Annotated in this window: 49 protein-coding genes and 3 pseudogenes (1 of these 52 only partly in view); 17 read left to right on the top strand and 35 right to left on the bottom strand. The window is 71.7% G+C overall.

What is annotated here, in order from left to right:
• Positions 1–296, top strand: partial view of a hypothetical protein gene (locus OF819_RS23175; protein ID WP_267245539.1) — the 3' portion only. 202 nt of this gene lie to the left of the window's left edge; only the last 296 of its 498 coding nucleotides appear in the window; its start codon lies beyond the left edge, outside the window; the stop codon is at positions 294–296.
• A gap of 116 nt (positions 297–412) precedes the next feature.
• On the opposite strand, the gene OF819_RS23170 is transcribed toward OF819_RS23175, so the two are convergent.
• From OF819_RS23170 to OF819_RS23150, 5 genes are all read right to left on the bottom strand, one after another.
• The gene (locus OF819_RS23170; RefSeq protein WP_267245538.1) at positions 413–1,915 is read right to left on the bottom strand and encodes a DUF1996 domain-containing protein; all 1,503 of its coding nucleotides are present in this window, start codon (positions 1,913–1,915) and stop codon (positions 413–415) included.
• A gap of 318 nt (positions 1,916–2,233) precedes the next feature.
• Positions 2,234–2,881, bottom strand: a complete 648-nt coding sequence (locus OF819_RS23165) for a LuxR C-terminal-related transcriptional regulator (protein ID WP_267245537.1) — start codon at positions 2,879–2,881, stop codon at positions 2,234–2,236.
• Entirely contained in the window at positions 2,866–4,194 is a 1,329-nt protein-coding gene (locus OF819_RS23160) for a sensor histidine kinase (protein WP_267245536.1), read from the bottom strand. Before OF819_RS23160 ends, OF819_RS23165 begins: the two co-directional genes overlap by 16 nt.
• Positions 4,195–4,329: 135 nt before the next feature.
• A complete protein-coding gene (locus OF819_RS23155; protein ID WP_267245535.1) occupies positions 4,330–5,025 on the bottom strand; it encodes a maltokinase N-terminal cap-like domain-containing protein in 696 nt (231 codons plus the stop codon).
• Between the two features lie 52 nt (positions 5,026–5,077).
• Positions 5,078–6,073 carry an NAD-dependent epimerase/dehydratase family protein gene (locus OF819_RS23150; protein WP_267245534.1) on the bottom strand — a complete coding sequence of 332 codons (996 nt, stop codon included), beginning with the start codon at positions 6,071–6,073 and terminating at the stop codon, positions 5,078–5,080.
• A 182-nt stretch (positions 6,074–6,255) separates the two neighbouring features.
• Here OF819_RS23150 and OF819_RS23145 point away from each other — a divergent pair, with 182 nt between their 5' ends.
• Together OF819_RS23145 and OF819_RS23140 are read left to right on the top strand one after the other, a co-directional pair.
• A complete protein-coding gene (locus tag OF819_RS23145; protein WP_267245533.1) occupies positions 6,256–6,834 on the top strand; it encodes a hypothetical protein in 579 nt (192 codons plus the stop codon).
• A 65-nt stretch (positions 6,835–6,899) separates the two neighbouring features.
• Positions 6,900–8,411 carry a PepSY-associated TM helix domain-containing protein gene (locus tag OF819_RS23140; protein WP_267245532.1) on the top strand — a complete coding sequence of 504 codons (1,512 nt, stop codon included), beginning with the start codon at positions 6,900–6,902 and terminating at the stop codon, positions 8,409–8,411.
• Between the two features lie 16 nt (positions 8,412–8,427).
• Here OF819_RS23140 and OF819_RS23135 read toward each other — a convergent pair whose 3' ends face one another.
• The 5 genes from OF819_RS23135 to OF819_RS23115 form a co-directional block, all read right to left on the bottom strand.
• Positions 8,428–8,997 (bottom strand): winged helix-turn-helix domain-containing protein, encoded by a 570-nt coding sequence (locus OF819_RS23135; RefSeq protein WP_267245531.1) that lies wholly within the window; start codon positions 8,995–8,997, stop codon positions 8,428–8,430.
• A gap of 110 nt (positions 8,998–9,107) precedes the next feature.
• Positions 9,108–9,239: a hypothetical protein gene (locus OF819_RS23130; RefSeq protein WP_267245553.1), complete on the bottom strand. Its 132-nt coding sequence runs from the start codon at positions 9,237–9,239 to the stop codon at positions 9,108–9,110.
• A gap of 82 nt (positions 9,240–9,321) precedes the next feature.
• On the bottom strand, positions 9,322–10,353 hold the full coding sequence (gene glnII / locus OF819_RS23125; RefSeq protein WP_267245530.1) for a glutamine synthetase: 1,032 nt from the start codon (positions 10,351–10,353) through the stop codon (positions 9,322–9,324).
• 238 nt (positions 10,354–10,591) lie between these two features.
• Positions 10,592–11,062: a hypothetical protein gene (locus tag OF819_RS23120; protein WP_267245529.1), complete on the bottom strand. Its 471-nt coding sequence runs from the start codon at positions 11,060–11,062 to the stop codon at positions 10,592–10,594.
• A 142-nt stretch (positions 11,063–11,204) separates the two neighbouring features.
• Positions 11,205–11,894: a hypothetical protein gene (locus tag OF819_RS23115; protein WP_267245528.1), complete on the bottom strand. Its 690-nt coding sequence runs from the start codon at positions 11,892–11,894 to the stop codon at positions 11,205–11,207.
• A gap of 258 nt (positions 11,895–12,152) precedes the next feature.
• On the opposite strand from OF819_RS23115, the gene OF819_RS23110 reads away from it, so the two are divergent.
• Entirely contained in the window at positions 12,153–12,515 is a 363-nt protein-coding gene (locus tag OF819_RS23110) for a hypothetical protein (protein WP_416370603.1), read from the top strand.
• A gap of 61 nt (positions 12,516–12,576) precedes the next feature.
• On the opposite strand, the gene OF819_RS23105 is transcribed toward OF819_RS23110, so the two are convergent.
• The 3 genes from OF819_RS23105 to OF819_RS23095 form a co-directional block, all read right to left on the bottom strand.
• Entirely contained in the window at positions 12,577–13,431 is an 855-nt protein-coding gene (locus OF819_RS23105; RefSeq protein ID WP_267245527.1) for an MOSC domain-containing protein, read from the bottom strand.
• Positions 13,337–14,053: a sigma-70 family RNA polymerase sigma factor gene (locus tag OF819_RS23100; protein WP_267245550.1), complete on the bottom strand. Its 717-nt coding sequence runs from the start codon at positions 14,051–14,053 to the stop codon at positions 13,337–13,339. Before OF819_RS23100 ends, OF819_RS23105 begins: the two co-directional genes overlap by 95 nt.
• A 311-nt stretch (positions 14,054–14,364) precedes the next feature.
• Positions 14,365–15,072, bottom strand: coding sequence for a hypothetical protein (locus tag OF819_RS23095; protein ID WP_267245526.1), 708 nt, complete (start codon positions 15,070–15,072; stop codon positions 14,365–14,367).
• Between the two features lie 209 nt (positions 15,073–15,281).
• On the opposite strand from OF819_RS23095, the gene OF819_RS23090 reads away from it, so the two are divergent.
• Both OF819_RS23090 and OF819_RS23085 read left to right on the top strand, forming a co-directional pair.
• Positions 15,282–16,523, top strand: coding sequence for an MFS transporter (locus OF819_RS23090; RefSeq protein WP_323748957.1), 1,242 nt, complete (start codon positions 15,282–15,284; stop codon positions 16,521–16,523).
• 128 nt (positions 16,524–16,651) lie between these two features.
• The gene (locus OF819_RS23085; protein WP_267245525.1) at positions 16,652–17,785 is read left to right on the top strand and encodes a sugar ABC transporter permease; all 1,134 of its coding nucleotides are present in this window, start codon (positions 16,652–16,654) and stop codon (positions 17,783–17,785) included.
• A 105-nt stretch (positions 17,786–17,890) separates the two neighbouring features.
• Here OF819_RS23085 and OF819_RS23080 read toward each other — a convergent pair whose 3' ends face one another.
• Positions 17,891–19,105 carry an acyl-CoA dehydrogenase family protein gene (locus tag OF819_RS23080; RefSeq protein ID WP_267245524.1) on the bottom strand — a complete coding sequence of 405 codons (1,215 nt, stop codon included), beginning with the start codon at positions 19,103–19,105 and terminating at the stop codon, positions 17,891–17,893.
• 121 nt (positions 19,106–19,226) lie between these two features.
• On the opposite strand from OF819_RS23080, the pseudogene OF819_RS23075 reads away from it, so the two are divergent.
• Positions 19,227–20,927: pseudogene (locus OF819_RS23075) on the top strand (CoA transferase); the annotation flags it as partial.
• Positions 20,928–21,766: 839 nt separating this feature from the next.
• Entirely contained in the window at positions 21,767–23,488 is a 1,722-nt protein-coding gene (locus tag OF819_RS23070) for a class I adenylate-forming enzyme family protein (RefSeq protein WP_267245523.1), read from the top strand.
• Between the two features lie 112 nt (positions 23,489–23,600).
• On the opposite strand, the gene OF819_RS23065 is transcribed toward OF819_RS23070, so the two are convergent.
• The 4 genes from OF819_RS23065 to OF819_RS23050 form a co-directional block, all read right to left on the bottom strand.
• A complete protein-coding gene (locus OF819_RS23065) occupies positions 23,601–24,431 on the bottom strand; it encodes a metal ABC transporter solute-binding protein, Zn/Mn family (RefSeq protein ID WP_267245522.1) in 831 nt (276 codons plus the stop codon).
• Positions 24,359–25,252, bottom strand: a complete 894-nt coding sequence (locus OF819_RS23060; RefSeq protein WP_416370602.1) for a metal ABC transporter permease — start codon at positions 25,250–25,252, stop codon at positions 24,359–24,361. Before OF819_RS23060 ends, OF819_RS23065 begins: the two co-directional genes overlap by 73 nt.
• An 88-nt stretch (positions 25,253–25,340) precedes the next feature.
• Positions 25,341–25,976: an ATP-binding cassette domain-containing protein gene (locus OF819_RS23055; protein WP_267245521.1), complete on the bottom strand. Its 636-nt coding sequence runs from the start codon at positions 25,974–25,976 to the stop codon at positions 25,341–25,343.
• A 230-nt stretch (positions 25,977–26,206) separates the two neighbouring features.
• The gene (locus OF819_RS23050) at positions 26,207–26,617 is read right to left on the bottom strand and encodes a Fur family transcriptional regulator (RefSeq protein WP_267245520.1); all 411 of its coding nucleotides are present in this window, start codon (positions 26,615–26,617) and stop codon (positions 26,207–26,209) included.
• Positions 26,618–26,941: 324 nt separating this feature from the next.
• On the opposite strand from OF819_RS23050, the gene katG reads away from it, so the two are divergent.
• Together katG and OF819_RS29280 are read left to right on the top strand one after the other, a co-directional pair.
• Positions 26,942–29,182, top strand: coding sequence for a catalase/peroxidase HPI (katG, locus tag OF819_RS23045; RefSeq protein WP_267245519.1), 2,241 nt, complete (start codon positions 26,942–26,944; stop codon positions 29,180–29,182).
• A gap of 288 nt (positions 29,183–29,470) precedes the next feature.
• Entirely contained in the window at positions 29,471–29,767 is a 297-nt protein-coding gene (locus tag OF819_RS29280) for a transposase (protein WP_416370601.1), read from the top strand.
• Between the two features lie 119 nt (positions 29,768–29,886).
• Here OF819_RS29280 and OF819_RS23040 read toward each other — a convergent pair whose 3' ends face one another.
• Both OF819_RS23040 and OF819_RS23035 read right to left on the bottom strand, forming a co-directional pair.
• On the bottom strand, positions 29,887–30,348 hold the full coding sequence (locus tag OF819_RS23040; protein WP_267245518.1) for a hypothetical protein: 462 nt from the start codon (positions 30,346–30,348) through the stop codon (positions 29,887–29,889).
• A gap of 262 nt (positions 30,349–30,610) precedes the next feature.
• On the bottom strand, positions 30,611–30,895 hold the full coding sequence (locus OF819_RS23035; protein ID WP_267245517.1) for a hypothetical protein: 285 nt from the start codon (positions 30,893–30,895) through the stop codon (positions 30,611–30,613).
• A 208-nt stretch (positions 30,896–31,103) separates the two neighbouring features.
• On the opposite strand from OF819_RS23035, the pseudogene OF819_RS23030 reads away from it, so the two are divergent.
• A pseudogene (locus OF819_RS23030) lies at positions 31,104–31,584 on the top strand (transposase family protein); the annotation flags it as partial.
• 435 nt (positions 31,585–32,019) lie between these two features.
• Here OF819_RS23030 and glnA read toward each other — a convergent pair.
• Entirely contained in the window at positions 32,020–33,429 is a 1,410-nt protein-coding gene (gene glnA / locus OF819_RS23025) for a type I glutamate--ammonia ligase (protein WP_267245516.1), read from the bottom strand.
• A gap of 232 nt (positions 33,430–33,661) precedes the next feature.
• Here glnA and OF819_RS23020 point away from each other — a divergent pair, with 232 nt between their 5' ends.
• Entirely contained in the window at positions 33,662–34,129 is a 468-nt protein-coding gene (locus tag OF819_RS23020) for an RDD family protein (RefSeq protein WP_267245515.1), read from the top strand.
• A gap of 230 nt (positions 34,130–34,359) precedes the next feature.
• Here the strand turns inward: OF819_RS23020 and OF819_RS23015 are convergent, their stop codons facing one another.
• The 4 genes from OF819_RS23015 to lipB all read right to left on the bottom strand — a co-directional run bounded on the left by OF819_RS23015 (position 34,360) and on the right by lipB (position 37,419).
• Positions 34,360–35,070, bottom strand: coding sequence for a DUF4191 domain-containing protein (locus tag OF819_RS23015; protein ID WP_267245514.1), 711 nt, complete (start codon positions 35,068–35,070; stop codon positions 34,360–34,362).
• Between the two features lie 19 nt (positions 35,071–35,089).
• Positions 35,090–35,299: a hypothetical protein gene (locus tag OF819_RS23010; protein ID WP_267245513.1), complete on the bottom strand. Its 210-nt coding sequence runs from the start codon at positions 35,297–35,299 to the stop codon at positions 35,090–35,092.
• A 229-nt stretch (positions 35,300–35,528) separates the two neighbouring features.
• Positions 35,529–36,488 (bottom strand): lipoyl synthase, encoded by a 960-nt coding sequence (gene lipA, locus OF819_RS23005; protein WP_267245512.1) that lies wholly within the window; start codon positions 36,486–36,488, stop codon positions 35,529–35,531.
• Between the two features lie 100 nt (positions 36,489–36,588).
• A complete protein-coding gene (lipB, locus tag OF819_RS23000) occupies positions 36,589–37,419 on the bottom strand; it encodes a lipoyl(octanoyl) transferase LipB (protein ID WP_416370605.1) in 831 nt (276 codons plus the stop codon).
• Positions 37,420–37,675: 256 nt separating this feature from the next.
• Here lipB and OF819_RS22995 point away from each other — a divergent pair, with 256 nt between their 5' ends.
• Complete coding sequence (locus OF819_RS22995) at positions 37,676–39,310, top strand: regulator (protein WP_267245511.1); 1,635 nt, start codon at positions 37,676–37,678, stop codon at positions 39,308–39,310.
• A gap of 230 nt (positions 39,311–39,540) precedes the next feature.
• On the opposite strand, the gene OF819_RS22990 is transcribed toward OF819_RS22995, so the two are convergent.
• Both OF819_RS22990 and OF819_RS22985 read right to left on the bottom strand, forming a co-directional pair.
• On the bottom strand, positions 39,541–40,917 hold the full coding sequence (locus tag OF819_RS22990; RefSeq protein ID WP_323748956.1) for an NAD(P)/FAD-dependent oxidoreductase: 1,377 nt from the start codon (positions 40,915–40,917) through the stop codon (positions 39,541–39,543).
• A 383-nt stretch (positions 40,918–41,300) separates the two neighbouring features.
• Complete coding sequence (locus OF819_RS22985) at positions 41,301–42,209, bottom strand: TIGR01777 family oxidoreductase (protein ID WP_267245510.1); 909 nt, start codon at positions 42,207–42,209, stop codon at positions 41,301–41,303.
• A 44-nt stretch (positions 42,210–42,253) separates the two neighbouring features.
• Here OF819_RS22985 and OF819_RS22980 point away from each other — a divergent pair, with 44 nt between their 5' ends.
• On the top strand, positions 42,254–42,754 hold the full coding sequence (locus tag OF819_RS22980) for a GNAT family N-acetyltransferase (protein ID WP_267245509.1): 501 nt from the start codon (positions 42,254–42,256) through the stop codon (positions 42,752–42,754).
• 30 nt (positions 42,755–42,784) lie between these two features.
• On the opposite strand, the gene OF819_RS22975 is transcribed toward OF819_RS22980, so the two are convergent.
• Positions 42,785–43,306, bottom strand: a complete 522-nt coding sequence (locus OF819_RS22975; protein WP_267245545.1) for a DUF4240 domain-containing protein — start codon at positions 43,304–43,306, stop codon at positions 42,785–42,787.
• Between the two features lie 146 nt (positions 43,307–43,452).
• On the opposite strand from OF819_RS22975, the gene OF819_RS22970 reads away from it, so the two are divergent.
• The gene (locus OF819_RS22970) at positions 43,453–44,376 is read left to right on the top strand and encodes an SDR family oxidoreductase (protein WP_267245508.1); all 924 of its coding nucleotides are present in this window, start codon (positions 43,453–43,455) and stop codon (positions 44,374–44,376) included.
• A 65-nt stretch (positions 44,377–44,441) separates the two neighbouring features.
• Here the strand turns inward: OF819_RS22970 and OF819_RS22965 are convergent, their stop codons facing one another.
• Positions 44,442–45,437, bottom strand: coding sequence for a helix-turn-helix transcriptional regulator (locus tag OF819_RS22965; RefSeq protein WP_267245507.1), 996 nt, complete (start codon positions 45,435–45,437; stop codon positions 44,442–44,444).
• Positions 45,438–45,505: 68 nt separating this feature from the next.
• A pseudogene (locus OF819_RS22960) lies at positions 45,506–46,056 on the bottom strand (MerR family transcriptional regulator).
• 166 nt (positions 46,057–46,222) lie between these two features.
• Here OF819_RS22960 and OF819_RS22955 point away from each other — a divergent pair.
• Complete coding sequence (locus tag OF819_RS22955) at positions 46,223–47,755, top strand: sodium-dependent transporter (RefSeq protein WP_267245506.1); 1,533 nt, start codon at positions 46,223–46,225, stop codon at positions 47,753–47,755.
• On the top strand, positions 47,755–47,892 hold the full coding sequence (locus tag OF819_RS22950) for a methionine/alanine import family NSS transporter small subunit (protein WP_267245505.1): 138 nt from the start codon (positions 47,755–47,757) through the stop codon (positions 47,890–47,892). Before OF819_RS22955 ends, OF819_RS22950 begins: the two co-directional genes overlap by 1 nt.
• 107 nt (positions 47,893–47,999) lie before the next feature.
• Here OF819_RS22950 and aceE read toward each other — a convergent pair whose 3' ends face one another.
• The 5 genes from aceE to OF819_RS22925 form a co-directional block, all read right to left on the bottom strand.
• The gene (aceE, locus tag OF819_RS22945; RefSeq protein ID WP_267245504.1) at positions 48,000–50,693 is read right to left on the bottom strand and encodes a pyruvate dehydrogenase (acetyl-transferring), homodimeric type; all 2,694 of its coding nucleotides are present in this window, start codon (positions 50,691–50,693) and stop codon (positions 48,000–48,002) included.
• Positions 50,694–51,195: 502 nt separating this feature from the next.
• A complete protein-coding gene (locus tag OF819_RS22940) occupies positions 51,196–51,822 on the bottom strand; it encodes a GntR family transcriptional regulator (RefSeq protein ID WP_267245503.1) in 627 nt (208 codons plus the stop codon).
• Positions 51,823–51,957: 135 nt separating this feature from the next.
• Entirely contained in the window at positions 51,958–53,739 is a 1,782-nt protein-coding gene (sucB, locus tag OF819_RS22935; RefSeq protein WP_267245502.1) for a 2-oxoglutarate dehydrogenase, E2 component, dihydrolipoamide succinyltransferase, read from the bottom strand.
• 56 nt (positions 53,740–53,795) lie between these two features.
• Positions 53,796–55,184, bottom strand: coding sequence for a dihydrolipoyl dehydrogenase (lpdA, locus tag OF819_RS22930; RefSeq protein WP_267245501.1), 1,389 nt, complete (start codon positions 55,182–55,184; stop codon positions 53,796–53,798).
• A 223-nt stretch (positions 55,185–55,407) separates the two neighbouring features.
• Entirely contained in the window at positions 55,408–56,949 is a 1,542-nt protein-coding gene (locus tag OF819_RS22925; protein ID WP_267245500.1) for a leucyl aminopeptidase, read from the bottom strand.
• Positions 56,950–57,399 lie beyond the last annotated feature (450 nt).

The following is a 57,399-nucleotide window of genomic DNA, read 5'->3' as shown; positions in this document are numbered from 1 at the left end:
CCGACATACAGACGGATGCGGAGGAGCTGCGGCAGGCGAACTGCACCACCGCGGATGGCCGGTATGTCCTGGCCACTTTCGCCACCGACCGTGGCCACCGCGAGTGGATCAACGAGGCGAAGAACTACGGCGGCTCGTATCTCGTGGGCCGCAAATGGGTCGCTGTCGGCGACGCCGAGGTGCTGGCAGCGCTGCGCGGCCGGCTCGGTGGAACGGTGGAGACCGCCTCGCCGCACCACCAGGGGAGTAGTGGTGACGATGGGGGGAGCGAGGGGGACCACTCGGCGGACCACTGAGCCGGCCGCGCGGGTGTGGGGGGATTGTGGGGGGCTTGGGGGACGTGGGGGGATCCGGAGCGCCGGGCGGGAAGCGGGAGCTTCCCGCCCGGGGCCACGGGGTCGGGGTCAGGGGGTCACTGGCAGCGGCGGCCGGAGTTGATGCAGAAGACCACCTGGTTCATCAGCCGCTCGTCGAAGACATTGATGAAGTCGCCGTGGTCGGTGATCGCCTTGTGCAGTTGCTCGGGGAAGGAGTCGACCGCGTAGACGACGCCGTTGTCGCCGAAGGACGGCCGCGGCACGTCGTACACGATCCGCTGCACCAGCTGCGGGATGGCCCGGAAGCCGTTGGGGCACCTGCCGTTCTCGTCCGCGAACGCCACATGGTCGCGGTGGTTGGCGCTGTCGGCGTTCCGGCCGTCCCAGCAGCTCTGGAACTTGAAGGTGCGTACGACCTGGCTGCCCTCGGGGCAGATCGGGTACTTGTCCTTCAGCTGACGGTCCTCGAAGCCGGTGCAGGACCAGGAGGCGTTGGCATTGGCGTCGCCGTTGGTGAACGCCTTGGCGTCGCCGGTGATGATCCGCAGGAAGCGGGGCATCGCGGTGACCTTGCCGACCGGGCTGCCGACGAAGTCGAGCGTCACCTCGGCAGGCGTCTGGATCTCTCCGACGTTCTGGTCGTTGCCGCCGCCGTCCTCGTTGGCGTCCTGTTCGTCCTGTCCGTTCTGCAGCCGCAGAACCGGCCAGTAGTACGTCGACTTGTCGCCCTGGTTGCGGCAGGTCGTCTCGCCGCGCGCCAGATCGTCGTCGCTGGAGAACGCGTCGGTCTCCTGGTTGCCGACGTAGTCGTGCATATGGTGGGCGCCGTTGGCCACGCCGGGCGCGACGATGACGTTGTCCGGGTTGAACTTGCCGTTCTCGTTTACGCCGCACTGGGTGGTGAAGACACCGCGGGATGCGTTGCGGCGCTGGCGCGGCTCCCGGACGTTCGGCCGGACATCCTGGATGTCGACGAAGTCATCGGCTTCAGGCCCGTTTCCGGCCTGCCCCCCGTTGTCGTTGTTGCCTCCGTTATCGCCGTCGTTGTTGTCATTGCCGTTGTCCTTGCCGTTGCCGTTGTTCTGGTTTCCGCCGCCGAAGGTGTTGTTGTCGTCGGCCTGAAGCGTGCAGGTCGCCAGGCGGTCAAGCCCCTGCGGGCGCTGGGTGAACCGGCTGATCACGATCGAGATCCGGTCGATGCTCGCCACCCGCTTGCTCTTCAGGGGGTTGAGGATGGCGTTCTGCGCATACCGCGGATCGCGTTCGATCTGCCATTTCTCCTCGGCGAACCGCTGGTACGCCTCGGTGATCTGGGTGTCCATCCGCGCAAGCTCCCGGGCGACCTCACGCTTGACCTGCCGCGGGACCTCACGGAGGTCGTTTCCGACCTCGGGGCAGTCGATGGTGGCCATCGACTGCCAGGAATTCTGCCGTTGTTGTTGCTGTTGCTGCTCGCTTCGCTGGCCGCCGGATCGGCCTTCGCCCGCGTTCGCGTACACATTGACAGCGACCAGCCCACCCCCGCCCATAATCAAGGCGGCCGTGGCGGCGATCGCCCGGTTCGCCAGCGTGGAGCGTTTTCTTGTCTTGCGTCCCATGGAACTCCTCTGCTTCGTTGCCGGGGTGTGTGGGGTGATGGGATTCGGGGGGTCCCGACAGAGGGAGAAGCGCGCCGTTCCATACGGCTGTGAGGAGTGGGGTGTTCAAGGCGTCGACGAGTTCGTAGAAATCTCCACCGTCAAATCGGGCCAACACGCAAGGAAGCCGGAGTGTTCGACCGTCCACCGAGACGCGGGGGACTTAAGCCCCTGCCCCCCTTCCGGAGGGTAGGCACGCCGACACCCCGCCTCCCCGCCATGGCGTCTTCGCGCCACCCCAGGACGCCGACCGCGAGGTCTCAGAGGGCCCTGGCAGGGCTATCCGCGGTCCAGATACGCCAGCACCGCGAGCACCCTGCGGTTGTCGTCGTCCGACACCGGCAGCCCCAGCTTGGCGAAGATGTTCGACGTGTGCTTCGCCACGGCCCGCTCCGTGACCGTCAGCTGCCCGGCGATCGCCGTGTTCGAACGGCCCTGCGCCATCAGTTCCATGACCTCCCGCTCGCGCGGGGTCAGCCCGTCCATGGGCCGGTCCTGTGCGCGCCGGCTGAGGAGTTGGGAGATCACCTGGGGATCCATCGCGGTGCCGCCCGCCGCCACCCGCCGCACCGCGTCGATGAACTGGTCGGCGTCAAAGACGCGGTCCTTGAGCAGATAGCCGACCCCGCCGTCGCCGTCGGCCAGCAGCTCGCGGGCGTAGAGCTGCTCCACATGCTGGGACAGCACCAGCACCGGCAGCCCCGGCCGCCGGCGGCGGGCGGCCAGCGCGCACTGGAGGCCCTCGTCCGTGTGGGACGGCGGAAGCCGGACGTCGACCACGGCGACGTCCGGCTCCAGTTCGTCGAGCGCCCGGGCGAGTTCGGGCCCGCTCTCGACCGCGGCCAGGATCTCAAAGCCGTACGCCTCCAGCATCCGGACCAGCCCGTCGCGGAGCAGAAAGAGATCTTCGGCTAGGACAACGCGCAAGGAATCTCCATGGTCACCATGGTGGGACCGCCCGCGGGACTGCTGACGGCCAGGACGCCGTCGAATGTACCCAGCCGGCGCTCCACCCCGCTCAGCCCCGACCCCGCGCCGATCACCGCACCGCCCTTGCCGTTGTCCGTGACGGCGATCCGCAGCGCGCCGTCCGCGTACGACAGATCGACCCAGACGCGGTCCGCGTCCGCGTGCTTGACCGCGTTGGCCAGCGACTCGCTGACGGCGAAGTACGCCGCCGACTCGACCGGTGCGTCCATCCGCCCCGGCAGCTCCGCCTCCACCTCGGTCCGCACCGGCAGCCGCAGCGCCAGCGCCTTGACGGCGTCGCCGAGGCCGCGCTCAGCGAGCACCGGCGGATGGATGCCGCGCACCAGGTCGCGCAGCTCGCTCAGCGCCTCGGCAGAGGACTGCCGGGCCTTGGCGAGAAGGTCCCTGGCCCGTGCGGGGTCCTTTTCGAGCAGCGCCTCGACAGTCCCGAGGTCCATGCCCATGGCCACCAGCCGGGCCTGCGCGCCGTCGTGCAGATCCCGTTCGATACGGCGCAGTTCGGCGGCGGAGCTGTCCACGGCGTCGTGGCGGGTCGCGGTGAGGCGGTCGATGCGCTGCTCCAGTTCGGCCTCGCGGCCGGGGGCGAGCAGGGCAGAGGAGAGCCGGAAGTGGGCGCGTACCAGCGGATGGCCGCCCTTGTAGGCGACGCCGAGCCAGCCGAGGCCGAGGAGCGCGGCGAGCGCGGCCGTGGCGGAGCTGTCGACCGGGACGAAGGCGTACCAGTAGGGGCCGCCGGCCTCGACGATCGGCTGCCACACCCCGGCGAACAGCACCAGACCGAAGACGCCTTCAGCGATCAGCGCGGGAGGCAGCACGGCAAGCACCGCCCCGGCCGTCATATCGGTCAGCAGCCACTGCAGGTCCCGCCAGGTCGCCGGGTCCTTCAGCAGCAGCGTGCAGCGCTCTGCCTGTCCGGTGACGCCGCCCCGCAGATCCGGGGGGAGGGGCCGGTACCGGGCGGGGATGCGCAGCTGCGTCCACCGGGCCGCCAGCAGCCGGCGCCGACCCGCGTGGGCGCGCACCAGCCGCAGCAGGGGCGGTGTGGTGAACACCCCCACCCCGATCACGATCAGACAGATCGACACGACCGTCAGGACGAACAGCGTGACCGACCCGATGAGCGCCAGCAGGGTCAGCGCCAGCCCCCGGGCGGGGGCGAGCAGCGCCTCCCGTACGCCCCGTGCACCCCGTACGCCCCGTGCGTCCGGTGCATCCGGTCGTACGGCGGCGCCGGACTTCGTCGCGGTCATGACGGTCCCTTCTGGTGTGCGATGTGCCGGACACCAGTGTCCGTGCGGCGGCCGGGGAGGTCACTGGGCTTTCCCTCCGCGCGGGGGTGTAGCTGGCACCACCACCGTGCCGAACCCGCCCCGCTCCGCCGCCCGTCAGCTCGCCGTGCTTCCCGCGTCCTTCAGGAGCGCGAACCGGCCGCGGTGTTCCGCGCCGTCCGGTGTGCGCCAGCCGGCCGTGATGTGGCCGTGGGCCGTGTCGCCGCCCGGAGTATGCCCGTCCGCTTCAAGGACGCGGACGACGGCGAGCGTCAGGGGCCCCGCCGGCGGCCCTCCGTCCGCCGCGGTCTCCACGGCGACGTCGGTGCCGTGCGGACCGTTGCGGACGTCTGACTTCCGCGCAGGGGAGGGCAGGACGTCCCCGGACAGATGACGGGTGACGGACCGGTCGGGGGTGTCGGTCAGGCTCTGCGCCTGGGGCTCGGCGCGGCCCTGGAGGAGTGCCAGCAACTGGGCGACCAGGACCGGGTCGTGGGTCCCGTCGTACACCCATCGCCGCCCCAGCACGCCGTGTTCCGCAGTGCCGATGAGCGCCGCGTCGTCGACGCCGTCGAGCGGCGCGCCCCGGTAGCTGAGCGGGATGTGGTACGTCACGGGCCGGTCGCCGGAGGTGTCCGTGACCACCATGAACTCGATGCCCACCACGCCGTCCGGGTCGTCGAGCCGGAAGCCTCCGGCCTTGCTCAGCTCGGGCGTACGCGCCGTGCCCGCGTACCAGGGCTGCGTGGGCAGCCAGGGTGCGAGAAGCTCCAGCTTGCCGGGGGTCAGGGTGGTGTTGTGGATGACAGCCATGTCCGGTCAACTTCCCCCGTCTGCGCGCTGTTCCCGGCCGGGGCCGCCGCTGTCACCGGCCCAGCAGCCGGGCCTCCTTCTCCTCCGGGAGGCCGACCGGCGGACGGTCGGGGCGGTGCGGCGCCGTGCCGCCCAGCGACTGCAGCCAGGCCCAGGTGTCATGTACCGTCTCCGCGAGCGGACGGATGCCGAGGCCCGCCGCCCGCGCCCGTGAGGCGTCCGCGCCGTGCATCATGGCGTGTTCGTCGGGCCTTTCGGCGCGGGGAATCCAGACCGGCAGCTCGGTCCACGGCTCGACGCCCGCGTCCAGGAGCGTCGCGGCGGGCGTCCACCGCAGATCGGCCTCCGCGCCCGTGGCCCGTACGCACTCCTCAAGCAGCTCCGCGATGGTCGCCCTGTCCTGGCGGACCACGTTGTACGGACCGCTCAGCCCCCGCTCCGCCGCGTCCAGGGCCCACTCCGCCAGATCGCGGGCGTCGACATAGGTGATCGGGGTGGACCGCGGGCCCGGCGCGAGCACGGGGCCGCCGCGGGCGATGCGGCTGAGCCACCAGGGCAGACGGCCGACGTTCTCCCCAGGGCCGATGATCAGCCCGGCCCGCAGCAGCAGGGCGCGGTCCTCGCCGAACGCGTCGAGCGCGGCCAGCTCTCCGCCCCGCTTGGCCTCCGCGTACGGGACGTCCCCGGCGTCGGCGGAGCCCTCCACCACGGGGGCGCTCTCGTCGTACCCGTCCTCCACGGGCCAGGCGTACACCGAGCAGCTCGACACATAGACATGACGGCCCGCCCGGCCCGCCAGCAGCCGCGCCGCGTCCCGCACCGCAGACGGGGCCGCCGACCAGGTGTCCAGGACCGCGTCCCAGGGGCCGCCGCCCGCGAGCGCGGCCAGCCCGCCCGGCTCCGTGCGGTCGCCGAGCAGCTCATGGGCTCCCGCCGGGGCGGGGTGCCGGCCCCGGTGGAAGACGGTCACATCCCAGCCGCGGTCCAGCGCCGCCCGCGCCGCCGCGCGTCCGACGAATTCCGTGCCTCCCAGAATCAGCAGTCTCATGGAGTCGACTCTGCCCTGGCGGGGCGCGCAGCGGAACGAATGGAAGACCCTCTTCCGGTTGTTTCGCCCAGGGGTGACACCATGTGCGGGCCATGACGGATGCCCGGTCGCCTCTGCGCGCCTTCCGAGCCGCACTTTTCGCGGCGGTGTGTACCGCATTGGCCGCTGTGGGGCATTCGTCCATGTCTGCCCATGGCATTCCCGTCGCCGCCCTGCTGATCGCCTTCGCTGTGACGGCGGCCCTCGCCTGGCTCGCGGGCGGCAGACGCCGCGGCGTCCCCGCGATCGGCGCCGGTCTGCTGGCCGTCCAGGGCGCACTGCATCTGATCTTCTCGGGCGGACAGCCGGCCGCGCACCATATGCCCGCCCGCGGCGCTCACCGGACACCTCACACCCACGGCAACCACGGGCAGCACGCCCCCCACCACGAGATGACCGGCATCGGGCTGGACGCCGACACCGGAATGCTCGCCGCGCATCTCCTCGCCGCCCTGATCTGCGCCGTCTGGCTGGCCCGCGGCGAAGCCGCCTTCTTCCGGCTCGCACGCACCGTGGGCGCCCTCGCCTTCACCCCGCTGCGGCTGCTCCTCGCCGCCGTACGGCTGTGCCTGCCCGAGCCGCCGCGCCCCGCCGCGGGCTGTCTGCACCGTCTGCGCGCCGACCGCGGACACGGTGTGCTCCTCGCCCACACCCTCGTACGCCGCGGCCCGCCGCCGCGCCCCGCCCATCACGTCACGGTCCCCGGAGCGGCAGTCGTCTGACCTGGGGGCCGCTTCCCCATGTCAACCGATGCCAGCGCATCACCGAACACTGCCTGAGGACACCCATGTCCATCGAAACCCCCGCCAAGGGGACCCCCGCCGAGGGGACCGGAACCACTGCCTCCGACGAGGCAGGACCACCCGCCGCGGCGTCAGCGCCGTCGGCCTGGAGCGCACTGCGGCCGCTGGCGCTGCGCATCCACTTCTACGCGGGCGTGCTCGTCGCCCCGCTGCTGCTTGTCGCCGCCGTCAGCGGACTGCTCTACGCGCTCTCCTTCCCGGCCGAGAAACTCATCTACCGGCATGAGCTGACAGTCCCCGCCGGTGAGCGCACCCTCCCGCTTGAGGAGCAGGTCGAGGCCGCCCGCGCGGCGCACCCCGAGGGCACGGTGACCGCCGTCTGGCCCTCGTACGAGGACGGCGCGACCACCCGTGTCCTGATGGCCTCCCCCGAGGTCGAGGAGGACAGGTCCCTCGCCGTCTTCGTCAACCCGTACACCGCCGAGATCCGCGGGGAGCTGCCCTCCTACGGCGGCTCCGGCGCGCTGCCGCTGCGCGCCTGGCTGGACGAGCTGCACCGCGATCTCCACCTCGGCGAGCCCGGCCGCCTCTACAGCGAGATGGCCGCCAGCTGGCTGTGGGTCGTCGCCCTCGGCGGTGTACTGCTCTGGCTGGGCCGCAGGCGTGCGAACAAGCGCGCCGCGCTGATCCCCGAACGCGGCGCGTCCGGCCGTCGCAGGACGCTGTCCTGGCACGGCTCGGTCGGCCTGTGGGCGGCGGCCGGCCTGGTGATCCTCTCCGTGACCGGGCTGACCTGGTCGACCTACGCGGGCGAGAACATCGGCATGCTCCGCGAGCGGCTGGGCGGCTCCACGCCCCGCATCTCGGCGACGCTGGACGCGGGCGCGGACGCCGCCTCCTCCCACGGCGGGCACGGCGGCCATGGGAGCAGCGGGGGCAGCGGCGTCGGCGGCGGTGAGCGACCGCCGTCCGCCGACAACGCGGACATCGGCATCGACCGGGCCGTGGCCGCCGCCAAGGCGGCCGGCATCGACACCGGCGGCCAGATCGCGATCAGCCTGCCGGCCGAGGGCAACGGCTATGTCGTCAAGGAGACCGACACCCAGTTCCCGGTCCACCGCGACTCCGTCGCCCTCGACCCGGCCGACGGCGCGGTCCTCGACCAACTGCGCTTCGCCGACTACCCGCTGCTGGCCAAGCTCACCACGTACGGCATCGCCGCGCATATGGGCGTGCTGTTCGGGCTGCCCAACCAGCTCGCGCTGGCCGCGCTCATGGTCGCCCTGATCATGCTGACGGTCTGGGGCTACCGCATGTGGTGGCAGCGCCGCCCCGCCAAGGAGCGCACGCTGAGCATGGGACGCCCCGTGCCGCGCGGCGCATGGCGCAAGGCCCCGGTCCCCCTGCTGCTGCCGCTGGCCGCGGCCGTCGCGCTGACGGGCTGGTTTGTGCCCCTGCTGGGCTGGAGCCTGCTCGCCTTCCTGGCGCTGGACGCGGCGCTGGGCTTCGCCGCCCGCCGCCGGGCGCCTGGGAACCGGAACCCGTCCCGGAGCTAGGGACTTCCGGAAAGTCCTAGGGAGCGTATGTGTAGCCGACCCGCCGCACGGTCTGGATCGTGCGGCGGTGTTCGGGCCCCAGCTTCCGGCGCAGCCGGGCCACATGGACGTCCACGGTCCGGCCGTCGCCCACATGCCCGTACCCCCATACCGTGGTGACCAGCTGGTCGCGGGTGTGCACCCGGTGCGGATGCGCTGCCAGATGCGCGAGCAGCTCGAACTCCAGGTAGGTCAGCTGCAGTTCGCGCCCGTCGACCAGCGCGGTGCGCCGTGCGGCGTCGATCGTCACGGGGCCCTCGGCGGGCCGGGCCGGTGCGGGGGCGGGACTCCCGGGCGGCGTCTGCGGGACGAGTACGAGATAGCCGGCCATCGGCGGACCGCCCGGCAGCACGGGCACCGCATGCGCGGGCGCGGGCAGCCAGGTCGCACCGGGCGGCAGGAAGTCCAGGACCTTGTCGGCGACGGAGTCGGGGAGGGCGCCGGGGGGTGTGGTCTCGTCGCACCCCACGGCGCGCAGCCGGGACGGCGGCGGCGCGGGGCGGGTACGGGGGCGGGCGGCAGCGGTGACACGGGCGTGGTTCGCCATGAGACGTCAGCTCTTTCGCGCGGGGAGACGGACGGAGAAGGTGCGTACGTCGGGCGCGTCGGCCTGAGACCGGGGCAACTCGTTCAGCGGGCTCGGCGGGCTCGGCGGGCTCAGTGGGCCGGCGCGTTCAGCGCGCGGCGACAGACCCGGTCGAAGTCATCGTGCTGCCGGGACGGCCAGAACGGCTCCAGGTCGTCACCGCGACCCTTCGCTTCGTTCCGGACGCCGGTCATGGCGGTCATGGGCGTCATTCAATCACGCCGCGGCGCCCGCCGGTCGTCCCGGCGGGCGCCGCGGCGTGAAAGCGCTGCTTCCTGAGCGGGATCAGACCTGGCCGGCCTTCTCCAGAGCGGTGCAGCAGGTGTCCACGAGCAGCCGGGTCACCACATACGGGTCGACGTTGGCGTTCGGACGGCGGTCCTCGATGTAGCCCTTGCCGTCCTTCTCCACCTGCCACGGGATGCGGACGGACGCGCCGCGGTTGGAGACGCCGTAGCTGTACTCGTTCCACGGGGCGGTCTCGTGCAGACCGGTGAGGCGGTCGTCGATGCCCGCGCCGTAGTTCTTGACGTGGTCGAGCGGCTTGGAGCCCTCGCCCAGCGACTCGCAGGCGGTGATGATCGCGTCGTAGCCCTCGCGCATGGCCTTCGTGGAGAAGTTGGTGTGCGCGCCCGCGCCGTTCCAGTCGCCCTTGACCGGCTTGGGGTCGAGGGTCGCCGAGACCCCGAAGTCCTCGGCGGTGCGGTAGAGCAGCCAGCGGGCTACCCACAGCTGGTCCGCGACCTCAAGCGGGGCGAGCGGGCCGACCTGGAACTCCCACTGGCCCGGCATCACCTCGGCGTTGATGCCGGAGAGGCCCAGACCCGCCTGCAGGCAGTTCTCCAGGTGCGCCTCGACGACGTCACGGCCGTGGATCTCGTCCGCGCCGACGCCGCAGTAGTAGCCGCCCTGCGGGGCCGGGAAGCCGCCGGCCGGGAAGCCGAGCGGACGGTCGCCTTCGAAGAAGGTGTACTCCTGCTCGATGCCGAAGATCGGCTCCTGCGCCGCGAACTTCTCCGCGACCTCGGCGAGCGCCGCCCGCGTGTTGGAGGCGTGCGGCGTCATGTCCGTGTTGAGGACCTCGCAGAGCACGAGGATGTCGTCGCCGCCGCGGATCGGGTCCGGGCAGGTGAAGACCGGCTTGAGCACGCAGTCGGAGGCGTGGCCCTCGGCCTGGTTGGTGCTGGAACCGTCGAAGCCCCAGATGGGCAGCTCGGCGAGGGTCGCGGAAGCGCCGGGCAGTATCTTCGTCTTCGAGCGAAGCTTCGCGGTCGGCTCGGTGCCGTCGATCCAGATGTACTCAGCCTTGAAGGTCACGGGCCTCATCCTTTGCGGTGCAGCGGGTATGAGGCGCAGCCTCCCAACGGGGGGTTTCTCATCGATTGCTCGACTGTGAACCCCGTGTTACTCAGGTTTCTTCGGTATACGGCAGGGGCTGTGCGGGTCTGCGGCAAGCTGGAGCCCGCCGCTGTGCGACACGGCCGGCCCTTGTCGTATACGGGTCAGGTGCAGATCAGGGCGGGCTGTGACGGCCGGGTGACGGCAGGCTGAGTGGCTACTTGATGATCGCGTTGGCCACGGCTATCAGCAGGCCGATGGCGGCGTCCGCGCCGCCGATCAGCAGGGCGGAGCCGCGCCGGTAGCCCACGCGCAGCGCGGCGAAGGCGCCCCAGCCCATCAGCAGTCCGGCGTTGACGGTCAGCCCCGCCGTGGTGACGGGCGCCTCTGTCCAGCCGGCCCAGCCCGCGAGGAGGAGCAGCAGCACCGTCGGCAGCGAGGCGACGACGACCGGCCACTCACCGCGGAGCGTGCGGGCGAGCTGACGCCAGCGGTGGGCGCCGGAGCCAGGTGTATGGGTGGACATATGGTGCGCATAGCCATGGGCGAGCGCGGCGGTCGCCGCGGTCACCAGGATCCAGGCGGCGTCGTAGAAGGGGGTGTAAACGGTGCCTTCGCTCTGCAGGGCGGCCAGCAGGGCGCTGGCCAGGACGGTGCCGTACACACCGCCGAACAACCAGTTCCGCACGGCGCTCCTCCGGTGATGGGTCGAGGGGCGCGATCCACCGTAAGGGTGCGAAATGCTCTTATCGGTCGTTCGTCGGGACCGTATTTTCTGACCGAAATGTTCGGAAGTATGACAACGACACCGCCCTGAATCCCGTCCGGGGTCAGCCGACCCGCTCGATGCGCGCGTTGCGGATCAGGAACTTGCCGGGCTCGCGCACCTGCTCGAAGGCCGCGTTGTTCAGCAGTGCGCAGCTTCCGGAGGGCCCGGTGACCTCGACGGTCGTGGACTTGTTGTTGTCGAGGTTGGTGACCTTGAGGGTGGTGCCCGCGGGGAACTCGCTGCTGGTGGCGGCGGGGGCGCCGCCCTCGCCGGAGAGCGTCACCGTCGAGCCGGCGCAGACGACCTCGCCCACGGCGCCCTGGCCTGCGTCGCCCTGATCGCCCTGGTTGCCCTGGTTGCCCGCCCCGGCCTGGTCGCCGGCTCCCTGGTTTCCTTGGTCTCCCTGGTTTCCCTGGTCTCCCTGGTCTCCCTGGTTTCCGCCGGCGTCCTGGCCTGCCCCGGCCTGCCCGCCGCCTCCGGTCACTTCACAGCCGGAGGCCGCCTGTTTCCGCTGGATCTCGGCGATCACCGCCTCCCGGTTGGCGATCCGGGCCTCAGACTGCGCGTCCGGGTTGGCGCGCTGACCGGCGATGAAGTTCTGGTTGTTCTGCAGGGCCCGGACCAGCCCGTCGCAGGCGACCGACGCCTGGCTGGTGCCGGTCATCGCCACCGCCGTACCGCCCGCCAGCGCCGCTGCGCCGACCAGCAGAGCGATCTTCTTCTTGGTGGTGAGGGTGCGTTTGCGTGACACGTGGACTCCTGTGGGGTCGGGGGTGTTCCCCTCCTGGGGGTGTTCCATGTGCCGTTACGTACGAGTAGGAGTCCCGTTCTGCTCAATGGCTCCAGGGGGCAGGGCCCGGATCTCCATGTCGTCACCGCACTCTCCAAAGCCCCTCCAGTCTCCCTCAAACCCCGTCTGGCCAGCGGCGATTGTCAGTGGGCGGACGTAGAATGAACAGTAGTTCGGAATGGTTCGGGAGGGTCCCGCCGCCGCGCCAGGAGGTTGCCGATGGCCGTTGCCGCACTCACGACGCTCACCGCACATCCACAGCGAAACCCACAGCAAAACGCACCGGGAAAGCCGCAGCGAAACTCGCACCGGAAGTCCCAGCAGGAGTCCCTGTTCGCCACCGCCCCGAGGCCCTTGGAGAAGAAACCGCTGCCCGCGGGACAGCCCCGCGAGTGGTACATCACCCACAACCGCCGGCTGAAGGCCATGCGCCTGGCGATCGCCCTGCTGGATTCGGGCGTCTACCACCCGGCGACAGCTGACAACGGCAGGATACGGACGACCGCGGACCGCATCGGGGTCCACCCGCCGTCCGACACCACCTGCCGCATGGTGCGGGCGCTGATCCGCTACGGCTGCTGACGAGTTGAGGGCCGGGCCGCGGCCCGGCCCTCAACCACGCAGGCATGCCCTTCGCGTCACATCAGCGACGCGTGCCGCCGTGCGTGCCGTCACGCCACTCGGGCAGCACCTCGTCCCCGACGGCGAGCGTGCCCTGCCGCACGACCGCCGCCTTCAGACCAAAGCTGACCCGGTTGCCGTACTCCGGCTCACGGCGGTAGGCCGACAGGGTGCGCACCGGCTCCGGTCCGCTGCGCACCCCCGTGGCCTGGTCGACCATGGGCACGGCGCACCTCATCGCCCGTACGGAGTAGGCAAGCCGGACGGTCCCCAGGTCCAGGGCGCACATCCGGTCCTCCGCATGCGCGTCCGCACAGCCGTCGAGGACGACATTCGGACGGAAGCGGTCCATCGGCACCGGCTCCCCGCCCGCCGCCGCGATCCGGGCGTTCAGCCCGTCCAGCGACGCCTGTGAGACGACGAGCACGGCATGCGCGTCCGCGAAGGCGACCTTGCCGGGCGTCTCGCCCCAGCCGTCCCGGTCGAACCCCGGCGCGACCCGCACCAGCCGCGACTTCGCCCCGAGCACCTGCGAGAGCCACTCGGCGGCCGCGTCCCCCTGGTCCGGCGCGTCGCCGATGTCCTTGTCGAACAGCGAAACCGGCCGCGGCGGCCCCTCCGGGTCGGCGTCCAGCGTCAGGCTGTCCACGCCGGGCGCGGACAGCCGCAGCGCCGCGCCCCCGTCCAGCACCTCCGGCCGGATCACCGCCATCGCCGGCTGGGTGCGCTGGCTACGGAACGAGCCGTCCGCCGCGTCGACGACCATGAAGGTGCGGTCGTGCTCAAGACCCGTCTCCCCGACGCGGGCCGAGGTGACCGCCGTACCGGCGCAGCCCTTCACCGGGTAGTACGTCAACGTCCGCACAGAGATCCCCATGGCGGCGATCGTACTGGCGCAGCCGCCGCCGGACGGGCTCCTCGGACGCTTTGCGGGGGACCCCCGGCGGGCCGTCGGCCGAGTCCCGCGGCCGCTCCGCCGCCGCGAGCAGCTCCAGCAGCGCCGTCCGGGCGCGCGAGACGCGGGAGCGGACCGTGCCGATCGGGCAGCCGATCGCCAGGGCCGCCTCGGCATAGGGCATCTCCAGCACCTGAGTGAGGACAAATGCCTCACGGCGCTCGGCGGGGATCTCGGACAGCAGCTCGGCGAGCGCGATGCCGTCCTCGAAACCGGGCAGCCCGTGCGGCTGGGCCCGTTCCGCCGCCGACTGCCAGTCCTCGGCATCCGACAGCCGCGGCCGCGCGGCGGCGTGGCGGATGCTGTCCACCACCGCGCGGCGGGCGATGGACAGCAGCCAGGTGCGGGCCGAGGACCGGCCCTCGAAGCGGTGCAGACTCCCGAGCGCCCGCAGAAAGGTGTCCTGAGACAGATCGTCGGCGGCCTGCGGATCCGCGCTCAAATAGGCCACATAGCGCCAGACATCGCGGTGGAGGGCTTGGACGAAACGTTCCACGGCGTCGGGGTCGCCGCCGCGGGCGGCCAGCGCCCAGTCCGTGATCACCGCGTCGCGTGTGCCGCCGTCGTGGTGTGTGCCGCCGTCGTGATGCGCGTCGCTGTGGTGATGCGTATCGCGGTCGTGATGCGCGTTGTCGCTCTGGTGTGAGCGGCCATGACGTGTGTCGTCTGTGCGCGCCGGGCGGGCGAGCAGGGCAGCGTTCATCGCCTTTGGTTCTCCTCGGAGTTGGCAGAATCCGGCCGCTGCCGCGCATCGGCGGCGGCCGGTGACGTCGTACGGCTCCGCACGGCGGCGGAGCCGATGCCCGCGCGCCGCGAACCGGCCGTCAGGCCGTCGCGGCGGCGGGGAGCCGGCTGTCAGAGGACAGCGGACCCGACGGGCGGACCCCGGGAGGTGATGGCGTAGACGAGCAGCAGCCGCCGCGGCCCGCGCGCCGCACGGGTGCGGCGCGCGCGGACGCGGGGGCGGTGCGGGGGCGCGGGCAGCACAAGCGGCACCCGCAGCGGGGCGGTGATCCAGGCGGTGAAGCTGCGCAGGATGCGGAAGACGGCCTGTTCGCCGTGGGCGAGCCACAGCCCGCACAGCAGCGCGGCCAGCAGATGCGCGGCGAGCATGCCGCCCGCCGACATTCCGCCCATGTCGTGGCCCATGCCTGCGCCGTGGGCCATGGCGTGCCCATGCCCATGCCCATGCCCGTGTGCGGGTGCGTGGGACATGGCGTGGTGGGCGTGCCCGAGCGCGCCCATGGCGGAACCTTCGGACGCCCCCGGCTCTCCCGGCATCCCGCACAGCAGGTACTGCCCCCACTGACTCAGCAGGGAACCGCCCTCGCCCACGGCCGGCCGCGCGGCCGCCTGCGCCAGGGAGAACAGCGAGTGCAGCGCCGCCTGGGTCACCACGGCCGCGGCCGTCACCGCCGTGAACCCGCGTTCCCGGCCGCCCAGCGCCCACGCCGAACAGCCGACCGCAGAGAACGCGCCAAGCATCGCGGGCCAGGGGACGGGCGTCGCCGACATCAGCATGTGGCCGAGCGCCGTGAGCAGCACGCAGGCGGCCGCGAACACCGCAGCCCGTACAGTGCGACAACCGTGACCCGCTGACATGGCGGGCTCATCCTTGCACCCGGGGAAGACTGGCCGAGGACCGGACCGCGAAGTTCGGCCATCGCACCCCTGATCCACGGAAGTGTGACGCGGGCCACGGCAACTCCCTGGAACTCGGGGAAGGTTAGGGGCGACTTCTGCCGAGGTCCCGACGGAGAACGGAGAGCGGTGTGGCAGCGGAGCCCGGTATACGGACAGCGGCGGCCGACGACGCCGAAGGCGGCCCGCCGCGGGCCACACGCGGACTGACCGCGCTGCTCACCTGCGCCATGGCGTTCTCCATGATGCAGCTGTTCCTGCTCGGCGCGCTGGGCCCGCGCCTCGTCGGCGAACTGGGCATCTCGCCCACCGTCCTCGGTCTGACCACCACGGTCGGCTTCGGCACGGCCGCCGTGCTCTCCCCGGTCGGCGGCCGGGTCGTCGACCGGGTGGGGCCGCGCCGCTGTCTGGTGGCGCTGCTGCTGATCTCCGCGGTCGCCCTCGCGCTGATCGGGGCCGCGCCGGGGGCGGGGCTGCTGCTCGGCGCGGTGGCCCTCGGCGGGCTGCCGCAGGCGCTGGCCAACCCCGCCACCAACAAGGCGATCCTTGCCGCCGTGCCCGCGCCGCAGCGCGGCCCGGTCACCGGAATGAAGCAGTCCGGTGTACAGCTCGGGGCCTTTGCCGCCGGGCTGCCGCTGGCGGCGCTCGCCGGCGGCATCGGCTGGCGCGGCGCGGTGTGGACGGCGGCCGGCACGGCGGTCGCCGCGGCGTTCTGGGCGGCCCGCCGGCTCCCCGCCGACCCGCCGCCCGCAGCTGCCAAGCCGGGCGGCGGCCGTATGCCGCTGCGGCCCCGCGGGCACATCGCCTGGCTGACCGTCTTCTCCCTGTTCCTCGGCTGCGGCATCGCCTCGGTCAACACCTACCTCGCGCTCTTCGGCGCACAGCGCCTCGGCCTCGGTCCGACCGCGGCCGGTGCGATGGTGGCGGTGCTGGGCGTCGCGGGCATCGCCGGACGCGTGTGGTGGTCCAAGCTCGCGGGCCGCCCCGGCCTCGGCGAATGGCTTCCTGGCTGGCTGGCGGCGGGCGCGGTCGCGGCGGCCCTGATGCTGGCCGGGGCCACCTCCTTCCACCCGCTCGCCTGGGCGGCCGCCGCGGCCGTCGGCATCTTCGCCGTCTCCGGCAACGCCGTCTCCATGGTCCTCGTCATGCGCCGCGCCGCGGCCGGCCGGGCGGGCCTGGACTCGGCCCTGGTCTCCGCGGGCTTCTTCGCCGGCTTCGCGGTCGGCCCGCCCCTCTTCGGCCTCCTCGCCGACGCGGGCCGCTACGGCCCCGGATGGCTGCTGGTCGCCGCGGAGTTCACGGCGGCGTGCGCGATCTCCACCCTCTGGGCCGCCCGCGACCGCCGCGCAACCCCTGCCGGAGCCGCCGCATGACCGCGGCCTCCGGCGGCGAAGCGCCCGTGCCTCCAGGACCCGCATCTCCAGCCCTTGGGGAGCCTGTATATCCAGCCTCTCCGGCGTTTGAGGAGCGGGGCCCGGGGCGGGGCCCCGGCGTTCAGCCCGTGCGGGGCGCCGGGCGCGAAGGACCCGCACACTCAGCCCCCGGGGGTCCCCCCGGACGGAGTCTGGGGGAGATTGAGGAGCGGGGTCCGGGCCCGGGACCGGGGCGGAGCCCCGGCTGCCCCTCCTGGACCATCCCCGCCCTCGACACCGCCCTCGCCCGCGTCGCCCTCACCCGCGCCGCCGTCGGCGACCGCTTCCCCCTCTTCGCCGAGCCGGAGGGCGACGGCCGCTGGACGACCACCTCCCGCGGCTCTTGGACCGGCGGCTTCTGGGCCGGGCTCCAGTGGCTGCGCGCCCTGCGCACCGGGGACGTCCAGGACCGCGTCGCGGCACGTGCCACCACGGCGCGCCTGGCCCGCTGGGCCGAGGCGGACACCGCCACCCGCGGACTGATCCTCTGGTACGGGACGGCCCACGGCCACGCCGCCGACGACCCCGACGCGACGGCTCTGCGCGAACGGGCCGCGCACACCTGCCTCGCCGCCGTGGACCCGGACCTCGGCCTGGTCCCCTGGGGCGCCGCCTTCGGCGGCGAACGCCTGCTCGTCCGCGCCGACGGCGCCCCCGGCATGGGCCCGCTTCTCGCCGCCGCGGGCCCCGCCGGGCGTACGGCGGCCCAGTCGCACCTCCGCCGTCACCTCGAACTCTGCCTCTCGGGAGAGCACTCCGCCTGGCGCTTCGACGGCACCGGCTGGCAGCCCTGCGACGAGCCCCCGCCGGGCTGGTCACGGGGGCACGCCTGGCTGCTGCTCGCCGTCGCCGAGGGAACCGCCCTCGGCATGGACCTGTCCGCCGAACGGGAGCAGTTGACGGCCTCCCTCGACTCCTCGCCGCTCGTCCCCCGCGCCCACGGCGACGCCGCCGCCCCGCTCGACACCTCCGCCGCCGCCATCGCCGCGGTCGCGCTGCTCATGCTCGCGCGGACGGACGACAGCCGGCGGCGCGCGGGCCGGTTCCGCTCACGCGCCGTGGCCGTACTGGACCGCCTCGTCCACGCCCATATGGCGTCCGGCCGGCTCCTCGACGGCTGCTATGACGCCGGCCGCGGACTGGCCGTACGCCATGAACTGATCTGGGGCGACTACTTTCTGGCCCTCGGGCTCGCCGCACTCTCCGGCTTGGTCGACCTCTGACCAGCAGACCTCCACCCAGCCGGCCTCTGACCAGCAGATCTCCGATCACTCGGCCTCCGATCACTCGGCCTCCGATCACTCGGCCTCCGATCACTCGGCCTCCGATCACTCGGCCGCCGAACAGCCCGCCTCTGCCGCCATATAGCCGCGCAGCACCCGCCGCGCCACCGACGTCATATGCAGCTCGTCGGGACCGTCCAGAATCCGCGCCGTACGCCCCGTGCGGAACAGCGCGGGCAGGGGAGTGTCCGGCCCGAGCCCCGCCGCCCCATGGACCTGGATCGCCGCGTCCGCCACCTGCTGGAGCATCCGCGCTGCGGCCACCTTCGCCAGCCCCACCTCCACATGCGCGTCCAGCCCCGCGTCGATCCGGGCGACCGCCTCGTACACCAGCGGCCGGGCGGAGCGCAGCGCCAGCAGGGCGTCGAAGACATGCCGCTGCACCAACTGCTGCGCGGCGAGCGGCCCGCGCGACCCGCCCCGGCTCTGCGCCCGCGCGCACATCAGGTCGAACGCCCGGCGGGCCTGTCCCAGCCAGCGCAGACAGCGCAGCGTACGGCCGAGCTGCAGCCGTTCGCCCGCGATCGCCAGCGCCTGGCCCCGTTCGCCCAGCAGATGGGAGTCGGGCACCCGGACCCGGTCGAGCCCGATCTCCCACTGCCCGGACGCGCCGAACACCGGCAGCTCCCGCACCACCCGGAAGCCGGGCGCGTCCGTCGGCGTCAGCAGCAGCGACAGGCCCGTACGGTCCCCGGCCGCCCCGTCCGTCCGGGCGAGCACCGTGACCAGATCGGCGTCCGCCGCCCCGGAGACAAACCACTTGCGCCCGCTGACCACCCAGTCCCCGCCGGCCTCCTCCTCCCGCACCGCGAGCGTTCCGGTCGAGAAGGGGTCCGTACCCGGAACGTCGGGCTCGGTCATCGCATAGCAGGTGCGCAGCTCCCCGGCGACCAGCCGCTTGAGATACGCCTCCCGCACCGTGTGCGAGCCATGCCGCCGCAGCATCAGCACATCCAGCAGCGGTGCGGAGCCCAGAGCCGAGGGCCCGTGGTCGCTGGCCCCCTCCGCCTCGGCGAGATGGGCGTACGACCGCAGCGGCACACCCTGCCCGCCCAGTTCCTGAGGCAGCGGCAGCGCCCACAGCCCCTCGTCCTTGGCCGCGCACCGCAGTTCGGCCAGGGCTGCCGCGGCCTCTGGGCCTCCGGCGTCCAGCACCGGCTCGTACGGCATGACCCGTACGCGGACGAACTGCGCGACCCGGTCACGCAACTCGGCGGTCTCCGGCGGGCATTGCGGAAGCCCTTCCGGCCCGTACTCCACTGCTTTCCTCCGCCCCTCGGGAACCCATGCGAACGACAGTCCGACTGTCTCTTCCGTGGAACTGGTCGGGTGCGAGGGCGCCCGGGTTCCCGCGAACGTATCCCGCAGGGGGAGGAGAGACATGGCGTCACCAGCCGCCGTACAGGCCACCCGGAGCTCGGCCGGTCAGGTCGGAGCAGCCGGTCCGGCCGGTCCGCTCGACGGACTGCGCCTGGAATGCTCCGGACCGCATCAGCTCACCGCGGTCGCGGCAGAACATCTGCGACTGCTCGGCGCGGCCCCGTCGGACGACGGGGACACTGGCGGGACGACCGGCCGACTCACCCTCGCCGGCGAGGGCTTCAGCCCCTGCACGGCCCGGCTGACCTGGGCCGACGGCCATGTCGACGGCCATGTCGACGGCGAGGGCGACGCCGGGGCGCGGCGCGGGCTGGTCGACGAGGCGACCGTCCAGGCGGCCACCGGCGTCATGGCCGTCCACGGACGCCGCGACGGCGCGCCCCGCGGCCTCGCCGTCGACTACACGGCCACCGCCGCCTCCGTCCTGGCCGTCCAGGGCATGCTCGCCGCGCTGCTCGCCCAGGCCCGCGGACTGCCGGCCCCGTCCGGCACGGCCGTCAGCGCCGAGCGGGCCGGGCTGCTCGCCGTCTCGCAGTATCTGGCCGCGGCGGGGGCGGACGAGGGCGAGGCCGTGGAAATCGGCCCCGGGGGACCGCCGTTCACCTCGGCCGACGGGACGCTGTTCGAGCTGGAAACCCTCGACCCGGGGGCCTGGGCGGCGTTCTGGCGCGCCCTGGACGCCCCGGCCGACGCGGTACGGGCGGGCTGGCGGCCCTTCCAGTTCCGTTACGCCACCGCGTGCGCGCCCTTCCCCGAAGCCCTCCACGAGGCGGCGCGCGCCCGGCCCTGGCGCCGCATCCAGGAGGCGGCGGCCGCCTCCGGGGCGCAGGTCTGCGCGCCGCGGACGCTCGCCGAGCGGGCCGCGGAACACGACGGCGCGCCCCCGTGGACATTCGCCCGGCTCGCCGCCGCGCCGCCCCTCCCGCCAGGCGCCCGCCGTACGCCCGCGCCGGCCACCGCCGCCCGGCCCCTCGCCGGACTGACGGTCCTGGAGGCGGGCCGCCGTATCCAGGCCCCGCTCGCCGCGCATCTGCTCGGACTGCTGGGCGCGGACGTGATCCGCATCGAACCGCCGGGCGGCGACCCGTTGCGCGGCATGCCCCCGGCCTGCTCCGGCGTCTCCGCCCGCTGGCTGGCCCTCAACCGGGGCAAACAGGCGGTCGAACTCGACATCAAGGCCGAAGCCGGCCGCCGCCGGCTGCGCGAACTGGCCGCCGAAGCCGATGTCTTCCTGCACAACTGGGCCCCCGGCAAGGCCGCACAGCTCGGCCTGGACGCCGCCGACCTGAGCCCGCTCAACCCCGCGCTCGTCTTCGCGTACACCAGCGGCTGGGCTGACCGGCTGCCCGACGCCCCCATGGGAACGGACTTCATGGTCCAGGCGCGTACGGGCGTGGGGGAGGCGGTCCGCCCGGCGGACGAGCCGCCCGCGCCGTCCCTGATGACGCTGCTGGACGTGCTCGGCGGACTGCTGGGCGCGGAGGCCGTCGTGGCGGCGCTGCTGCTGCGGGAACGCACCGGCCACGGTGTACGGGTGGACTCCTCGCTGCTCTCCGCGGCCGACACCCTCACCGCCCCGGCCCTGCACCGCGCCGCGACGGGCCGCCCGCCCCGCCGCCCCGCGGGCTTCCGCCGCCCCCTGCGCACGGCGGACGGCTGGCTGACGCTCCCCGACGATGCACCCCGCCCGTCCCCCGCCGCCCCAGCCGCACCCGGCTCGGCCGCCCCGGCCGATGCCGTCCCGACCGCACCCGTCCCGGCTGTGCCCGGCCGAACGGCAGTTGGCCGTGCCCCTGCCGAGTCCGGCGGGACGGCTGCGGGTCCGTTGCCTGGGACCGCTCCTGCACCGGCGGCCCCGGCCGATGCCGTCCCGACCGCACCCGTCCCGGCTGTGCCCGGCCGAACGGCAGTTGGCCGTGCCCCTGCCGAGTCCGGCGGGACGATTGCGGGTCCGTTGCCTGGGACCGCCTCTGCACCGGCGGCCCCGGCCGTTGAGTCCCCGGCCGCGGTTGATCCCGGCCCGGCGTGCCGGCCCGGAACCGGCCCCACGGGGTCTCCCGCGATCGAGGCAGGCAAGGAGGCCGCCCAGGCCGGGGCGCAGCCGGGTGAAGCGGCCCTCGCCGAAGCCGCCCCGGACGCGGTCGGCCGGGCTCCCGCCGGGACCGGGGTGCCGACTACGGACCCGTTGACCGGGGCCGAGCCAACGGCACCCGGCGCAGTCGGCACGGCCACCTCCGTCGGCGCGCAGTCAGCCGCAGCCGCCGCAGCCGCCGCGGCGGCATCCGGCCCGGATACGGCCGGGCCCGCGGAGGCGCCCGCGGAGGGCGTCGAGGAGGCCGCCGAGGAGGCCCTCCTCGGCGAGCTGCCCACCGCCGCCGCGGCACAGCTGCTCCGCGCCCGCGGCATACCCGCGACCCCCGTCACCGAAGACCTCGCCGCCCTGCGCCACGACCCGCGCTTCACCGGCTCGATCAGCCTGGACGCCCATGGCGCACCCGCCGTTCCCGACCCCTGGACCTGGAACTGACAACGGAGCCCGAGATGACCGTCACGCTGCACGATCTGCTGCCCGCCCAGCTGCGCCGCTCCTGGGCCGTCGACGCCACCGTCCCCGACCTCGACCTCTACAGCCTCTACCGCGCGCGCCAGATCGCCGACCCGCACCGCACCGCGATCCTCGACGCCAAGGGGAAGCTCTGCTACACGGCCATGGACCGAAAAGTGCGCTCCCTCGCCGTCGGGCTCAGAAAACTCGGCATACGGCCCGGCGAGGTCGTCGCCGTACAGCTCCCCAACGGCCGCAACGCCGTCATCGCCGATCTGGCGATCGCCGCAGTCGGCGCGGTCGCGCTGCCCTTCCCCGTCGGCCGCGGCAGCCTGGAGGCGGAGTGTCTGCTGCGCCGCGCCGCCGCCGTCGCCGTCATCGCGGCGGTCGAGCACCGGGGGAACACCCACGCCGCCGACCTGCACACCCTCTCCCCGACCCTGCCCGCGCTGCGCCACGTCATCGCGGCGGGCAAGGGCGGCACCGCCCCCGAAGGAACGATTCCGCTCGCCGACCTGCTGCGCTCCGACCCCGCGGACTTCGTCGCGGAGCGCCCGGACCCCGACAGCCCGGCCCGCATCCTCGTCTCCTCCGGCTCCGAGGCGGAGCCCAAGATGATCGCGTACTCGCACAACGCGCTCGCCGGCGGCCGCGGCAACTTCCTCGGCTCCCTCCTCCCCGACGACACCCCGCCCCGCTGTCTGTTCCTGGTGCCGCTGGCTTCCGCGTACGGCTCCAACGGCACCGCCGTCACTTTGGCGCGGCACGGCGGCACGCTGGTCCTGCTCGACCACTTCACCGCGGAGGCGGCGCTCGCGGCGATCCGCGAACACCGGCCCACGCATGTGCTGGGCGTGCCCACGATGGTGCGGATGATGCTGGAGCGCCTCGACGCCGAAAGCACCGCGCGGGACGGCGCCGCGCGGGACGGCACCGCCCAGGAAGGCGCCGCCCAGGAAGGCGCGGCGTCGCCGGGCGAACTGCCCGCGCCCACCGCCCTCGTCCTCGGCGGATCGATCCTCGACGAGACGACCGCCGAAAGGGCCCGCCGCGCCTTCCGCTGCCCGGTGGTCAATCTGTATGGGTCGGCCGACGGGGTCAACTGCCATACGGGGCTCACCATGGAGCCCCGGGAATCCGAGGGGCCCGGAGTCGTCGCGGGCCGCCCGGACCCGCAGGTCGCCGAGATCCGCATCACGGAGCCCGACAGCGAGGGTCTGCGGGAGGCCGCGGAAGGCGCGGTCGGCGAGATCACAGCGCGCGGCCCGATGACCCCGCACTGCTATGTCGGCGCCCCGGACCTCGACGCCCGCTACCGCACGCCGGACGGCTGGGTGCGCACCGGAGACCTCGGGTTCCTCGACAAGGAAGGCGTCCTGCACGTCGTGGGCCGCCTCAAGGACGTGGTGATCCGGGGCGGCGCGAACATCAGCCCCGCCGAAGTCGAACGGGAGCTGACCGCCCACCCCCTCGTACGGGACGTGGTCTGCGTCGGCGTGCCCGACGAGCTGATGGGCGAGCGGCTCGCGGCCTGCGTCGTGCCGCACTCCGCCGAGAAGCCCACCCTCGACTCGCTGTGCGAGCTGCTCACGGAACGCGGTCTGGAGCGGCGCAAGCACCCCGAGCGGCTGCTTCTGGTCGACGAACTCCCCCTGACGCCCGCGGGCAAGCCGGACCGCAAGGCCGTGCGGAAGCGCTGCGCGGACGAGGCGGTCTGACGCCACGGGAAACAGGCTCACCCGAATCGGGACACGACGAGGCCGGGGCGGCGGCACCCGCCCCGGCCTCTCGCTGTCCCACTGAGGAGGTTCTACCCCGTCAGAGGCGCTTTCAGCCCTTGCCCATCGCCTTCTTCAGCTCGTCCGCGGCGTTGCGGTACACGGACAGCAGATCCAGATCGTTCCCCGGATAGTTGACGATTTTCACCTGCTTCGCGCCGGAGTCCGGCAGCACCGTCCCCGTCGACATATGGGCGTTGTCCAGGACGAGCGCCGGCTTCTTCTTCGTCAGCTCGGCGAGCTGGGCCGGGGTCACCGCCTCGGGCCCGTATGTCCCCACCGGCTGCGCGCCCGCCATCTCGGCCGCCCACGCCGTGAACACCTGCGAGACCACGGCCGGGCTCTTCCCGCCGGGCCAGGCGGACTTCAGCTCCTGCGACAGCTTGTCGTACTCAGCGGTGAACGACGTCTTCCACCGGGCCGCGCTGTCCTGCGTCCCGAACATCCCGCCCAGGCGCTCGACTTCCGCGGTCGCCTTGTCCGCGCTGTTGTCGAGGTTCACCTCGACCAGCTCGGCGTCGGAGCCGGCCGCCTCCTTGATCTTCTCGGCGTACGGCTCGAAGGGCGCATACAGCACGAAGTCGGCCTTGGCGACGGCGGCGAGGTCGGACGGCTTGGGATCGTAGTCGGGAGCGTGGTGCACGGACTGCGGCACGATGACAGTGACGTCCTCGGCGCCTGCGGCCTTGGCGAGCGCACCCTCCCAGGTCGTGGTCGCCACGACCACCGGCTTGCCGCCCTTCCCGTCCGTACTGTCCTTGTCCTTGGAGGCGGCGGGGGCCGACCCATCCCCGCACCCGGCGAGCAGCGTCAGTGACGCGGCCACGCCGACGGCGAGGAGGGGGGAGCTGGTGCGGGTGAAGCGGACGCGGTTGCGCGCCATGAGCTGATTCTCCGTTCAGGGATGAGATGGACGCCGAGGACGACCGCCCCCGCCGTCAGGACGAGGACCGGGCCTGGCGGCAGGTCCAGCCGGAGCGCCACCAGGAACCCCGTCAGGTTCACGGCGACTCCGATGCCGACCGCCCACAGGGTGATCGACTTCAGCGAGGTGCCCAGCCGGCGGGCGGCGAGCGCCGGCAGCAGGGTCAGAGCGTCGACGAGCAGCGCCCCGGTGAGCTTGATGGCGCCGGCGACGGCGACCGCGACCAGGACGAGCAGCACCAGGGTCAGCCCGCGCACCGGCACGCCCGAACACTGGGCGAGCTCCCGGTCGTACAGCAGCAGCGCCACATCGCGGCGTCGCCAGAAGAACAGTCCCGGCACAGCTGCGGCCAGCAGCCCGAGCACCACGAGATCGGCGGCGCCGACGGACAGGATGGACCCCCAGAGCAGGGCGAACGCCCCGGAGGCATTGACTCCGGAGACCGCGAGCACCAGCAGCGCGGCGGCGATGGCGAGGCTCATCAACAGCCCCATGGCCCCGGACAGCCCGTCGGGCGTACGGGCGAGCGGGGCGACGCCCGCACCGGCGAGGGCGCAGGCCACCAGGGCGCACAGCATGGGGTCGAGGCCGGTCAGCATGCCGACCGCGATGCCCAGCAGGGCGACATGCATCATGGCGAACCGCACCGGCATGATGTCGAGCCCGACGATCACCACGCCGACGACCGGCAGCCCGACGGCGGCGAGCAGCAGCGCGAATGCGGCGCGCTGTACGGGCAGCAGCTGCAGCAGCTCCCCGACGTCCGCGGCCACGGTCACCACCGGCACCCCCGACGCCCCGTCACATCCGTCATCCCGCTCACCACGTCATCCCCGCCATCCCGGACCGCCGCCCCGGCCACCCCGCTCACCGGACCTCCCGCAACCGCCCCGCGGCCATTTCCAGCACCCGGTCGCAGCGGTCGGCCAGCGCCCGGTCGTGGGTCACCACCACCAGCGTCACCGGCAGCGAGGTCAGCAGATCGGCCGCCTCCTCCTGACCGGCGAAGTCCAGCGCGGCGGTCGGCTCATCGGCCAGCACCACCCCCGCCCCGGCTGCCACACTGCCGACGGCGCGCGCCAGGTGCATCCGCTGCAACTGCCCACCGGACAGCGTGTGCAGCGGCCGGCGCAGCAGGGCGCCCACGCCCAGCTGCGCCGCGGCCTCCGCCGACTCGGCGGGCGCGCCGGAGCTGTGCAGCAACTCCTCTGCGAGCAGCGGAAACCGCCCGCCGGCCGGTTTCTGCGGAATCCAGGCGCAGGCCCGCCGCCGCCAGGCCCACTCGGCCGCGGTGCGGCTGCCGCGCCCGCCGACCCGGATCTCCCCGGCCCACTGCCGGTGCAGCCCGAGGACGGCGCGCAGCAGCGTGCTCTTTCCGGAGCCGTTCGTCCCGGTCAGCGCCACCCGTTCCCCGGCGGCGACCTCGAGATCCACGTCCCGTACGGCTTCGACCCGGCCGTGCCGGCAGGCGACGTCACGCATCCGTATGTCCAGCCCGCCCATCCCGCACCTTCGCCTCTCGCTCGCGGGTCTCCTGTCGGGGCAGTAGTCGGACGGCGGCGGCCTTCAGTTCCCGGCGGCTGCGACGCAGCCGGAAACGGCGGGCTTCACATGCGGACGGGAACCACGCGCAGGCCGGGAAGCACACGCAGGCGGGGACTCACGTGCGGACGGGAGCCGCGCGCAGGCCGGGGGGCCGGGCGCAGGCCGGGGGGCCGGGCGCAGGCCGGGATTCACGCGCAGGCCGGGCACAGCCCGCGGTACGTGACCTCGACCTCCGAGACCGTGAAGCCGAACCGTTCCTCCGCCGGAAGGTCGGCCAGCGGGTCTCCGGTGGGGTGGACATCCCGGATGGCGCCGCAGCCGGAGCACACCAGATGCTGGTGCGGACGGTGGGCGTTGGGGTCGTAGCGCTTGGCCCGCCCGTCGGTGGAGACCTCTATCACCTCGCCGAGCGAGACCAGTTCGCCCAGGGTGTTGTAGACGGTCGCGCGGGAGATCTCGGGCAGCCGCTGTGCCGCGCGGGCGTGCACCTCGTCGGCCGTGAGATGCACATGGTCGCCGTCGAGGACCTCCGCGACGACACGCCGCTGGGAGGTCACCCGCCAGCCGCGCTCTCGCAGTCGCTGGAGCAGGTCACTCATATCGGTTCACCTATTCAGGCTCGGCGGGATGCCCGGAGTTTACCGGCAGCTGTCCGGACCCCTATGGGGTGTGGATTAGGTGAGCTTCTTGACCTGGACTCTGTCCATCGTAGGATCGGTTCCGGCGATAGCCAAGGGACAGGAGACTCCAGTGGAGCGACGCGCTGCCGGCCGGCGGGGAACGGCCGTCCGCGTCGGGCCGCTTGAGACCACTCGCTGACCGCGGCGGGCCTCGTACGCCACAACAACCGTTCGGCAGCCCGGCCCGGTTCGACGGACGTGCCGGGACAACCATCGTGATCCGCCTGATCCGGAAGGATTCCCATGGCTGAGAACCCTGATGCAATCGTCACCGACGCGAAGACGGAGGGCAGTAAGGACACAGGCGGCTGCCCGGTCGCGCACACGCGCGCCCTGCACCCGACGCAGGGCGGCGGAAACCGCCAGTGGTGGCCGGAGCGGCTCAATCTGAAGATCCTCGCCAAGAACCCTGCCGTGGCCAACCCGCTCGGTGAGGAGTTCGACTACGCCGAGGCGTTCAAGACCCTCGACCTCCCCGCCGTCAAGCGGGACATCGCCGAGGTGCTCACCACCTCGCAGGACTGGTGGCCCGCCGACTTCGGCCACTACGGCCCGTTCATCATCCGGATGGCGTGGCACAGCGCGGGCACCTACCGGATCAGCGACGGCCGCGGCGGCGCCGGGGCCGGCCAGCAGCGCTTCGCCCCCCTCAACAGCTGGCCGGACAACGGCAACCTCGACAAGGCCCGCCGTCTGCTGTGGCCGGTCAAGAAGAAGTACGGCCAGAGCCTCTCCTGGGCCGACCTCATGATCCTCGCCGGCAATGTCGCCCTGGAGTCGATGGGCTTCAAGACCTTCGGCTTCGCCGGCGGACGCGAGGACGTCTGGGAACCCGAAGAGGACGTCTACTGGGGCCCCGAGTCCACCTGGCTCGGCGACGAGCGCTACACCGGCGACCGGGATCTGGAGAACCCCCTCGGCGCGGTCCAGATGGGCCTGATCTACGTCAACCCTGAGGGCCCGAACGGCAACCCGGACCCGCTCGCCGCGGCCCGCGACATCCGTGAGACGTTCCGCCGGATGGCGATGAACGACGAAGAGACGGTCGCCCTGATCGCCGGCGGCCACACCTTCGGCAAGACCCATGGCGCCGGCCCGGCGGACGCCGTAGGCCCCGACCCCGAGGCCGCCCCGATCGAGGAGCAGGGCCTCGGCTGGCGGAACAGCCACGGCACAGGCAAGGGCGGCGACACGATCACCAGCGGGCTTGAGGGTATCTGGACGAACACCCCGACGACCTGGGACAACAGCTTTCTGGAGATCCTCTTCGGCTATGAGTGGGAGCTGTTCAAGAGCCCCGCGGGCGCCCACCAGTGGCGGCCGAAGGACGGCGCGGGGGCGGGCACCGTGCCCGACGCCCACGACCCGTCCAAGCGCCACGCGCCCACGATGCTGACGACGGACCTCTCCCTGCGCTTCGACCCCGCGTACGAGCAGATCGCGCGGCGCTTCCTGGAGCACCCCGACGAGTTCGCGGACGCCTTCGCGCGGGCGTGGTTCAAACTGACCCACCGCGACATGGGCCCGGTCGCGCGCTACCTCGGCCCGGAGGTCCCGGCCGAGACCCTGCTGTGGCAGGACCCGCTGCCCGAGCGGACGTACGAGCTGATCGACGCCGAGGACATCGCCTCCCTCAAGCGCCGCATCCTCGCCACCGACCTGTCGGTGTCCCAGCTTGTGTCCACCGCATGGGCCTCCGCCTCGTCCTTCCGCGGCAGCGACATGCGCGGCGGCGCCAACGGCGCGCGCATCCGCCTCCAGCCGCAGAGCGGGTGGGAGGTCAACGACCCCGACCAGCTGGCGACGGTGCTGCGCACCCTGGAGGGCATCCAGCAGTCCTTCAACGCCGCCCAGACCGGCGGCAAGCAGGTCTCCCTCGCCGACCTGATCGTCCTCGCCGGCGGCGCGGCCGTCGAGAAGGCCGCCCAGGACGCGGGCTTCGACATCGAAGTCCCCTTCACCCCGGGCCGCGTGGACGCCTCCCAGGACCAGACCGACATCGAGTCCTTCGCCGCGCTTGAGCCGACCGCCGACGGATTCCGCAACTACCAGGGCAAGGGCAACCGCCTCCCCGCCGAATACCTGCTGCTCGACCGGGCCAACCTGCTGACCCTCAGCGCCCCCGAAATGACCGTCCTCGTCGGCGGCCTCCGCGTCCTGGGCGCGAACTTCCAGCAGTCGCCGCTCGGCGTCTTCACCACCACCCCCGCGTCCCTGACCAACGACTTCTTCGTCAACCTCCTCGACCTCGGCACCACCTGGCACCCGACCTCCGAAGACGCCAACATCTTCGAAGGCCGCGACACCGCCACCGGCCAGGTCAAATGGACCGGCACCCGCGCCGACCTCGTCTTCGGCTCCAACTCCGAACTCCGCGCCCTGGCGGAGGTCTACGCAAGCGACGACGCGAAGCAGAAGTTCGTCCACGACTTCGTCGCAGCCTGGACCAAGGTCATGAACCTCGACCGCTTCGACCTCGCCTGACCGCCCTGAACGACCGCTGATGGCCGCCACCCCGGGGTGGCGGCCATCAGCGGTTTCCGTACCACCCCGCAGGCCATTCCGGAGGACCACGCTGCGGTCGAAGAAAGTCTCGCGTTACTCATGATCTCCGCCGCTGCGGCGGGGTGCGAGTGGAGGGAACGGACACGCAGCAGCACGCGGTTGCCGGCCATGTGAAGACAGTGACGGGGGAGTGGGAGGAGTGAAGCTTCCCCTTGATGTTGGACACCTGGAGACTGGGACGTGAGGTTCCAGAGGAAGTAGTGCCAGGTGGGAAGCCTGAGCAACCGCAGCAGGCGGTACTCGGAGGAGTTCAAGCGCGACGCGGTCGCGCTGGTCCGCTCGTCCGGCAGGACCGTCACCGAGGCGGCCCGGGAGATCGGGGTCAGCGCCGAGGGCCTGCGGAACTGGTCAAACAGGACACGGCCGACCGCGGGCAGGGGGCGCCGGGCGAGCTTGCCCACTTGGCGTCATTCATGTCCGACGGGTACCGCTGGCGGCGGGTGGTGGCGACCCGGCCGAACCGGCAGGCCACGCAACAACACGCTTCTTCTAAAGCGGAGTTGACATCCGATGCTGGGGCAGGGTGGAACGACATGCGGGGCTCCTGGCGGCGCGGCTGGATCGACAACCGCTGCATCCGCCGGGAGCCCCGCCGCGTTACCGCAGCCGACCCGGCAGCATCCTCAGGCGTCCAGAAGCCGTTCCGACAACTCTTCAGTGAAGCGTGTCCGGTAGACGCTGTAGACGATGGTCTCGGGGGACTGATAGCCCCTGTGCTCCGGGTCCGTGACAGCTCCGTCCCAGGGAGCCGCCCCGTCAAGGAGCAGTGGTGTACGGCCGAGATACGCCTGCGCGACCTCTTCCAGGCCGAGCTCTCCTGCCGTCACCAGCTGCCAGAGTCCGCGGCCCTGCCCGACCACCCACATGCACAGATCTTCGGTACTGTCCTCGGACCAGATGTCTCCGCCGACGCTCACGCCTTCCGAGAAGTCGACCAGCGCCTCTGCCGCGTCCAGGTAGGCGCGCGCGAAGTCCTCGAGAACTTCCCGGGGCTGCGACCCCAGCCACGACTCCAGGACAGACAGACGCGGTCGTGTCGCTTCCAGGACTTCCCAGAACCAATCGGGAACATGATTCGATTCCACTTCGGCTCCCGTCTCGACGGCTGCGGTATCCGCCCGACCGTACAGCGGGCCGGAGCCTGCGGGGCACTCCAGACCTCTCGTCGCCGGACAGCGAGCTGACCGTCCACACGGTCACCGGTTTACAGTCAGGTACTAGGCGCGGCCCGTCCGGCCGCAAGAGTCGCACTGATGTCAAGGCTCCCGACCATGTCCTCCTCGCACAACCCTCCGCTGCACCCAAGCGGCGGTGTGCCGGTGCGGCACACCGCCCGGGACAAGGGGCTCAGTCCTTGATTCGCATCAGGGTGACGTCGTGTATTTCGAAACCCCCACCAACAGCAACCTGGAGTGAGGCGCTCACGCGGATGTCTTGACCTTCGAAGGAGAATTTGACATAGCCCTTGGCGGTTTCGTTATCGAGCTGCATGCTGACCCCCTTTTCGAAGGTCCCGTCGGCCTCAGCGAATTGAGCCGCCCGGAAAGGTAGGGCGCAGCCCACCAGGCAGTTCATCGTCTTAGCGGTGAGGTTCAGGGACAGTGAAATGTCCAAGCTTCCCCACGCCTCCACCGACCGGATCATAGCCCGCTAAAAGTAATTGACCGCTCACTCATTCGCTTCAGTGGCTCAAAAACGACCATCTGTGATCCGGGCATAGTTCACATACCGGCACAGGTCGAGAACACGTTGGAGAGTGAGCCTCTTTCATCCTGTGTTGCAGGGGTGAAATGAGCTGGTCGGCGAGGGTGGTGACGTGGCAGAGCCCCTCGTCGTTGGCGTGGTGATCTCACTCATCACACCGGCGGCCGAGGGGCTCTGTTGGTTCCGTATCCTTCCATGCTCGACGTCCCGTATGAGCTGGTCGAGCATGTCTCCTGGCTTATCTGCGCCCGAAGGCGTGAACTGAACTCGCCGTGGCGGAAGCTGGGCTGCTTCAAGCAGGCTCTGCTGGTCTTGGCCCATCTGCGGAAGAACGAGACGCTCGCCCAGCTGGGGGCCGGGTTCGGGGTGTCGGAGGCGACGGCGTGGCGGTACGTGGACGAGACCGTCGAGGTCCTGACTGCCTGGGCACCGGGCCTGCACGAGGCCCTGGTGGGCCTGGGCGAGGGCGACTTCGTCATTGTCGACGGAACGCGATTCCCGCCGACCGTATCCGGGCCGACGAGCCGTACTACTCGCAAAAGCACAAGAAGCACGGCATGAACGTCCAGGTCATTGCGAGGCCGGACGGCACACCGCTGTGGTTCTCGAGGGCAACGGATGTTCCCTTCGTGGTGGGTATCCCGCCGCTACCGCTGCAGGCTGGGGGGCGGTACACCTGGCTAACTTGAGATCGACGGGTACTCTGACGAGGACTGGCACCTGGACTTCTCGGTGCGTAAGAGCTCGCCAGACCCGCAGGCGGGGGTCGAGGACCCCGTGGGTGGCGACTGATCTCTGAACCGCGAGCCCGCTGTAGGCTGACTTGCTTCCTTCAGTAACAGGCCCGCCAAACTAGCGAGGGCCGCTCCCCTGGATGTGGATAGCGGCCCTCGCTGTGTTCCTGACAGCAAGTCAGAGCATTGATCGGGCGGTGCACACGCGGTGCGCAAGGGGGTGGGAAACGAGGGGGATCAGCGAGAAACACTGAGAGGTGTTTTCGCAGGTCACAGCCTGTTTCCCGGACTCCCGCCCAGGTCGCCCGACCCCGCTCTTTAGATGTCGAAGTACAGCTCGAACTCGTGCGGGTGCGGGCGCAGCTGGATCGGGGCGATTTCGTTGGTGCGCTTGTAGTCGATCCACGTCTCGATCAGGTCCGATGTGAAGACGCCGCCCGCCTGGAGGTACTCGTTGTCCTCCTCCAGGGCGTCCAGGACCGCCGGGAGGGAGGTCGGGACCTGGGGGACGCCCGCGTGCTCGTCGGGGGAGAGCTCGTAGAGGTCCTTGTCGATCGGCTCGGCCGGCTCGATCTTGTTCTTGACGCCGTCGAGGCCCGCGAGGAGGAGGGCCGAGAAGGCCAGGTACGGGTTCGAGGACGGGTCCGGGGCGCGGAACTCGACGCGCTTGGCCTTCGGGTTGGAGCCCGTGATCGGGATGCGCATGGCCGCGGAGCGGTTGCGCTGCGAGTAGACCAGGTTGACCGGGGCCTCGAAGCCGGGCACCAGGCGGTGGTAGGAGTTCACCGTCGGGTTGGTGAAGGCCAGCAGCGACGGGGCGTGCTTGAGGATGCCGCCGATGTAGTAGCGGGCGGTGTCGGACAGGCCCGCGTAACCCTGCTCGTCGTAGAAGAGCGGGGCGCCGCCCTGCCACAGCGACTGGTGGACGTGCATGCCCGAGCCGTTGTCGCCGAAGATCGGCTTCGGCATGAAGGTGGCGGTCTTGCCGTTGCGCCAGGCGACGTTCTTCACGATGTACTTGAAGAGCATCAGGTCGTCGGCCGCGGCCAGCAGCGTGTTGAACTTGTAGTTGATCTCGGCCTGGCCCGCGGTGCCGACCTCGTGGTGCTGGCGCTCGACCTTGAGGCCCGCCTTGTTCAGCTCCAGGGAGATCTCGGCGCGCAGGTCGGCGAAGTGGTCGACCGGCGGGGCCGGGAAGTAGCCGCCCTTGTAGCGGACCTTGTAGCCGCGGTTGTCCTCGACCGCGCCGGTGTTCCAGGCGCCGGCCTCGGAGTCGATGTGGTAGAAGCCCTCGTTCGCGGTGGTGGCGAAACGCACCGAGTCAAAGACGTAGAACTCCGCCTCGGGGCCGAAGTACGCGGTGTCGGCGATGCCGGTGGAGGCGAGGTAGGTCTCGGCCTTCTTGGCGATGTTGCGCGGGTCGCGGCTGTACTGCTCGCCGGTCACCGGGTCGTGGATAAAGAAGTTGATGTTGAGCGTCTTGTCCCGGCGGAACGGGTCCACGCGGGCCGTCGACAGGTCCGGCACCAGAGCCATGTCCGACTCGTGGATCGCCTGGAAGCCGCGGATCGAGGAGCCGTCGAACATCAGCTGCTCGGCCGGGTCGAACGCCTCGGCCGGGACCGTGAAGTGCTGCATCACACCCGGCAGGTCGCAGAACCGGACGTCGACGAACTCGACACCCTTGTCCGCGATGAACTTCTTGGCCTCGTCGGCGTTCTGGAACATCCAACTCCTCCTACTCCCGACCCGGGAGGGGCGGGGTTGCAGCTCGGTCGTGCGGCCAGTGCGGTGGCACACGCTGGACCCGACCATAGGCAGATGGCATTTCTCAAGCATGACCCGTTTGTTTCGGAGAAGTTAACCGGGCCGGGTGGCGGGACGCATGTGACACGGCCGTCGCGGGGAGTGACCGGCCCCGGGGCGCGGGGCCGCAAAGCGGGCGCAGTACCGTGTACGGGTGGACAACAGGCAAGCAATCGGATCGTGGCTCTCCGGGCCGCGCGCGGCGGCCGAGGAGATGGGCGCCGACTTCGGTTACCGGGGCGAGCGGCTCGGTCTGCCGGAGTCGGGACCCGGCTCCATCGCCCCGCTGGGCCGGCGCTTCGGCGCCATCTTCGTCGACTGGGGGCTGTGCCTCCTGATCGCATACGGGCTGTTCGCGGGCGGCAACGGTCAGGCGGCGGGCAACTGGGCCCTCGGCATCTTCCTCGTACTGAGCGTGCTCACCGTCGGCACGGTCGGCTGCACCCCGGGCAAGCGGCTCTTCGGGCTGCGGGTCATCGCCGAGGACGGCGGGCGGCTCGGCGTCGTACGCGTCGTCGTGCGCAGCGTGCTGCTCGCCCTCGCCATCCCCGCCCTGATCTGGGACCGCGACGGACGCGGACTGCACGACCGGCTCTCCCGCGCCGTGCAGGTGCGGATGTAGCGGCGGGAAGACGTGCAGACGTGAAGAGGGCGGCGGCCGAGGAATCGGCCGCCGCCCTCTTCACGTGCTGTGCGACTGCGGCAGCGGGTCCGGTGAGATCCGGCGCGGTTCCGCGGTGTGGCCCGAAGGGGCGCGGGCTTGCAGCGATACGAGGCTCAGCCGCGCGGGCGCGAGCGGTCGACGTGCCCGTGCGTGCCCGACGGCCGATCGCGGCACTTCTCGCGGAGCGTTCAGCGCATCTTTCCGCCGCGCGGCATCCGCATGCCCTTCGGCATCGGGCCCTTCGGCATCGGCATATTGCTCATCAGGTCGCCCATGGCGCGCAGCCGGTCGTTCGCCGCCGTCACCTGCGGGCCGGAGAGCACCCGCGGCAGCTTCAGCATGGTCGTACGGACCTTCTTCAGCGGCACCTGGCCCTCGCCGTCGCCGACGACGATGTCGTGCACCGGAACATCCACCACGATCCGCGACATCTTCTTCTTCTCGGCCGCGAGCAGCGACTTCAGCCGGTTCGGATTGCCCTCGCCGACCAGTACGATGCCCGCCTTGCCGACCGCCCGGTGGACGACGTCCTGGCTGCGGTTCATGGCCACCGCCGGGGTGGTGGTCCAGCCGCGGCCCACGTTCTGCAGCACCGCGGCCGCCGCGCCCGGCTGGCCCTCCATCTGCCCGAAGGCCGCCCGCTCCGCACGCCGGCCGAAGATGATCGCCATCGCCAGAAAGGCCAGCAGGAAGCCGAGGATGCCCAGGTAGACCGGGTAACCGAGCAGAAAGCCGATCGCAAGGAAGACACCGAAGGTGACGATTCCCACACCCGCGACGACCAGCCCGACCTTGGGATCGGTCCGCCGGGTCATCTTGTACGTCAGGGCGATCTGCTTGAGCCGCCCGGGGTTCGCCGCGGCGTCAGCGCCGCTGTCAGAGTTTGCCTTCCTCGCCATGCCTCGAAGTTTACGTGGCTCAGGGAGCGCGGTCGGCCGCGGCCTCCAGCACATGCTGCGCTTCCACACGGTCCTTGGCCCGGCGCCGGTCCTCCAGCACCGCCGTCCAGGCGTTGCGGCGGGCGGTGCGCTGGCCGCCGCCCAGCAGCAGCGCCTCCATCGTGCGCAGCGCGTCGGTCAGGGACGGGATGGCGGTGGCGCGTACGGGACGAACCTGCGCGGCCTGCATCGTGGAGGTCCTCCTCGGTCGGGGGTCGGCACGGCAGTGGTACCACGGTGGGTAAAGCGAGTGTCACTGATTGGTGTTACCAGGGCGTGACTGAGCGGTCAAACGCTGATGAAACCTTTTGCGCAGGGTGAATATGCGGCTGCGGCCCGCACTCCGCCCCCGACCTGCGAGGGTGAGTGCGGGCCGCGCGGACCGCCTATTACTGTTCAGTAGCCGCTTGTGGCTGAACTCACGCAGCAGCGTGCGAGCCGTTCCTCTTCTGCGTCGCCTGCTGGTACAGCCGCCCCGCCCGGTACGACGAACGCACCAGCGGACCCGACATCACACCGGAGAAGCCGATCTCCTCGGCCTCCTCCTTCAGCTCCACGAACTCCGCCGGCTTCACCCAGCGCTCCACCGGGTGGTGGCGCACCGACGGCCGCAGATACTGCGTAATGGTGATCAGCTCGCAGCCCGCGGCATGGAGCTGCTGCAGCGCCTCGCTGATCTCCGCGCGCTCCTCGCCCATGCCGAGGATCAGATTCGACTTGGTGATCAGGCCGTACTCACGCGCCTTGGTGATCACCTCCAGCGAGCGCTCGTAGCGGAAGCCGGGGCGGATCCGCCGGAAGATGCGCGGCACCGTCTCCACGTTGTGCGCGAAGACCTCGGGGCGGGAGGCGAAGACCTCCTCAAGCAGCTCGGGCACCGCGTTGAAGTCGGGGGCCAGCAGCTCGACCTTCGTCCGGCCGGCCTCGCGGCCCGCGGTCTGCTCATGGATCTGGCGGACGGTCTCCGCGTACAGCCAGGCGCCGCCGTCCTGAAGGTCGTCACGGGCGACACCGGTGATCGTGGCGTAGTTCAGATCCATCGAGACGACCGACTCGCCGACCCGGCGGGGCTCGTCGCGGTCCAGCGCCTCGGGCTTGCCCGTGTCGATCTGGCAGAAGTCACAGCGCCGGGTGCACTGGTCGCCGCCGATGAGGAAGGTGGCCTCGCGGTCCTCCCAGCACTCGAAGATATTCGGACAGCCGGCCTCCTGGCACACCGTGTGCAGCCCCTCGCTCTTGACGAGTTTCTGCAGCTGGTTGTACTCGGGACCCATCTTCGCCCGCGTCTTGATCCATTCGGGCTTGCGCTCGATGGGGGTCTGGCTGTTCCGGACCTCCAGGCGCAGCATCTTGCGTCCGTCGGGTGAGACTGCGGACACGTCCGGCTCCTAGGCTTCGATTCTTCGGCGTACACCAGGGTACGCCCGTGGTTCATATGGCCCTATGCCTGGCCAACCCTTGACCAAGGGCGAGCATTCCCTATGCGGACGGAGTGCCGGCCCGGGAGATCTCGCGCGGCTTCAGCTCCGCGTTCTCAAGGATCTGGCGCAGATGCTTCTCCGCCACCGGCAGCACCTCGGCGATCGTCACATCCCGGCCCAGCTCATTCGCCAGGGACGTCACCCCCGCGTCCCGGATGCCGCACGGCACGATCCGGTCGAACCAGGTGTTGTCCGGGTTCACATTGAGGGCGAAGCCATGCATCGAGACGCCCTTGGCGATCCGGATGCCGATCGCCGCGAGCTTGCGGTCCTCACGGCGCTGGCCGGCGTTGGACGGAGCGTACTCCGGGCCGCTGAGGCGCGGATCGAACTCCTCGTCATGCAGCCGGGGATCGAAGTCCAGCGAAAGACCCCCGAGCGCTGCATCCCGGCTGCGCCGCTCCTCCACGGGGTCGCCCAGCACCCACACTCCGCTGCGGCCCTCGACGCGAGTCGTCCGCACGCCGAACTCCGCGCAGGTGAGGATCAGCGCCTCTTCCAGCCGGCGCACATGGGCGATCACATCCACCGGCCGCGGCAGCTTCAGGATCGGATAGCCCACCAGCTGGCCGGGGCCATGCCAGGTGATCTTGCCGCCGCGGTCCACGTCCACCACCGGGGTGCCGTCCAGCGGGCGCTCGCTGTCCTCGGTGCGCCGTCCGGCCGTATACACCGGCGGGTGCTCCAGCAGCAGACAGGTGTCCGGGATCTCGTCCGCGAAGCGGGAGGCGTGCACCGCGCGCTGCTGCTCCCACGCCGTCTGGTACTCGACCGCTTCCTCGCCGAAACCCAGCCGGACGAACCGCAGTCCGCCGCCCGTGCCGTTCACGCCCTCCGCGCCATTGCTCACGGCCGTGCCTCCCTCGAAGCCTTCACGCTGCACGCATCGCACCGTGCACTCCCGCCACTGTACGGCGACGCACCGACGCTCGAAGGGGGTGGGCATCCGTCATGCGACGCACCCAATCCTCACACGATCGGATGAATGTGGGGCGAACCTGGTGGTCTCGGCCGGAAGGACCGCTAAATTCGCGCCGTTCTATGAGGGCTGCTCCCGGCCCGGAAGGCAGGAGACCGCACAGCTGATGACGGAACGACCCTCGCAGCGCACGCCAAACCGCCAGCTCGCCGCGCTCATCGCCGAGGCTGGGTTCTCCAACGCGGGGCTGGCGCGCCGCGTGGACCAGCTGGGCCTCGAACACGGCCTCGATCTGCGGTACGACAAGACATCGGTGACCCGGTGGCTCCGCGGACAGCAGCCGCGCGGCACCACCCCCGCGCTGATCGCCGAGGTGTTCACCCGCAGACTCGGCCGCCGGCTGACGGCGCAGGACCTCGGCCTCGACGCCTGCGCGCCGGTGTACGCGGGGCTGGAGTTCGCCGCGACGCCGGAAGAGGCCGTGGACATCGTCAGCGGGCTGTGGCGCAAGGACTCCGGCAGCCACGCGGAGCTGCGCAAGATCGCGTTCACCCCGGCGGGGCTCGTGGTGCCGAGCCGCGACTGGCTGATCGGACGCGCCGACGAGCGTGTGGCCCGCGGTGAGGGCCGCGACCCCGGGCGGGACCCCGGCCGGGAATCCGGCCGGGAATCCGGGAGAGACCCCGGCCGCGACCCCGGCCGGGGCTTCGGCCGCGACTCCGGCCGGGGCGAGCCCGTCGAACGGCTGGCAGCCCCCGACCGCCTCGGGGGACCCGCCGGAGGCGCCGACCGCCTCGGGCCGGCCGAACGGCTCGGCCGGCCGCGTGTGCCCGTACAGGGACGGCCCTCCGTGCCACGGCAGCGCGGCGCGGAGCGGGCGACCGACCGCGGCCCCGGACAGCGCGTCACCTCCGGCGACATCGCGGCGCTGCGCTCCGTCGGCGAACTGTTCCGCACACTCGACCACGCATACGGCGGCGGGCACGCCCGGCAGGCGCTCGTCCGCTATCTGGAGCACGAGGCGGAGCCCATGCTGCGCGGCGTGTACGGAGAGGTCACCGGACGGCGGCTGTTCGCGGCGGCCGCCGATCTGACCCGGCTGGCCGGCTGGACCTCGTACGACATCGCCGCACACGGCCTCGCCCAGCGCTACTTCGTCCAGGCCCTGCGGCTCTCCCAGGCGGCGGGCGACCGGGCGTACGGCGCGTATGTACTGGTCACGATGAGCCGCCAGGCGGTCTATCTGGGCCACGGCCGCGAGGCGGTACAGCTCACCCGGGTCGCCCAGCAAGGCATCGGATCCGCCGCCCCGCCCGTGGTGCAGGCCCTGCTGCACGCCGTGGAAGCCCGCGGACACGCCGTGCTGGGCGAGGTACGGGCCTGCACGGCGTCCCTCGCGCGGGCCGAGCGGGCACTGGAGACGGCCCGGCCGGGCGACGAGGTGCCGTACTGGGCGCGGTTCTTCGACGAGGCGCAGCTCGCGGACGAGTTCGCGCACTGCCACCGCGATCTGCAGCAGTACCGGTCGGCGGTGCAGCACGCCGAACGCGCCCTCCAGCTGGGCGCCCCCGCCTATGCCCGCAGCCGGCTGTTCTGCCGCGTGGTGCTGGCCTCGGCGCGGCTGGGGCTGGGGGAACTGGACCAGGCCTGCGCGCTGGGGGCGGAGGCGGCCCTCCAGTCGTCGGAGATGCGGTCGGCGCGGGCGGTGGAGTATGTGCGGGACTTTGAGCGGAGGCTGGAGCCGTACAGGGACGCGGCGGCGGTACGGAATTATCGCGACCGGGTCGCCACGCTCGGCTGACCCCGGGGGCGCTGCCCCCGGACGCCCCCGCTATGGCGGCACGCCTCCGGGGGGGACCCCACGTTTCCAGCACCCCGCCGGGTGCGGGCGGGTGGGTGGGGAAGGGCCCCCGCCCCGGGGGCCTACCGCGCCGGACGGCGAAAAGGCCCGCGCGCACGGCCTCCCCATGACCGTGCGCGCGGGCAGGAAGCCGCGTACCGGGTCCCCCCGGCCCGGGACGCGGGCGGTGGTCAGGCGGCGGCCGGGAGCGGGGGCGCCTCAAGGACCCCGGCCGGGTGCACGCCCAGGTCGGCGAGGGCCGACTGCGCGGCGCGGCGGCCCGAGAACAGCGCGCCCTGCACCGTGCTCGTGTCGCGGTGGTCCCCGCACACATACAGACCGGCCAGCAGCCGCACCGTGCGCCTCAGATCGTGCGGGGGCGGCATCGCCGGGACCGCCTCGGGGTCATGGGAGACCGCCAGCAGCTCCCAGGCGTCGGTGGCCGTCCCGTACAGTGCCGCCAGCTGCTTGCGTACACGCCGGTCCAGATCGTCCGGCGGCGTGCCCAGCACCGTCGACGAGACCAGCACCCGCCCCCGCGGCGCACGCGACGGATCGACCGCGCTCATCACCGCGGTGTGGGAGACAGGACCGGACCGGTCCGCGTCCAGCAGCAGGGACGCGTCCGCGTGCGGCGGCGGCGCGGGCGCGGTGTGGTGCACCGAGGTCACCGGGTGGAACGACGGCACCCGCAGCCCCGGCAGCAGTTCGGCCGCCGCTCGCGCGCCCGTCGCGAGGACCACCGCACGGCAGCGGATCTCGCCGTGCTCCTCGGTGAGCACCCGGTTGATCGCGACATCGGTGACCCGCACTCCCGTCCGCACCGTCCCGGGCGGCAGCGCCGCGGCCAGCTGCCGGGGCAGCGTGGCCGCGCCGCCCTCCGGCACGCACAGCCTGCCCCGGGCGAAGCCGCGCAGCGCGAGGTCGGCGCAGCGGCTCGACGTCGTCAGCGCGGGATCGCTGAGCAGGGTGGACAGCAGCGGGCGGAGGAACCCGTGCACGGTGCGGGCGGGCAGCCCGCGGGCGCGGAGCGCCTTGCCCATGGGCCGCTCGGGCCGGGCGAGGATCCGCTCCACGGGCGTGGCCGCCAGCCTGGCGAGCGATGCGCCGAGCCGCGCCTGGTCGAGCGGCCTGGGGGCGCTCGCCAGGGCGCGTGCCATGGTCAGTGCGCCGCCCCGTGCGCTCCCGACGCCGAACCGCTGTATACGGCCCCCGCTGTGCACGAGCACTCCGGGAGTGAAGCGCCGCAGGGCGAGATCTCCGAGACCCGCTGTGCGGCGCAGCTCTGGATAGGAGGTGTTGAGCAACTGCCCGACGCGGTCGAGCCGGAACCCGTCGATCTCCTCGGTCGCCATCCGGCCGCCCACCCGGGACGTCGCCTCCAGCACGCTGACCGTCAGCCCCGCTGCGGTCAGCTGACGGGCCGCCGAGAGTCCGGCGACGCCGGCCCCGACGACGACGACATCCGCATGGGGCGCGGGATCCGGCTGGCGCGCAGCATGGGTGAATACAGCGGTCGCACGGTCTGTGTGGTGCGCGTGGTGCTCATGGTGAGCGGTGCTGAGCACGTGCCCCTCCCCGAGGTCGGCGCGGCTGACGGAAGGCTGATGCCCCCGACAGGCCCGAGGGATACCCGAGTTCGGACCGAGCGTAAGCAGCAGGACCGTAAGTTCGATGCGCGCACAGCGCGGAGCACCGTTGCGCGGGGGCGCACAGCGCCGTGGGCGAAGATCGCCGAACCGGAGCGTGTCCAAGGCCCTTGCGCTGCCGTACGCAACCATGCGCCAGCCGTGCCATATCGTGCCGCACGCGCCTCACCCGCACGCGTCCTGCGCCGCACGCAAACCGGTGCGGCCGAGCGGTGCGGCAGAGCCCGGCGGCCGAAGCCGGGTCCAGCCGGGCGGCCCGAGCCGGGCCAAGCCGCACCCTGCCCGCCCGCCACCCGCCGCCGCTACCTCAGCGACGCCCGGATCGCCTCGTCGATCGTCGGAAACGCGAACGAGAAGCCGGACTCCAGCAGCCGCGCGGGCAGCACCCGCTGACCGGTCAGCACATTCTCCGACATCTCGCCCAGCACGACCCGCAGCACCGGCGCCGGCACCGTGAACAGCGTCGGACGGTGCAGCACCCGCCCCATCGCCGCCGTGGCCTCGCCGTTGGTGACCGGCTCAGGGGCCGTCAGATTCACCGGCCCTGCCAGCGACTCCGTGTCGATCAGATGCCGCAGAGCAGCCACCTGGTCGTGCAGCGCGATAAAGCTCCAGTACTGCCGGCCGTCCCCCAGGCGCCCGCCGAGCCCCGCCTTGAACAGCGGAAACATCCGCCCCCATGCGCCGCCTTTGCGCGCCACCACCAGACCGGTGCGGGAGATGACCGTGCGCACCCCCGCCTCCTGCGCCGGGGCCGCCGCCTCCTCCCACTCCACGCATACGTCCGGCAGAAACCCGTCCCCCGGCGGGGCGTCCTCGTCCACGGCACGGTCGCCGGTGTCGCCGTAATACCCCACCGCACTGCCGGAGACCAGCACCCGCGGCGGCGGATCCAGCGCCGCCACCGCCTGTGCGATCGCGGCCGTGCCGAGCACCCGGCTGTCCCGGATCTCCTTGCGGTACGCATCCGTCCAGCGGTGGTCCCCGACGCCCGCCCCCGCGAGATGCACGATCGCGTCACAGCCGGCCAGCCCGGCCACATCGACGTACTGGCGGTGCGGATCCCACTCCACCTCGTCCGCCGCCCGGGCCGTGCGGCGCACCAGGCGCACCACCTCGTGTCCGTCCGCCCGCAGGGAGCGGACGAGCACCGAGCCGATAAGCCCGGTGGAGCCGGTGACAGCGACGCGAGAACGCTCAGATCCCTGCATGAGACCCATCCTGCCCTCGCGTCATGCCGTGACACAGTGATCCCATGGCCGATTCCCGGATACGTCCCGCACATCACACCGACAGCACAGTCCTCGCCGAGCTGGACGCCGCGGTCTGGTCGCCGCTGCACGCCGTCCAGCCCCGGCCGGAACCCCCGTACGCGCCCTTCTTCGACGCGGCCCACCCGCCGGAGCACTATCTCGTCGCCGAAGACCCGGCGGACGGCTCCCTCCTCGGGTACATCCGCCTCGGCCTGCCCACTCCGCTCGACTGCAACCGCCATGTCCGCCAGATCCAGGGCCTGGCCGTCGCCGACCGCGCCCGCGGACGCGGCGTGGGGCGCGCGCTGGTGCGCGCGGCCTGCGACGAGGCCAGGCGGCAGGGTGCGATCCGCATCACGCTGCGGGTCCTGGGGCACAACGCCCCCGCCCGTGCGCTGTACGCGTCGGAGGGCTTCGCCGTCGAGGGCGTGCTGCCCGGGGAGTTCTTTCTGCACGGGCGGTATGTGGACGACGTGCTGATGGGCCGCGCTCTCGACGCCTGAACGCGAACCTTCACACGCGGGGTGCCGTCCCTACGGTTCGCCGAAGCGTTCCCACAGCCGCGGAAACCGGCGCGCCAGAGCCGCGTCGTCGTCGAAGTCGAACGGCGTGCCCGTCGGCTCCGCCGTCTGCGGCGCGATCCCCAGATCCGGCGCCACCACCCCGGTGAGCTGCTCATACGCCTCGTCGGCCGCGTACCCCAGCTCCTCACCGTCCCCGTCGATGTCCTCGTCGAACTCCTCCAGCAGCTCGGCCAGCGAGTCCGGATCGTGCACCGCGCCCTCGAACACCTCCCGGCCCTGGCCGATCAGCCAGCAGCGGAAGTAGTCGAAGGCGTCGTCGCTGGCCCCGCCCAGCAGCACAGCGGCCGCACCCCACAGATCCCAGGTGTACGCGCGGTTGTAGCGCGCCTCGAAGTGGCGGGCGAAGTCCAGCACGGAGTCGGGGTCGAGCCGGAGCAGCCGCTCGACGAGCAGATCGGCATGGTCCTCGGGGTCGCCCTCGGCGGCCTCACGAGTGGTGTCCACGATCTCCCAGAACTCCGTCTCGTCCATCACGGCACAAGCATCGTGGCTGCCGGACGCGCGCGCACGCGGAGCCGGGGAAAAGCCGGAGCCGGCCGAAACCGATCAGTCAGCCGATCATGCAGCCGATCGGATAGCGGACAGAGGATGTCGGGTATCCGTGTCACGGTCGGCGTATGACGACACACACCAAGGCACTGTCGGGAAAGACCGCTCTCGTCGCGGGCGCGACCCGGGGCGCGGGCCGCGCCATCGCCGTGCAGATGGGCGCGGCCGGGGCGACCGTCTATGTGACCGGGCGGACCACCCGCGGCAAGGCGAGTGAGGTCGGCCGGACCACGGAGACCATCGAGGAGACCGCGGAGCTGGTCACCGCGGCGGGCGGGGAGGGGATCGCGATCCCCGCGGACCATCTCGACGCCGAGCAGGTACGGGCGGTGGTCGCCCGGATCGACGAGGAGCGGGGCCGGCTGGACATCCTCGTCAACGACGCCTGGGGCGGCGAGCATCTGATCGTCTGGGACACGAAGATGTGGGACACGGAGCTGGAGCGCGGGCTGCGGATGCTGGAGCTCGGCGTGAAGAGCCACATCATCACCAGCAGCTGTGCGCTGCCGCTGCTGGTGCGCAACCCGGGCGGACTCCTCGTCGAGGTCACGGACGGCACGGCCGAGACGAACAAGGGCTTCCGGGAGAACTTCTACTACGACCTCGCGAAGTACGCCCCGATCCGGATGGCGCTGTCCCTGGGCGAGGACCTCAAGGGCGTGGGCTGCACGGCCGTGTCGATGACGCCGGGGTGGCTGCGCTCCGAGCAGATGCTCGACCACTTCGGCGTCACGGAGGAGAACTGGCGCGACGCCATCGCCAAGAGCGAGCACTTCGCGATCTCCGAGTCGCCGGTCTTCGTCGGCCGGGCGGTCGCGGCGCTGGCCGCGGACCCGGAGCGGGCACGCTGGAACGGCCGGTCGCTCTCCAGCGCGGGGCTGGCGAAGGTGTACGGCTTCACGGACGCGGACGGCAGCCGGCCGGACGCCTGGACGTATATCGAGGAGGTCGTCAAGGGCGGCGCGAAGGGCACGGCGGCCGACTACCGCTGACGACTGACGACAACCGCTGGCGGCTGACAGCTGACAGCTGACAGCTGAGGGCTGGCGGCTGGCGGCTACGGCCGACCCGGCCCGTACAGCGCCGCCATGCCGCGCGCCGCCGCGGCGAACCGCTCCCGCAGCTCCGGCGGTTCAAGCACCTCCGCCTCCGGGCCCAGCGACAGCAGCTGGGACAGCGCCACCTCCAGGGACTCCACGGGCAGGGTGAGGGTCACCCGGCCCTGTTCGTCCGGGCCGTCCGCCGCGGCCAGGGCCTCCTCGGCCGCGGCGCGGTCGGTCGCGTACGGCAGCCGGCGCGCGCCCGCCTCGGTCAGCCGCAGCACCGCCTCGGCGCGCAGGATGGAGCGCGCGAACTGCGCCGCGCGCTCCGCCCAGAAGGCCGGCAGATCGAACTCCCCGTCCCGTTCGAAACGTTCCTCCGCGGGCTCCGCCGAGCTGAACCGGTCGATCCGGTACACCCGGAAAGAGCCCGTCCCGCCCTCCGCACGCGCGCACAGGTACCAGACGCCCGCCTTGAGCACGAGACCGTACGGGGCCAGCTCCCGCTCTGCCTCTGCGCTGTACCCGTCGCCCCGCCGGTAGCGGGCCCGCAGCAGCCGGTCGTCCCATACGGCTTCGGCCACCGCGGGCAGCAACTCGGGCGTCTCGGGCTCCTGGTACCAGCCAGGGGCGTCCAGATGGAAGCGCTGGGCCGCGGAGGCCGAGGCGTCCCGCAGCGACGGCAGCAGCGCCGCGGACACCTTGAGCCGGGCCGCGGACGCCGCGTCCTGAAGGCCCATCTCCCGCAGGGCGCCGGGCAGCCCGGACAGAAACAGCGCCTCCGCCTCGCCGCGGGCGAGGCCGGTCAGCCGGGTGCGGTATCCGCCGATCAGGCGATAGCCGCCGGTCCGCCCCCGGTCCGCGTACACCGGAACGCCCGCCTCCGACAGGGCGACGGCGTCCCGGGCGACGGTGCGCTCCGACACCTCCAGCTCCCGGGCCAGTTCCGCCCCGGTCATCGAGGATCTCGACTGCAGAAGCAGCACCATCTTGATCAGGCGGGCAGCGCGCATGCGGGCCATTGTCCCCAACAGACCCCGTCGGGGCGGGACCGGGCGGCGTCAGCCGACGGGCGCTGTGGTCAGAGCAGCGGCTCCTGAAGTTCGGTGACCCACTTGCGCGGGTCCTCGTCCCACTCCAGCGTCACCTCTCTGGCGTAACCGGCGGACTGGCGCCCGCTTTCGTCGATCCAGCGGGCCAGCGCCTGACCCGTGGGCACCACCTCGTCCATCGGGCCGCGATGCACGATGGTCGCCGCCTGTTCGACGGCCGGCAGATCGACGATCGCGAAGTCCTGCCCGGGCGCGGGCTCGGCCGAGACGGCTATCGCGGCGTGCACCGTGATGGCGCCCTCGTCCGCCCCGGAGCCGGGCGCCGCGTCCGCGCAGGCCTCGTAGTACGCGATGCCGGGGCCTGTCGGGGTGACGCCCGCGGCATCGAGCCGCTTGCACAGCTCCTCGTACAGCGGCCGGATCACCGGCCCGATGTGCTCCGGCTCATAGCCGGCGGCGACCGCCGTCAGCTCGGCCACGCGTCGGTGCGGGCGGGGCGCAGCAGCCCCACGGTGTCGTAGTGGCGCAGCATGCGGGCCGACACACGTCCGTGCCGGGCGAAGTCTCCGATGGTGAACATGACCCTCTCACTCCACGCCTTCACACGGTGTCAAGGTCAAGGATCGCCCATGTCGTGGTCGCGCTGGGCGGCACATCCCGCGCTAACGTTCAGTCAGTGCAGAACAGGGCAAGCAGGATAAACAGAGCAAACAGAACAGACGGACAGCGCGAGCAAGGACGCCCCTATGACCAACCAGCCTCGTGAGCAGTGGTCCACCCGCGCCGGATTCCTGCTGGCCGCCATCGGCTCGGCCATCGGACTCGGCAATATCTGGCGCTTTCCGGCGATCGCCTTCGAGAACGGCGGCGGCGCGTTCCTCCTCCCCTATCTGGCCGCTCTGCTCACCGCGGGCATCCCCGTGCTGATCATGGAGTACACGATCGGCCGCAAGTACCGGATGTCCCCTCCGGCCGCGCTGCGCCGGATGGCCCGCCCCGCCGAGGTCATCGGCTGGTGGCAGGTCGCCATCTGCTTTGTCATCGCCACCTACTACGCGGTCATCCTCGCCTGGGCCGTGCGCTATGTCGGCTTCTCCGTCAACCAGTCGTGGGGCGACGACCCCGAGGCGTTCCTCTTCGCGGACTTCCTTGAGGTCGCGGAGACACCGGGAATGATCTCCGGCTATGTGACCGCGGTGATCTGGCCGCTGATCGCCGTCTGGGCAGTGGTGCTGGGCATCCTGGCATTCGGCGTACGGCGCGGCATCGAACGGGCGAACAAGATCTTCATCCCGCTGCTGGTGCTCTTCTTCGTCATCCTGGTCATCCGGGCGCTCACCCTGGAGGGCGCGGCCGAGGGCCTCGACGCGCTCTTCGCGCCCGAATGGTCGGAGCTGGACAACGGCAGCGTCTGGGTCGCCGCCTACGGCCAGATCTTCTTCTCGCTGTCCATCGGCTTCGGCATCATGGTCACCTACGCCTCCTACCTCGGGCGGCGCGCGGACCTCACCGGCTCCGCGATGGTGGCCGGCTTCGCCAACAGCTCCTTCGAAATCCTGGCCGGCATCGGCGTCTTCGCGACGCTGGGCTTTATGGCCGCCCAGGCGGGGGTGCCGGTCGACGATGTCGCCAGCGCCGGGCTCGGCCTCGCGTTTGTCGCCTTCCCGGCCGTCATCTCCGAGATGCCCGCGGGCAGCTTCTTCGGCGTGCTGTTCTTTGTCTCGCTGGTGATCGCGGGACTGTCCTCGCTGATCTCCATCGTGCAGGTCATCGTCTCCGCGATCCAGGACCGCACCGGCATCCGCCGCATCCCCGCCGTCTTCGGCATCGGCGGTCTGGTGGCCGTCGCCTCCATCGTGCTGTTCCCGACCGACGCGGGCCTGTATCTGCTGGACGCCTCCGACCACTTCATCAACCAGTACGGCATCGCCCTCGCCGCGCTGGTCAGCGTGATCGTGGTCGCCTGGCTGCTGCGCAAGCTCCCCGAACTCCAGCAGAACGCGGACGCCACCTCGGCCATCCGGCTCGGCCACTGGTGGCGGATCTGCCTGGGCGTCATCACCCCCCTCGTCCTCGGCTGGATGATGGTCGACAGCCTCCGCCAGGAGTTCGACGAGAACTACGCGGGCTACTCCACCGAGTTTCTGCTCGGCGCCGGCTGGAGCGTCGCGATCGGCGCGCTGCTCGCCGGCGTCATCCTCACCCTCATGCCGTGGAAGGCGGGCGGAGAGGACATCGACCTCGATATGCAGGCCCCCGTCGAGAGGAAGGAGCCCTGATGTCCGCAGGCGCCGTCATCATGATGATCATCGCGATCGTCATCGTCTGGGGCGGACTGGTCGCGGCCATCATCCGGCTGCGCAGCCACACGCCCGAGCCGGAGCCCCCGCCGCCGGGAGTCCGCCCCGCGGAGTGACCCGGGGTACGCGGAACACGGCACGCGGAACACGGCACGCGGAAACGAAACGGCTGCGGCCCCCGCCGTCAGACAGGGGCCGCACCCGTTGCGCTGTGCCTACGGGCTCAGAGGCCGTAGCGCTCGCGCGCCTCCTTCACCGCGGAGGCCGGGACCTCGCCGCGCCTGGCGAGCTGCGCCAGCGCCGCGACGACGATCGACTGCGCGTCGACGCCGAAGTGACGGCGGGCCGCCTCACGGGTGTCGGACAGACCGAAGCCGTCCGTGCCGAGCGAGGAGTAGTCCTGCTCCACCCACTGGCTGATCTGGTCCGGCACCTGGCGCATCCAGTCGCTGACCGCCAGCACCGGTCCCGGCGCACCCTCCAGCGCCCGGGTGACATACGGGGTCCGCTGCTCGCCGCGCAGCAGCGCCTCGTCGCACTCCAGCGCGTCCCGGCGCAGCTCGCCCCACGAGGTGGCGGACCAGACGTCCGCCGCGACGCCCCAGTCGGCGGCGAGCAGCTGCTGCGCCTCAAGCGCCCAGTGGATCGCCGTGCCCGATGCGAGAAGCTGGAGCCGCGGGGCGTCGGCCGCAGGCGACTCGGCCTCCTTGAAGCGGTACAGCCCCTTGATGATGCCCTCCTCGACGCCCTCCGGCATCGCGGGCTGCGGCTTCGGCTCGTTGTAGACCGTCAGGTAGTAGAAGACGTTCGAGTCCTCGCCCGGGGCGGTCTCGCCGTACATCCGGCGCAGACCGTCCTTGACGATCACCGCGACCTCGTAGGCGAACGCCGGGTCGTAGTTGAGCGAGGCCGGGTTGGTGGCCGCGATCAGATGCGAGTGGCCGTCCGCGTGCTGCAGGCCCTCACCGGTCAGGGTGGTGCGGCCGGCCGTCGCGCCCACGATGAAGCCCTTGCCGAGCTGGTCGGCGAGCTGCCACATCTGGTCGCCGGTGCGCTGCCAGCCGAACATCGAGTAGAAGATATAGAACGGGATCATCGTCTCGCCGTGCGTCGCGTACGACGTCGCGGCGGCGATGAAGTCGGCCATCGCGCCGGCCTCGGTGATCCCCTCGTTGAGGATCTGGCCGTCCTTGGCCTCCTTGTAGTACATCAGCTGGTCGCGGTCGACCGGCTCGTACGTCTGGCCCAGCGGCGAGTAGATGCCCGCCGACGGGAACAGCGACTCCATGCCGAAGGTGCGGGCCTCGTCCGGGACGATCGGCACCCAGCGCTTGCCGCTCTGCTTGTCCCGCATCAGGTCCTTCACCAGGCGGACGAACGCCATGGTGGTGGCCATCTCCTGCTTGCCGGAGCCCTTCAGCAGCGCCTTGAAGGCGCGCTCCTCGGGCGCGGGCAGAGCGGGGACGGGGTGGACGCGGCGCGCCGGAGCCGGGCCGCCGAGGGCCGCGCGGCGCTCCTGGAGGTACCGGACCTCGGGGGAGTCAGCGCCGGGGTGGCCGTACGGCACCTGTCCGTCGGCGAAGGCGCTGTCGGCGATCGGGAGCCCGAGCAGATCGCGCATGCCCTTGAACTCTTCGATCGACAGCTTCTTCATCTGGTGGTTGGCGTTCTTGGACTCAAAGCCCTTGCCGAGCGTGTAGCCCTTCACCGTCTGGGCGAGGATCACGGTCGGCGCGCCCTTGTGCGCGAGGGCCGCGCGGTAGGCCGCGTACACCTTGCGGGGCTCGTGGCCGCCGCGGGAGGTGTGGAAGCACTCGGCGATCTTCGCGTCGCTCAGCAGCTTGCCGAGCTCCGCGAACGCGGGCTCCGCGCCGAAGAAGTGCTCGCGGATGTACGCCGCGTCCCGTGTGGCGTACGTCTGGAACTGGGCGTCCGGCACCTGGCGCAGCCGGCGCACCAGCGCGCCCGTGGTGTCAAGGGCGAACAGCTCGTCCCAGGCGGAGCCCCAGAGCGTCTTGACGACGTTCCAGCCGGCCCCGCGGAACTGGGCCTCCAGCTCCTGCACGATCTTGAAGTTGGCGCGGACGGGGCCGTCGAGGCGCTGGAGGTTGCAGTTGATGACAAACGTCAGATTGTCCAGCCGCTCACGGGCGGCGAGGGCGAGCGCCGCGGTCGACTCGGGCTCGTCCATCTCGCCGTCGCCGAGGAACGCCCAGACGTGGGAGTTGGACGTGTCCTTGATGCCGCGGCCCGCGAGGTAGCGGTTGAAGCGCGCCTGGTAGATCGCGGAGAGCGGGCCGAGACCCATGGAGACCGTGGGGAACTCCCACAGCCAGGGCAGCCGGCGCGGGTGCGGATAGGACGGCAGGCCCTGGCCGCCGGCCTCCTGGCGGAAGTTGTCGAGGTGGGCCTCGGTGAGCCTGCCGTCGAGGAAGGCGCGGGCGTAGATGCCGGGGGAGGCGTGGCCCTGGATATAGAGCTGGTCGCCCGAGCCGTCCGCCTCCTTGCCGCGGAAGAAGTGGTTGAAGCCCGTCTCGTACAGCCAGGCGGCGGAGGCGAAGGTGGCGATATGGCCGCCGACGCCGTGGCGGGAGCCGCGGGTGACCATCGCGGCCGCGTTCCAGCGGTTCCACGCGGCGATACGGGCTTCCAGCTCCGCGTCGCCGTCGAACGCGCCGAACGAGTCCTCGGCGGCGGTGGGGATGGTGTTGACGTAGTCCGTCTCCAGCAGGCTGGGCAGCGGGACCCCGGCGGTCTCTGCGTGCTGAAGCGTGCGACGCATCAGATACGCGGCGCGATGGGGGCCGGCATGCTCGGCGACGGCGTCGAGAGAGGCCGCCCACTCGGCGGTCTCCTCGGCGTCGCGGTCCGGGAGCTGGTCGAGCTCGCTCGGAAGCTTGCCTACGGGGTCGGTCATGATCGCCGCCTTCCGGACAGGAGGGGGGTGGTGAAAAGGGGCCTTGTCTGGCAGGACAGGGCGAAGGGTTGGTGAACCCGTCGTCGACTGTAAGTCGCTGATCGATGATCGATCAAAGTCTGAGGGTGGAAAACTTCTCAATCTTGAGAAATTGGCATTCCGTGCCGCGGAATGGGGCACGGAGTGCCGGGATGAAGGGGGCGAATCGGGCGGAGTGGGGGGTGGGTGAGCGGGGGTGGGCTCAGCTGTGCGGGGTGCGTTGCGCTACGCGGCGCCTTTCCCCCACCCCGCCCCTTCCCGTAACTGGGAGCTCCGCCCCCAGACCCCCGCTCCTCAAACGCCGGAGGGGCTGGAATTTCCAGCCCGTTGGGGGCACCTCCGTGGGGGTACCCCCGGACGGAATCTGGGGGAGGCAGCTGGGGGAGATTGAGGCGCGGGGGTTCGGGGGCGGAGCCCCCGGGAACGGGGTCTGGGGCGGAGCCCCAGTCAAGGGAGGGCCCGGTCAGGCGCGCGGGGCGCAGCCCAGGACGTGGGCCTTGACCAGGGACCCGATCTGGGGGTCCCGCCGCCGGAATGCCTCGACCAGCTCCTCGTGCTCCTCCGCATACGACTTCTGCACCGTCCCCAGCCATCTGATCGACAGCGCCGTGAACACCTCGATCCCCAGCCCTTCCCACGTGTGCAGCAGCACCGCGTTCCCCGCCGCCCGCACCAGCTCCCGGTGGAAGGCGACCGTGTGCCGGACCTGCGCCGCCGAGTCGCCGACGCGGTCGGCCTCGTACAGCGCCGCCACATGCGGCTCCAGCGCCGAGCAGTCCGCGCCCAGACGCTCCGCCGCCAGCTCCGCGGCGATCTGTTCCAGACCGGCGCGGACGGGATAGCTCTCCTCCAGGTCCGCGGCCGTCAGATTCCGCACCCGTACGCCCTTGTTGGGCGCGGACTCGATCAGCCGCAGGCTCTCCAGCTCGCGCAAGGCTTCCCGCACGGGTGTCTGGGAGACCTGGAGTTCGGTGGCGATGCGCCGTTCCACGATCCGCTCGCCCGGCTTCCAGCGGCCGCTGACGATGCCCTCCACGATGTGCTCGCGGATTTGCTCGCGCAGCGAGTGGACGACGGGCGGGGTGGTCATGAGGGCTCCTGGGGCGGGCGGCGCGAGCCTTGTCGTTGTCATGCGCGGGCGTTGCCCATTATTGCCGCGGGGCCCCGCCCGGAGAATCCGGACAGGGCCCCGCGGGCACAGCTGTGTCGAGCGTTACAGCGAGGGTTACAGGCCGAGCTCGACCTCGAACTCGCCGGCCTCCAGGATCGCCTTGACGGCCGTCAGGTAGCGGGCGGCGTCCGCGCCGTCCACCAGACGGTGGTCGTAGGAGAGCGTCAGATACGTCATGTCGCGGACGCCGATGACCGTGCCCTCGGGGGTCTCGATGACCGCCGGGCGCTTGACGGTCGCGCCGATGCCCAGGATGGCGACCTGGTTCGGCGGCACGATGATCGTGTCGAACAGCGCGCCCCGCGAACCGGTGTTGCTGATGGTGAAGGTCGCCCCGGCCAGCTCATCCGGGGTGATCTTGTTGCCGCGGACCTTGCCGGCCAGGTCGGCCGTCGCCTTGGCGATGCCGGCGATGTTCAGGTCGCCCGCGCCCCTGATGACGGGGGTCATCAGGCCCTTCTCGGAGTCCACGGCGATGCCGATGTTCTCCGTGTCGAAGTACGTGATGGTGCCCTCGTCCTCGTTGATCCGGGCGTTGATGACCGGGTGGGCCTTCAGCGCCTGGGCCGCCGCCTTGACGAAGAACGGCATCGGGGACAGCTTGACGCCCTCGCGGGCGGCGAAGGAGTCCTTCGCACGGCCGCGCAGCTTCATCAGCTTGGTGACGTCGACCTCGACGACCGAGGACAGCTGCGCCTGGCCGTGCAGCGCCTTCATCATGTTGTCGCCGATGACCTTGCGCATGCGGGTCATCTTGACGGTCTGGCCGCGCAGCGGGGAGACCTCCAGCGCCGGGGCCTTGGCGGCGGGGGCCGGAGCGGCGGCAGCGGCCGGAGCCGGGGCGGCAGCGGCGGCCTTGGCGGCCTCCGCGGCGGCGATGACGTCCTGCTTGCGGATACGGCCGCCGACGCCGGTGCCCTTGACGGTGCTCAGGTCGACGCCGTTCTCGGCGGCGAGCTTGCGCACCAGCGGGGTGACGTAGGCGTCGCCCGCCTCGACCGCGGCCGGAGCGGCAGCGGTCGGCGCGGCGGCCGGAGCCGGGGCGGCGGGCGCCGGGGCCGGTGCGGCCGCCGGAGCGGCAGCGGGGGCCGGGGCCTCCTGGACCGGAGCCGGAGCCGGAGCCGGAGCCGGAGCGGGGGCCGGGGCCGGGGCCTCCTGCACAGGGGCCGGTGCCGGTGCCGGGGCGGCCGGAGCCGGAGCGGCGGCCGGAGCAGCGCCCGGAGCGCCGATGACGGCGAGCTTCGCGCCGACCTCTGCGGTCTCGTCCTCGCCGACCACGATCTCCAGCAGCACACCGGCGACCGGTGCGGGGATCTCGGTGTCGACCTTGTCCGTGGAGACCTCGAGCAGCGGCTCGTCCTCCTCTACGGACTCGCCGACCTCCTTCAGCCAGCGGGTGACGGTGCCCTCGGTGACGCTCTCGCCGAGCGCCGGAAGGGTGACGTCGGTGCCCTCGGCCGCACCGCCCGCGGGGGCGGCGGCAGCCGGAGCCGGGGCGGCCGGGGCCTCGGCAGCGGGGGCCGGGGCGGCCGGCGTCGGGGCCGCCACGGTCTCGGCTTCGGCGGCGGCCGGGGCCGGAGCCTCGGCCGGCGCACCGGTGCCGTCGTCGATCACGGCCAGCTCGGCGCCGACCTCGACGGTCTCGTCCTCGGCGACCTTGATGGAGGCGAGGACACCGGCGGCCGGGGCGGGGATCTCGGTGTCGACCTTGTCGGTCGACACCTCGAGCAGCGGCTCGTCGGCCTCGACGCGCTCTCCCTCGGCCTTCAGCCAGCGGGTGACAGTGCCCTCGGTGACGCTCTCGCCGAGCGCCGGAAGGGTTACGGAAACCGCCATGGTTTCAGTTGCTCCTAACAAATGTGCGGTATGTGGTCGTCGCGCCCGGCGACTGATCAGTCGTGGGAGTGGAGCGGCTTGCCCGCGAGCGCCAGGTGGGCCTCGCCGAGCGCCTCGTTCTGCGTCGGGTGCGCATGGACCAGCTGCGCGACCTCGGCCGGCAGAGCCTCCCAGTTGTAGATCAGCTGGGCCTCGCCGACCTGCTCGCCCATGCGGTCACCGACCATGTGGACGCCGACCACGGCACCGTCCTTGACCTGGACGAGCTTGATCTCGCCCGCGGTCTTGAGGATCTTGCTCTTGCCGTTGCCCGCGAGGTTGTACTTCAGAGCGACGACCTTGTCCGCGCCGTAGATCTCCTTGGCCTTCGCCTCGGTGATGCCGACGGACGCGACCTCCGGGTGGCAGTACGTCACCCGCGGCACGCCGTCGTAGTCGATCGGAACGGTCTTGAGACCGGCCAGACGCTCCGCCACCAGGATGCCCTCCGCGAAGCCGACGTGCGCGAGCTGGAGGGTCGGCACGAGGTCGCCGACGGCGGAGATCGTCGGAACGTTGGTCTGCATGTACTCGTCGACCAGGACATAGCCGCGGTCCATCGCGACGCCCTGCTCCTCGTAGCCCAGGCCCTGCGAGACCGGGCCGCGGCCGACCGCCACGAGCAGCACCTCGGCCTCGAAGGTCTTGCCGTCCGCGAGGGTGACGCGTACGCCGTCCTGGGTGTACTCGGCCTTCTCGAAGAAGGTGCCCAGGTTGAACTTGATGCCCCGCTTGCGGAACGCGCGCTCCAGCAGCTTGGAGCTGTTCTCGTCCTCGACCGGCACCAGGTGCTTCAGGCCCTCGATGACGGTGACCTCGGCGCCGAAGGACTTCCACGCGGAGGCGAACTCGACGCCGATCACGCCGCCGCCCAGCACGATCGCGGACTTCGGGACGCGGTCCAGCGTCAGCGCGTGGTCCGAGGAGATGATGCGGTTGCCGTCGATCTCCAGGCCGGGCAGCGACTTCGGCACCGAGCCGGTGGCCAGCAGGACGTGGCGGCCCTGGACACGCCGGCCGTTCACATCGACGGAGGTGGGGGAGGACAGCCGGCCCTCGCCCTCGATGAAGGTGACCTTGCGCGAGGCGATCAGACCCTGCAGACCCTTGTAGAGGCCCGAGATCACATCGTCCTTGTACTTGTGGACGGCACCCATGTCGATGCCCTCGAAGGTGGCCTTCACACCGAACTGATCGGCCTCGCGCGCCTGATCGGCGATCTCGCCGGCGTGCAGCAGCGCCTTCGTGGGAATACAGCCGTTGTGCAGGCAGGTGCCGCCGACCTTGCCCTTCTCGATCAGGGCGACGTCCAGGCCCAGCTGAGCTCCGCGCAGCGCCGCAGCGTAACCGCCGCTACCGCCGCCGAGGATCACTAGGTCGAAAACGGTGCTGGCGTCGTTCGCCACGTCACGTCCTCCATGCATATGCGCCGTACGCCGGGCCCGTCTGCCTCAAGGTTTGCCCGGCCGGTCGGCTGGTGTTCGGCCGCTGTCTCTTCGGCCCTGTGGTGGGGGCCCTGTCCTGCCGAGAACCCATCTTCGCACTTGTTGCCGCGAGCGGAGACCCCGGCCCGTTTACTGTGTCTAATCGGGCTCGGTTCGCCCCTGGGCGATCCGAGCCATAAAAAAATCAGCCGAGGTCGCCGGCGGCGATGCGTTCGGCGAGCTTGACCAGGGTGCGGACCGAAGCGCCGGTGCCGCCCTTGGGGGTGTAGCCCCAGGGCGCGCCCTCGTGGAAGGCCGGGCCGGCGATGTCCAGGTGGGCCCAGGTGATGCCCTCGCCGATGAACTCCTTGAGGAAGAGACCGGCGACCAGGCCGCCGCCCATCCGCTCACCCATGTTCGCGATGTCCGCGGTCGGGGAGTCCATGCCCTTGCGCAGCTCGGCGGGGAGCGGCATCGGCCAGGACTGCTCGCCCGCCTCCTCGGCGATCTCGTGGATCGCGGTGCGGAACGCGTCGTCGTTGGCCATGATCCCGAAGGTGCGGTGGCCCAGCGCCAGCACCATCGCGCCGGTCAGCGTGGCCACGTCGACGATCGCGTCCGGGTTCTCCTCGGACGCCTTCGTCAGCGCGTCGGCGAGCACGAGCCGGCCTTCGGCGTCGGTGTTGAGCACCTCGACGGTCTTGCCGCTGTACATGCGCAGCACATCGCCGGGGCGCACGGCGGAGCCGGACGGCATGTTCTCGGCGAGCGCCAGCCAGCCGGTGACGTTCACCTCCAGACCGAGCCGCGCGGCCGCCACGACCGCGGCGAACACGGCGGCCGCGCCGCTCATGTCGCACTTCATGGTCTCGTTGTGGCCGGCCGGCTTCAGGGAGATGCCGCCCGAGTCGTAGGTGATGCCCTTGCCGACCAGCGCCAGCGTCTTGGCGTCCTTGGAGTGGGTGTACGAGAGCTTCACCAGGCGCGGCGGGTTCTGGGAGCCCTGGCCGACGCCGATGATGCCGCCGTAGCCGCCCTTGGCGAGCGCCTTCTCGTCCAGCACCTGCACCTTGACGCCGTGCTCCTTGCCGGCCGCGGAGGCGACCGCGGCGAAGGCCTCGGGGGTGAGGTCGTTCGGCGGAGTGTTGATCAGGTCGCGGGCGCGGTTGACCTCCTCGGTGACCGCCAGGGCGCGCGCGACGGCCGCCTTGTACGCCTTGTCGCGCGGCTTGGCGCCCAGGAGGGCGACCTCGGCGAGGGGCGCCTTGACGCCGTTGTCGCCGTCCTTCGCGGACGCGTCCCCGCCCTGGTACGCGGTGAAGGCGTACGCACCGAGCAGCGCGCCCTCCGCGATGGCCTCCGCGTCCTCAGAGGCCTCGATGGGCAGCGCGAAGGCGGCCTTCTTGGAGCCGCTCAGCGCACGGGCAGCCGACCCGGCGGCCCGGCGCAGCGCCTCGGCGTCGTACGCCTCGTCCTTCTCCGGCGCGGAGCCGAGCCCGGCCGCCAGGACGACCGGGGCCTTGAAGCCCGCGGGCGCGGGGAGCTTGGTCACCTCGCCCTCCGCGCCGCTCGCGCCGAGGGACTTCAGGATGTCGGCGAGCTTGCCGTCGTACGCCTCGACGACGGCTTCCGCGCCCGGTGCGACGACGAGTCCGTTCCCGCCCTGAGGGCTCTTGGCGACCCCGACGACGATGGCGTCGGCGCGCAGCGTCGCCGCGCCGGCAGTGCTGAGAGTGAGAGCAGTCACGGTGGTGAAATCTCGCTTCCGTTGAGTTCCAGGAGGTCGGGGGTCGTATGGCAGGGCGGGCGGATCGACGCCCTCTCTGCCGGGAAGAGCCTACGCGCGCTCGCCCGCCCCGCTCACGGCGGCGGCCGTTAACCCGCCCGCTGTGTCCCGTGCGGCACGCGGCCATCAAACGGGGGCTCCGCCCCCGGACCCCCCGCGCCTCAAACGCCGGCGAGGCTGGATTTCCAGCCCCTGCGCCTCAAGCGTCGGTGGGGCTGGGTTTCTGGCCCCCGCGTCTCAAGCGTCGGTGGGGCTGGGTTTCCGGCCCCTGCGCCTCAAACTCCTTCGGCTGCCTCCCCCCAGACTCTGTCCGAGGTACCCCACGGAGGTGCCCCCAGGCGGGGCTGGGATTGGCGCAGCCAAATCAAGCCCGTCCGGCGTTTGAGGACACGGCCTTCAGGCCGTACAGGG

This window comes from Streptomyces sp. PR69, from assembly GCF_026420845.1.
Taxonomy (GTDB): Bacteria; Actinomycetota; Actinomycetes; order Streptomycetales; family Streptomycetaceae; genus Streptomyces.
Note: the sequence above shows the minus strand (reverse complement) of the source record. Positions and strands in the feature narration are given on the sequence as shown.

Bases quoted from the DNA above. Each gene is read 5' to 3' on its own strand.
- OF819_RS23135 (WP_267245531.1), bottom strand. From the start codon at position 8,997: ATGGCGAACCACGCCCGTGTCACCGCTGCCGCCCGCCCCCGTACCCGC.
- OF819_RS23160 (WP_267245536.1), bottom strand. From the start codon at position 4,194: ATGACCGCGACGAAGTCCGGCGCCGCCGTACGACCGGATGCACCGGAC.
- OF819_RS22955 (WP_267245506.1), top strand. From the start codon at position 46,223: ATGACCAACCAGCCTCGTGAGCAGTGGTCCACCCGCGCCGGATTCCTG.
- OF819_RS23150 (WP_267245534.1), bottom strand. From the start codon at position 6,073: ATGAGACTGCTGATTCTGGGAGGCACGGAATTCGTCGGACGCGCGGCG.
- aceE (WP_267245504.1), bottom strand. From the start codon at position 50,693: ATGACCGACCCCGTAGGCAAGCTTCCGAGCGAGCTCGACCAGCTCCCG.
- OF819_RS22950 (WP_267245505.1), top strand. From the start codon at position 47,755: ATGTCCGCAGGCGCCGTCATCATGATGATCATCGCGATCGTCATCGTC.
- OF819_RS23050 (WP_267245520.1), bottom strand. From the start codon at position 26,617: ATGAGTGACCTGCTCCAGCGACTGCGAGAGCGCGGCTGGCGGGTGACC.
- OF819_RS23065 (WP_267245522.1), bottom strand. From the start codon at position 24,431: ATGGCGCGCAACCGCGTCCGCTTCACCCGCACCAGCTCCCCCCTCCTC.
- OF819_RS23140 (WP_267245532.1), top strand. From the start codon at position 6,900: ATGTCCATCGAAACCCCCGCCAAGGGGACCCCCGCCGAGGGGACCGGA.
- OF819_RS23155 (WP_267245535.1), bottom strand. From the start codon at position 5,025: ATGGCTGTCATCCACAACACCACCCTGACCCCCGGCAAGCTGGAGCTT.
- OF819_RS23170 (WP_267245538.1), bottom strand. From the start codon at position 1,915: ATGGGACGCAAGACAAGAAAACGCTCCACGCTGGCGAACCGGGCGATC.
- OF819_RS23015 (WP_267245514.1), bottom strand. From the start codon at position 35,070: ATGGCGAGGAAGGCAAACTCTGACAGCGGCGCTGACGCCGCGGCGAAC.
- OF819_RS22940 (WP_267245503.1), bottom strand. From the start codon at position 51,822: ATGACCACCCCGCCCGTCGTCCACTCGCTGCGCGAGCAAATCCGCGAG.
- OF819_RS22970 (WP_267245508.1), top strand. From the start codon at position 43,453: ATGACGACACACACCAAGGCACTGTCGGGAAAGACCGCTCTCGTCGCG.
- OF819_RS23010 (WP_267245513.1), bottom strand. From the start codon at position 35,299: ATGCAGGCCGCGCAGGTTCGTCCCGTACGCGCCACCGCCATCCCGTCC.
- OF819_RS23070 (WP_267245523.1), top strand. From the start codon at position 21,767: ATGACCGTCACGCTGCACGATCTGCTGCCCGCCCAGCTGCGCCGCTCC.
- OF819_RS23110 (WP_416370603.1), top strand. From the start codon at position 12,153: ATGGCCGTTGCCGCACTCACGACGCTCACCGCACATCCACAGCGAAAC.
- sucB (WP_267245502.1), bottom strand. From the start codon at position 53,739: ATGGCGGTTTCCGTAACCCTTCCGGCGCTCGGCGAGAGCGTCACCGAG.
- OF819_RS23145 (WP_267245533.1), top strand. From the start codon at position 6,256: ATGTCTGCCCATGGCATTCCCGTCGCCGCCCTGCTGATCGCCTTCGCT.
- OF819_RS23130 (WP_267245553.1), bottom strand. From the start codon at position 9,239: ATGACCGCCATGACCGGCGTCCGGAACGAAGCGAAGGGTCGCGGTGAC.
- OF819_RS23105 (WP_267245527.1), bottom strand. From the start codon at position 13,431: ATGGGGATCTCTGTGCGGACGTTGACGTACTACCCGGTGAAGGGCTGC.
- OF819_RS22975 (WP_267245545.1), bottom strand. From the start codon at position 43,306: ATGGACGAGACGGAGTTCTGGGAGATCGTGGACACCACTCGTGAGGCC.
- katG (WP_267245519.1), top strand. From the start codon at position 26,942: ATGGCTGAGAACCCTGATGCAATCGTCACCGACGCGAAGACGGAGGGC.
- OF819_RS22980 (WP_267245509.1), top strand. From the start codon at position 42,254: ATGGCCGATTCCCGGATACGTCCCGCACATCACACCGACAGCACAGTC.
- OF819_RS22995 (WP_267245511.1), top strand. From the start codon at position 37,676: ATGACGGAACGACCCTCGCAGCGCACGCCAAACCGCCAGCTCGCCGCG.
- OF819_RS22985 (WP_267245510.1), bottom strand. From the start codon at position 42,209: ATGCAGGGATCTGAGCGTTCTCGCGTCGCTGTCACCGGCTCCACCGGG.
- OF819_RS22965 (WP_267245507.1), bottom strand. From the start codon at position 45,437: ATGCGCGCTGCCCGCCTGATCAAGATGGTGCTGCTTCTGCAGTCGAGA.
- glnA (WP_267245516.1), bottom strand. From the start codon at position 33,429: ATGTTCCAGAACGCCGACGAGGCCAAGAAGTTCATCGCGGACAAGGGT.
- OF819_RS23055 (WP_267245521.1), bottom strand. From the start codon at position 25,976: ATGGGCGGGCTGGACATACGGATGCGTGACGTCGCCTGCCGGCACGGC.